Genomic DNA, 54274 nt, shown 5'->3' with positions numbered 1-54274 from the left:
GCCCGAAGTCTCGCCGCCGGCGACGACCAACCGCCGGACACCGCTCGCAACCAAAGCGCGCGCCGTCTCGGCGAAGAAGCTTTCGAGGGCATGAGCGGATTTTTCACGTCCATGCCGTGTCTGGATGGCGCTGACTTCATCCGGCGATGACGATGAATAGGCGAGCGGCTGCCGGCCTTCATTCTCCCGCATGAAGGCGACGATGGTTTCAGGCGCGAGCTTGCCGGCAATGACCGCTTCGGCATCGATCGCGAGAACGGGGTGACGGGCCGCATGATGCTCGACTTGCCGCCGTGTCGCCGTCGAGCAGCTGCCGGCGAGAATGGCTTCGGGCCCGCCAATGCCTCGCCAGGCGCGGCTGCCGGGCTTGAGCTTGCCGGCGGCGGCGAAATTCTGCGGCAGGCCCATGGCTATGCCAGAGCCGCCGCTGATCAGGCGCGCATCGGCACAAGCCTTGCCGATCGCGATGAGATCGTCCTCGGTGAGCGCATCGACGATGACGAGCTTGTCGCCTTTCTCGGCTGCCTCGGTGAGAGCGGCCTTGATGGCGGAATCGCCCTTGCGCACAAGGGCCCAGGGCACGAGCCCGACCGTGGCCTTCGACTGCCGCTTGAGCCAGCGCCTCAGATCCGCATCCGTCATGGGATTGAGCGGATGGTTTTCGAGACCCGATTCATTGAGCAGACGGTCATGGACGAAGAGATGGCCCTGATAGAGCGTGCGCCCTGTCGCTGGAAAGGCGGGACAGGCGACGACGCCTTTGACGCTGAGCGCATCGGAGAGCGCTTCGCCCACCGGACCGATATTGCCCTCAGGCGTCGAATCGAAGGTCGAGCAATATTTGAAGACGATCTGTTCGCAACCCTGCCGCAAGAGCCAGTCCAGCGCCTTCAGCGAAAGATCGACGGCTTCCCTGGCCGGAATGGAGCGTGACTTGAGTGAGATGACCCCGGCTTCGCAATCGGCCTCGGCCGCCTTGGCCGGAATACCGAAATATTGCGTCACCGCCATGCCTTGCGTGCCTTGGGCACCCTTGGCCAGCGTATTGGCGATATCGCTGGCGCCGGTGAAATCATCGGCAATGACACCGAGCAGCATGAGAACTCTCTTCATGACGGGGATATGAAGCGCGAAAGTAACATATCCTGTGCCGAGGAGAAGGGGCAGCCGCGCTTGACTTTTGCACGATGGCCCGCGATGTCTCCGTCCGCCGGCCTTCCCCATCTGGCCCAAGACCGGGCGTCAATCATGAATCAGCGGGAAGGTGGAATGGTCGACACTGTCGAGATCCTTTTGGTCACCGGCCCGGCGGGCGTCGGCAAATCGACGCTATGCTGGGAATTGGGTGCTGAGCTCAGCGCCGCAGGCCGGGCGCATGCCATCATCGAGAGTGATGAACTCGACCGGGTCTATCCGAAGCCGAGCGCGGAAGATCTTGCGAAGCTCGGGCCGGGCATCCGCGATGTGATCAGCATCAACCTTGCCGCTCTGTGGTCGACCTATCGGGTGCTCGGCCATTCGCGTCTGGTGATGTCGGGTGTGATGCTGCATCTCGACTTCGACCGGCAATGGATCTTGAGCGCCACTCCCGATGCGCGCATCACCGTCATCCGTCTCGTTGCCAGTGAAGAGACGCTTCGCGCCCGGCTGGCTGAGCGGGAAAAGGGCACCGGTGCGGAGGATCAATTGCAGCGCACGCTCCGGCAGGCGCGGCGCATGGCGCAAGAGAAGACCGATGGCCTTGTCATCGTGCCGACCGACAACAAGACGCCATCCGAGCTGGCGCGGATCGCCTTGCGCGAATGCGAGTGGCTGGCGATCTAGGCCGTGAACCCATAAGTCTGCCGGGTGGACGGCTCGCCAGGGTCCGCTATACCCCGATACCAGCCAAATTCAGCAGCGAAGCGAAATGACACGATGGGCCAAAAGCGGACATCGCGTGATCACGTTGTGCGCATTGCCGCCGGCACCGTCATTGCCGCACGTGCCGTTGGCTGCAGGTCCTTGGCCCAAGGTCCAACTTGCCTGCCCGGCATTTTCGTACTGATAGTTCAGACTTCGGACACGGGTCGTGCGCCGATCGATTTCGTCTCGAAAGGGACGAAGAGGGCATTGGATTTGCCTTCTGGGCCGCAATCATTGCTGCGCGCCCATTTCAGTCACAGGTTCAAAAACCTTCTCCGCCTTCGTGCTTTCCAGCAAAACACAGGGAGGCTTACAATGAATTCGACTACAACTAAATTCAAATGGCTCGCTTCGACGCTGTTCGCGACAGCCGTGGCAATTTCACCCCTCTCCGCACCGCAAGTGCAGGCGCAAGATGCCAAGAAGCCCAATATCATGTTCATCATGGGCGACGACATCGGCTGGATGCAACCCAGCATCTATCATCAGGGCCTGATGGTAGGGGAAACGCCCAACATCGATCGCATCGGCCAGGAGGGCGCGAAATTCATGACCTACTACGCCGAGCAGAGCTGCACTGCGGGGCGTACCGCCTTCATCACCGGCATGCAGCCGGTGCGCGTCGGCATGGTCCTGCCGGAAATTCCCGGAAGCCCGTCCTACCTGCGGGCCGGCACGCCTCACCTCGCCAAATTCCTATATGATCTCGGCTACTCGACAGGTGAGTTCGGCAAGAACCACCTCGGAGATACCACCGAATCCCTGCCGACTGCACACGGCTTCCAGGAATATTGGGGATACCTCTATCACCTCGACGCCATGCAGGGGGTGAGCTTCCCCGACATCAACAAAAGCCCAGCCGAGCAGGGGATCGCGCCACCCTGCATGAATACACCGATCCCCGGCGTGGCTGAGGTTCCGGGCGCTGTCGATCCCAAGACAACAACCTGCCTGACGCCTCCGCGTCCGGTTCTAGCATGCGCATCCTCCGACGGATCCCCGGCAAATCAATCGTGCAAGGACGAGGGCCCGCTGACGCTGGAGCGGTCAAAGACCATAGACGAGGAAATCTCCGCAAAGGTCGTCGACTTCCTCGACCGAAACGACCCTAAGAAGACCAACAAGCCGTTCTTCGTCTGGTACAACCCGGCGCGCATGCACATCACGACGGTGTTGCCTGACAAGTATCTGAACATGCTCGGCGAGCCGGGCGGCAAGGACTGGGGCATCAACGAAGCCGGCATGAAGCAGATGGACGACAATATCGGTGTCGTCCTCAAGAAGCTGGAGGATATGGGCCAGCTCGACAACACCATCGTCGTCTTCACCACCGACAACGGCGCCGAGACGATCACCTTCCCGGATGGCGGAACCACCCCGTTCAAGGGCGGAAAGCTTAGCACCTGGGAAGGCGGCATGCGTGCCCCGCTGGTCGTGCGCTGGCCGGGACACATCGAACCCGGCACGGTGAAGAACGACATGTTCTCAGCGCTCGACTGGTTACCGACGCTCGTGAACATCGCCGGCGGCCCGAAGGGCGACGGGCTGAAGAAACAGATCGAGGCTGGCACGTATCCCGGGATCGTCAAGACCACGCTCGACGGGATCGATCAGCGCGACTTCCTGGAAGGGAAATCGCCATCCGCGCGCGATTCCTTCTTGTACTATTCCGGCAAGGAGCCGTCGGCCGTCCGCTACAAGAACTGGAAGATGTATTTTGCAATGGTCTCCGACGACCCAGCTGGTTTCATCTCAGGCGTCCAGCCCTACTCCTGGACGCAGGTCGTCAACATCAAGCGCGACCCGTTCGAAACTTCGGTCGGTCAACAGATCAAGACGCTGTTCGGCATGGGAGGCGCCATCGCGTCACCGTCCACTGCCTACGTCTATGACTGGAACATCCTGCCCATCGGCCAGCAGTTGTGGCTGAAGCATCTCGAAAGCTACATCGCCTTCCCGCCACTTCAGAGCCCTGCAAGCTACAATCTGGAGCAGGTAATGGAGCAGGTCCGGCAGATGAAGACAGGTCACGATTAGGCGCCGCGGAACGAAAATTCAGGCCGCGCTGTCTCCTTTCTCTCGAAGGGACAGCGCGGTAATCATCCCGTGCAGTGACCCGTCAAAGAATACAGAGCGACCCTTACAAACATCCGAATCCGCCCGTGGCCAACAAAACACGGTTCTGAGCAGGGCTTGTCCTTGCGTGGAGGCCATCCGAATTGGTTGCGGGCTAATGAGTCCACGCCCTAGATCTTCACCAGCATGGCCGTCCCATACATGATGGCAAGGCCGGCCGCGACGCCGAGGAGGACAGGCGGCGTCATCCAGCTCTTGAGCGGGTCGTCGGATGATCGCGCGAGGAAGGCCCCGACCTCGACAATGACCTGGAAGATCGCGCCGGCGCCAATCGCCAGCGCCAGCGCCGACCAGTGCGGCGCATAGGCGAGACTTCCCGCCCACATGCCGATGACCGCGGGTCCGCCGGCGATGAGCGCCAGCACGGCGAATTGCGTGAGCGACGGCTTGATCTTGAGCAGCGGTGCGGCGATGCCGACCCCTTCGGTGATGTTGTGCAATGTGAAGCCCATGACGAGGAAGGTGCCGAGCCCGGCGGCGCCCGCCGCGAAGGCTGCTCCGATGGCGAGACCTTCGCCGAGATTATGGAGTCCGATGCCGATGGCGATATAGGTGGCGAGCGCGAGGCCTGAGGGCACGCCCTGCCGGCGCGAAATGCCGAGCAACAGGATGAAGCTCGCGGCCGCGGCGAGGATGACCATCATCGGCCCCTGGAAGATGGCGGCGGAGCGGCCGGCGAATTCGAGCGCATCCTCGATCGTGTCGATCAGGAGGAAGAGCAGAAGACCGATCGTCATGGCGAGGAGGAAATTCATCACCTGCGGTCCCGCCCCGCGCAGTGCCGGATAGAACATGAGCCCGATGACCACGGGCAGGATGCCGACGAAGGCGCCGAGCATCGCCTGGGCGGCGAAATTGAGCGACGTCACTTGCGGGGTTTCGACCGCGACCGGGATCTCATGTTCGAAAGTGGCGCCGGTATTGGTGACGAAGGTCACCTTGTGGGCTTCCGCCAGGACCCAGGGGAAGGGGATGGCGATCCAGGCGGCGCTGCCGCGCTCGATCGGACCGGGCGGCGTCTGGCTGAAGCGCCAATAGGCGGCATCGACCTGGACCTGCGCGATCGTCATCGCCTCCGATCCGCCGCCTCGCACCAGGAGGCGAAGCCCGTCCTGATCGAGGATGGTGCGCTCGACGGTGAGCGCCTCGACGGGCGGCGCGCCATTGCTGAAATAGCTGAGCAGATTGCCGGCAAGGAGCCACCATAAGGCGCCGATGAGAAGGACGAGGGGCGCCAGGATCCAGGCGATCTTCTGCCAGGAGGAGCGGGAATCCTGGGCTTGCGCAGCGGCCTCGACGCTCATGACAAGGCCTCCACCACGTCGAACATGCCCATCCAGCCGAGCTCGGTGAATTCCGATTGATGCGCATGGAACATATAGAGGCCCGGCTCATGCTCGGCATGGGCGCCGAAGGTGAATTCGAGAATGCCGCGCTGCGCCTGGCACTGCATGATGACATCGACGGTCTTGAGCGTCGGCGTCAGCGTCGTGCCCTGGTCGTAATAGTCGAAGAAATTGCCGTGCAAGTGGAAGGAATTGATCGGATCGAACTCGGTCACATTGACCAGATAGATGCGCACCGGCCGACTGCGCGCCAGCTTGATCGGCTGCTTGGCATAGCAATGGGCGATGGTGTTGCAGGCATAGAACTCGTTCTCGCCGTCGAAATTCGTGTCGAAGGCGTTCATCACCATGGCCATTTCCTGCCATTGTGCATTCTCCGGCGTGCCGAGGAGGCGCGAGGCGGCGACCGCTGCCGCTTCGGGATGCTGGGCGGGATCGGGATCGATGACGAAGAGACCGTACATGCCCTTGTGGATGTGGCGCGCCAGCGGCAGCGCATGGCAATGATAGAGATGGCAGCCGAAGGGCTTCGCCTCGAACTCGTAGACGAACTCGCCGCCGGGCGGCACCAGTCCGGCGCCCGGAATCCCGTCCATGCGCGCCGGATGGAAACCGTGGAAATGCATCGAATGCGGATGCGAGCCGAAATTCTTGAAGACGATGCGCACCCTGTCGCCTTCGGTGGCGCGCAAGGCAGGCCCGGGCACGCGCCCGTTGAAGGTCCAGGCCGGGAACATGACGCCCGGCGCGATCTCGATCTCCTTGTCTTCGGCGGTCACCTGGAAGGTGCGCAGCCGGCGTCCGTCAGGGAGTGTGGAGACTTCGCCTGTTTCCCATTGGGTGAGCATGGCGGTCGGATCGAAGCCGTTGCGGCCATAGTCCACATCGCCGACGGTGATCATCTCGCCATGGGCGTTCATGTGGCCGCCGCCTTCATAGGACTGGCTGCCGGCCGCCGGCATTTGATGGCCTTGATGCGGTGAGGGTGCCTGCTCGGCCTGGCTGAGCGCGCCGCGCCCGCCGAAGGCCGCCGCACCCGCCGCGAGGAGACCCGCGCCGATGAAGCCGCGACGTTTGAGATCGAAAGGAAGCCAGCTTGCCATGGTCGGTCCCTATAAAGTCAGTCCTCTTAGCCCCTACGAACAATAAGAGCACAAGGGCGATATCTTAGCAATGGCTATATTTTGATATAATCCTCAGAATATCCTATAGCTCTGGCTATGATATTTCCTGACGGATTTTACTTGTAATGAAGGCCACCAAAGCCCGCGCCACCCCCGAAAGCTCGCTGGTCGATGCCGACACCCATGTGGAGAGCTTCCGCCAGACCCGCCATAACCGGCGCACCGAGCTCGTCGAGGACTATGTCGAGCTGATTGCCGATCTTATCGCCGACCGCGGCGAAGCGCGCCAGGTCGACATCGCCCAAAGGCTGGGCGTGGCGCAGCCGACGGTAGCGAAGATGCTGAAGCGGCTTTCGGCCGAAGGGCTCATCCAGCAGCGGCCCTATCGCGGCGTGTTCCTCACCGAGGTGGGCACGAGCCTTGCCGAGAAGAGCCGCGAGCGCCACCAGATCGTCGAGAATTTCCTCTGCGCCCTGGGGATCAGCCCCGTGACGGCGCGCGTCGATGCCGAGGGCATCGAGCATCATGTCAGCCTCGAGACCCTGAACGCCTTCAAGGCTTTCCTGCAGAAGCGGTGAACGCCCCCTGTGGACGATCGATCAAGCGGCGTCTCCGCCCGTCTGCTAGGAAGCGGCATCTGATGAGGAGATGACATGGCGGTCGCCGACAATGCCCTGTGGATCATCGAACGCAATCTGCGCGAGCCCATCTCGCTGACATCGCTCGCCCATGCTTGCGGCGTGTCGCGCTCACATCTCGCCAACGCCTTTGGCACCGCCACCGGTCAGTCGGTAGTGCGCTATCTCCGCGCCCGGCGTTTGAGCGAGGCGGCGCGCGTACTGGCGCAAGGTGCGCCAGACATACTTACCGTCGCCCTCGATGCGGGCTATGGCTCGCATGAGGCTTTCACTCGCGCTTTTCGCGAACAATTCGGCCGAACTCCCGAAACTGTGCGCGGCCAGAATAGCCTCGCCGACCTGGAAATCGTCAAGCCGCTGGAGCTGAAGGCGCGAGCAGCCACCCATCTCGATCCGCCGCGCATTATCGCGGAAGAGCGCATTCGTGCCGTCGGTCTTTCCGAGTCGCACTCCTTCGCGACGACCATAGCAATTCCGGCGCAATGGCAGCGTTTCATGGAGCTCTATGACATTGTTCCGGACAAGCTCGGCCGCATCCCGATCGGCATAAGTCAGGCGCCCGACGACAATGGCGAGTTTCCGTATATCTGCGCCGCCGAGGTTTCACGCTTTGGCGACCCGCCGCCAGGGCTCGTCAAAATGGATTTGCCGCCACGCGTTTATGCGGTGTTCGAGCACAGGGGTCACGTATCGCGGATCTTCGAGACCTATGACGCGATCTGGAACGAGGGGCTGGGCGATCGCAAGGTCGCAGATGCGCCGGTCGTCGAGAGGCACAATCCGACCTTCGATCCCGGCACGGGCGAAGGTGGACTTACCTTGTGGATACCGCTGGCGGAATAAGCGTCATGAAGAGCAAGGTCCCGTTGCCACCGGTTGTGAGCGAGTCCGAGTGGCGGGTCTCGCGCGACAAGCTGCTGGCCCGGGAGAAAGCGGCGACGCGCACGCTTGATACTCTTGCCGCGGAACGGCGCCGCTTGCCCATGGTCAGGCTGGTGCGAGATTACGGCTTTGATGGAGCGCGCGGCCGTGTCACGCTTCGCCAATTGTTCGAGAAACGCCGCCAGCTCATCCTCTATCACTTCATGTTCGCCAGCAGTTGGCAGTCCGCCTGTCTGGGCTGTGCGCGTCGCATCGATGATGTCGGCCATCTGGCTCATCTCCATGCCCGAGACACGACTTTTGCGGTCGTGGCCTCGGCGCCCTATGGGCGACTCGCGGAACTGCGCCGGCGCAAGGGCTGGACTGTTCCATTCTATTCATCGGCGGGCAGCAGCTTCAATGCCGATATGGGCGTCACGATTGATGGCGAGGAGGATTTTGGCCTCAGCGTCTTTCTGAGCGATGATGATCATGTCTATCGCACCTATTTCACGACCGGCCGTGGCGTTGAGCCCGCGGGCTTTCGCCATCTTCTCGATCTGACACCTTATGGCCGGCAGGAGGAATGGGAGGATTCGCCCACCGGTTGGCCGCAATCGCCAACCCATGGCTGGGGTTCGGCCCGCGACGACTAGCCGATGTGCAAGACGGTCTTCTGTCTACCACACGAACGGAACAAGCCGCCAGCGCACCCGCCTGGCGTAATCCTCATATCCCTTGAGCTCGGCGCCGAGCGCCTGCTCCTCATGCACGGCGCGCCAGGCAACGCCGAGGATGAAGACGACCGCAAAGAGGAGACCAAGCGGAGATCCGAGCAGCAAGGGAATGCCGATGAACAGGAACAAGGTGCTGGCATACATCGGGTGGCGGACAATGGCATAAGGCCCGCTGTCGATGACCTGCTGGTCCTTCTGGATCTTCACCACCGGCGCGGCGAAGCTGTTTTCGCGGAACGTCCACCATGTGCCGGCGCCGTTGATGAGGATGGCCAGCGCGCCCGCCACCTGCAGCCAGGCTGGTATCGCCGCGAAGCCGGTGCGCGCGGCATCGAAGCCCATGAAGGCCGTCCAGGCGAGGAAACAGAGCACGAAGAGCGTCAGCCAGACGCGGTCCCATGATTTTTGCTCGCGCTGCCAGGGCGAGGCCATGCGCTCGCGCAACAATCGTGGATCGTGCTTGCTGAGCCAGAGGATCATGGCCAGCCCACCGAAAGCATAGATCGCGAGGAGAGCCCAGGCGCCCGGATAGGCGAACGTGCCGGCCGGCCAGAAGATCAGGACGCCGAGCAGCGCAGTCCACAGAACAAGTTGAAGCAGGATGCGAAACATGAGGTGGACGTTCACTGTTCGAAAGCTTCGATGGGAATGCCGAGGCGGACTGCATCGGGCAACGCGCCCGATCGACTCACACACCAAGGTGCTCTTAAACACTGAAACATCGGGAAAGTTCCAGAATCTGAAGAAAATATTCTGCTGGCCGCCGGCTTGACAATGAGGTGAAAATCAAAGTTTCCGTTCAGACCGGAGTGAAGCTTGATGAACAAGAGTCTTCCCAGATCAGGCAGTCCCGAAGCAGATGAGATCGATCTCCGTATCGCCGAGATTTCCCGGTTGGACCCGGACCAATATCGCGACGTGCTCGACGCTTTGCCTTGCGCGGTCTACATCACCGATCCCGACGGACGGATAGTCTATTTCAACAAAGCCGCCGCCGATTTGTGGGGCGTGGAACCCGAGATTGGCAAATCGGAATTTTGCGGCTCATGGCGGCTCTTTTGGCCCGACGGCCGGCCCTTGCCGCATGATGAATGTCCGATGGCCTTGGCTCTCAAGGAGAAACGGCCGAACCGCGGCATGGAAGCCGTCGCCGAGCGCCCTGACGGCATTCGCATTCCCTTCATCGCCTATCCGACCCCGATCTATGATTTCGCCGGCGAGATGACGGGCGCCGTCAACATGCTGGTCGACATCACCGATCGCAAGCGCGCCGAGCTCAATACCCAGCGCCTCGTCGCCATCGTGGAAAATTCCGATGACGCGATCATCAGCAAGGACCTGAACGGCGTCATCACCAGCTGGAACGCCGGCGCCGAAAGGCTTTTCGGCTATACCGCCGAGGAGGTGATCGGCGAGTCGGTGACCATGCTGATCCCGCCAGACTATCTGGACGAGGAGCCGGAAATTCTCGAGCGCGTCCGCCGCGGCGATCGCATCGACCATTATGAGACGGTCCGCCGGCGCAAGGACGGCACGCTCGTCGACATCTCCCTGACGGTCTCGCCGATCAAGATCCGCGACGGCCGGATCGTCGGCGCCTCGAAGATCGCGCGCGACATCAGCGAGCGCAAGCGCCAGCAGGAACAGCAGGCGCTGCTGCAGCGCGAGATGAAGCATCGCATCAAGAACACGATCGCCACGGTGCAGTCTATCGCCTCCCAGACGTTGGAAAGCATCGCGCCGGAAGAGCGCAAGGCCTTCGCCGCCCGGCTCGAGGCGCTGGCCAATGCGCAGGATCTTGTCACGCTGGAGAATTGGCGGCGGGCGTCGCTCGACCGCGTGGTCGAGCGCGCGCTTCAGCCCTTCAGGGAAACCTACGGAACGCGAATCGCGACCGATTGCCCGGGTGTCTGGATGAGCGCCGAACGGGCGCTGGTTCTTTCTCTCGTACTGCACGAGCTCGCCACCAATGCCGTCAAATACGGTGCCTTGTCCAACGATGCCGGCACGCTTCGGATCGAATGGCTGCCCGATGAGGGAGACGTGAAAAGCGGCAGCTTGCGCTGGATGGAAGCGGGCGGACCTCCGGTTCAAGCGCCTGCCAGGAAGGGATTCGGCTCGCGCCTGGTCGAGCGTGCTTTGGGCGGTGACGGCGAGATCTCTTTCGAGTTCCGCCCCATGGGCCTCTTCTTCTCCGTGCGGCTCCGTCTGGAATAACCGCACGTCGTGCCGTCGCAGAGGAACCAGGACTCCGATTGGAAGTTATTTTTCCGATTTCCGAGAGGAGGCAAGAATGACGCGCCATGCTGCATCACGCGAGCGCTCAGCCGGTATCGCTGCCGACAAGGGCCGCAAGATACAAGCACAAGTCGACGCCCGCGATCGCGAGGCGCCGGCGCCGAAGCCGGCTGAAAAGCCGGTGCAAGCAGGCCAGCGCGACTATCCCGCGCGCTTCCCGCCGCAGCATCTGGCGAAGCCCGGCCTCGAAGCCGATCTGGCGGAGCCGCCGCTCTTCGAGGCGCCGGTCTATAAGGGCTCGGAGAAGCTCAAGGACATGGTCGCCCTCGTCACGGGGGGCGATTCAGGGATCGGCCGGGCGGTGGCCGTCCTCTATGCGCGCGAGGGCGCCGATATTGCCATCGTCTATCTCGACGAGCATCAGGATGCCGAGGCGACAAAGGCTGCCATCGAGGCGGAAGGCCGGCGTTGCCTGCTGATCCCGGGTGACGTGAGCAATGCGGCTTTCTGCGACAGCGCGGTGAAGCGGACGGTCGATGAATTCGGCCGGCTCGACATACTGGTGAACAACGCCGCCTTCCAGGAGCATGAGCGCAAGATCGAGGATCTGAGCGATGCGCATTTCGACCTGACTCTCAAGACCAACCTTTACGGCTATTTCTATATGGCCCGGGCTGCTGTTCCGCATATGAAGGAAGGGTCGTCCATCGTCATGACGGGCTCCGTCACCGGCATCATGGGCAGCCGCAACCTGCTCGATTATTCGATGACCAAGGGTGGGATCCACGCCTTCGCCAAGTCGCTGGCGGCCCATCTCATCGATCGTGGCATCCGGGTGAATGCCGTGGCGCCGGGCCCGGTATGGACGCCGCTCAATCCGGCCGACAAGCCGGCCGATGAGGTCGAGGACTTCGGCAGCGATACACCGATGAAACGGGCCGCCCAGCCCGAGGAGATCGCGCCGGCCTTCGTGTTTCTCGCCGCACCGAGCTGTTCCAGCTACATCACCGGAGAAGTTCTGCCGATCATCGGCGGGTATTGAAGGGGAGAGCTCGCGCCGCAATCGCGAAGAGTGGTAAAAAAACCGCCGGCTTTGCGGCCGGCGGTTGGAACGGCAAAAGAGCCGCTTCACATATCGCGTTTCTTCTCTTCATCCATATCCGACTGGCGGTCCGGTTCCTGCTGCTGTTGCTGTCCCGGATTGCGGGTGCCGCCGCCCTGCTGGTCCTGGCCTGGGCGCATCGGCTGATCGCCTTGCTGTTGCTGTTTCTGTCCACCCTGCTGGGTGGTTTTCTCGTGCTCACGATTCATAGGAGGTCTCCTCGAACGCCTTGATTGGCGTCGCCTAACCAACGCGACCATGCACCGTTGGTTCCTGCTTTCGGCGCCATCGTCTGCCCGGCATATGGAACAATGGGTTCCCGGTTCCGTTGAGCCCTTGGAGGTACGATCATGGATTTGGTTTCGATCCTGGTTTTTCTGCTCATCGGCGCCATTGCCGGCTGGCTTGCCGGTCTGATCGTCAGGGGCGGCGGCTTCGGCCTCATCGGCGACATGGTGGTCGGCATCATCGGTGCCTTCATTGCCGGCCTGCTGTTGCCGCGCATCGGCGTCAGCCTGGGCGGCGGCGTGCTCGGCGCCATTCTCGGCGCTACGATTGGTGCCGTGATCCTGCTGCTGATCGTGCGCGTGGTGAAACGCGCTTAATCACGCTGCGTCTGGGTGACGGCGATGTCCATGAGCCGGCTGTCGGCGTGGTCGAGCACCGCGAGCATCGCTCGTTTCTCGTCCAGGTATTTCGGCGCATAGCCCGGATCATGCAGCGCGATCGTGCTGCTGTTGCTGATGATGTCCGCGACCTTGATCGTCTGGATCCAGGGGGCAGCGGCATGGAGGCGCTGGCGCGAGGCGGCTTCGCGGTCCTTCCGGTTGCCGTTTTCGATGTCCGAGAGGGCTTCGACCCCTTCTGCAACTTTTTCGCCGAAACGCTGCGCGATCACCCTGAGATCGACATGCTGGTCCTCGACCGTGTCATGCAGCCAGGCGGTGGCGAGCGCCTCGGGATTGTCGGTGACGGCAGCGACGATTCCCGCGACCTCGGCCAGGTGGCTGCTATAGGGTTCGTTCGTATATTTGCGCTTCTGGTCCTTGTGGACCTGGCGGGCGAATTGCATCGCCTCATAGACGAGAGGGGTCATGGCGGCCGCTGTCCTTGTTCTGCGAGGCAATGCCTGCAGGCATGAGAGGGTTCCCTTGGCGATTTCATCGCGCGCGGTGCTCCGACGTCACATTGGCCTCGTCACGCCCCAGATCTTCAGCATAACCACTTGTTAACCACATTTTTTGAGAATAGTGACTCTGTGGGGCGGACGATTGAGGGGCATGGCTCAATGATCCGCTCGACTACTGCTCACCATCGAAATGCCTGGCCTGCGCCTTGGGCTGGTCCCACGCGCTCGCTGCGTAAGCTTGTGATCGGCCTGGCCATTCTCTTTTGCCATCAGGGGCTCGATGCCGGTTCTGCCGAGTCGGCCGAAATTGTGACCTTCACGCCCAAGTCCGGGCCGGCGGTGATCCTGGTGAGGGGCGAGCTCGCCGCGACCGATGGTCTTCAGTTCATGCGAAAGACGGACGACATCAAGGAGGCGGTCGTTCGCTTCGAGAGCCCCGGCGGCATGGTGATTGCCGGCTTGGGCATTGGCCGTGCCATTCAACGGAAAGGGTTCGCGACCGTCATCCCATCGGCGACGCGATGTACATCCGCCTGTGCCTTGGCCTGGCTCGGCGGCGCTGAGCGCTTCATGGCGGAGAACGCCCGCATTGGCTTTCACAGGGCCTATGTCTTGAAGTACGGCAGGCCGCGAACAAGCGAGGCGGCGGAGGCGGTGGTGCTTGATTATCTGCAAGAGCTTCGACTGCCGCAGCGCGCGATCACCTATATTACCGGTTCGCCGCCGCAAGGATTGCACATGTTGACCATGGGCCGAGCGCGCGATCTGGGAATCGCGGTGAGCCCTTATGGGGCGGATATCATCACGGCCAGTGCCGATGAGATGCCGGCCGGGACCGCGCCGGTGATCAAGCGCCTGCCACAGGTCGATCTCTATGGCCGCAATTTGCCCGACATGCCGATCAAGACCAAGAGTGCTGATGAATGCGAAGGGCAATGCACGGCCGAAGAGGGCTGCGCCGCCTTCACCTTCAACACCGCCCGTTCCGCATGCTTTCTCAAGGCCAGCGCCGAGATTGCGGTCAGTCACCCGGCTGCGGTCTCGGGTCTTCGCGGGGGCCTCAAGAAACGCATTCGCCGGACCGCCATGGCGATCCAGGAAGCGACCGATTATCCCGGCAACGATATCGACCGGCAAGAGGCGACGACCTTCGAAGCCTGTCTCATTTCCTGCAGCGGGACCAGGGCCTGCAAGGCCTTCACCTATGTCGTCCGCCGCCATGAATGCTGGCTCAAGAACGGCACAGGCTCGGCCGAGCGGCACGACGGGCTGGTGTCCGGCGTGAAATAGGGACGAGCGCGCGAATGCAGCACCGGAAGAGAGTCGGGAGAGATCGCCGGTGAAGCTGCATTATACGCCGGGTTCTCCATTCGCCCGGATCATCCGGGTGCTGGTGCGTGAGCTTGCCCTTGACTGCAAGGAGGTGGCGATCAGGGGATTTCCGCCGGCGAACGACTATTTCGCCATCAATCCCCTGGGGCAAGTGCCGGCGCTCGAAACGGCGGAAGGCGTCAAGTTCCCGACCCGGATCATCATCGATTTCCTCATGGCGCTGCCGCGCCGCGAGCCTCTGCCCGTGGCGCGTGCCGTGCGGCGCTGGGAAGGATACTGGCAGGACGATCAGTTGCTGGCTGTGCTGCTCGCCATGGGTGACGCGCTGGCCGCTATCAAATATCAGAACTGGGCGGGCTTGCGTCCGGGCGGAAAGAATCTTCTCGGCTTCGATCCGGCCGACCGCCATGCCGAACGGTTAGGCCGCACGCTGGACTGGCTCGAAGGGAACGCGGCGCCGGACGGATTTCTGCCCGGCGTCCTGTCTGTCCAGGACATAGCACTGGCAAGCTTCGTCCTGTGGACGGAGGCGCGTGGCGGCTTTCCGTGGCGCGGCCGTCCGCGGCTCGAAGCGATCGTCGCCGGTTGCGCCGAGCGGCCGAGCTTCGCCGCGACTGAGCCTCAGCCCTGGCCGTGATCCATGCCGGTCATTTTCCGTTGGCCACCGAGGCGTGGCGGTGGACCATGCGCCACTCGCCCTCCTGCCGATGAAACACTTCGCTGACGCGCAAGGTCATCGAAGCGGGCTCGGCGCGGTCCTTGATGGCGACGGTGGCGCGTTGCAGGCCGGCCCAGAAGCCGAAATCGCCTGAGGCGCCATAGTCGTGGATCTCGAGATCGGTGACGCTTTGGGGCCCGAACATCTGGGCGCCTTCGCGATAGGCCTTCAGCACCGCTTCGGCGCCCTCGACGATACCGCCGCCTGGATCGAAGAAGGTGGCCGCACCCGATGATGCGGAGAGATCGATGACGGGACGGGCATCGCCTTTGACATAGGCGAGCGCCGCCTCACGGCGCTTTTCCAGGAATTCTTCGAAAGTCAAATCCATTTGGGTCCAGTCCATGTTTACAGACTGGCAACGTCCGTAAGGGAGTTTCGTTGCACATGCCTGTCCGTCCTCAGGACGGGCGCGCACCTTCGCGGGCGAAGGCCTCGATGAGTGGTGCATAGCCCTCGAGATCGGGCTGCGTGGCGAAACTGTGCTTCGCCGGTGTCGTCGCCCAGGGCATTTTTCCGCCGTATAGGTCTCGACATAGGGCACATACCAATCGTGCCTGTCGAGCATGGTGGCGCGCACATTGACGAAGAAGTCGAGGCCGTGGGCGTGGGTGAACATCCAGTTCTTGCAATGCGGGCAATAGAGCTGCCGGTTGGGCCCGTGCCGGCCGCCGACCGCCGTGTCGCCTTGCGTGACGGCAAAACCTTCGCTCGGCACGGCGATGGTCAGGGAATAGGCGCTGGCGCTCAGCTTCTGGCAGCCGGCGCAGTGGCAAGCCATGGTCAGGAGCGGCGGCGCGCTGATGCGGAATCTGATCTGGCCACACAGGCACCCGCCGTCCCAGGGCAGTTTCCAGTCGTTCATCATCTTCGCTCTCCTGCTTCTTTTCAATGCGCGACGGCGAGGCTCCTCTCGATCGCCAGAGCGAGCCTGTCGAATCCCATTTCCGTGCCCTGGCTGCGTCCCTTGGCATCGGCCGCGTCGAGAAAGGCGGCCTGCTCGGTATAGGTCATTTTCGTCTTGCCGCGCTGGCCGACGAATTCGACGGTGGCGAGCGCCGCCGAATTTTGCACGGCGCCGGTGTTCATCGCATAGGCATAGATGATCTGCTTGCCCGGCACGACGTCGAGATAATGGGCGCGGTACCCATGCTCGACGCCCTCCAGCGTGCGCCAGCGGACCTTTTCCAGGCCGCCGATGCGCACATCGAATATGTCCTCGAGCACCGCCCAGTCCGGATGGCAGCTCGTCCATTGCCGCTTGCGCGCGTGCTCCGACCAGAAGCGGAAGGCATGCGCCGGGCTTCCCGGCAGATCGCGCTCGATCACGAAGGTCGTATGGCTGACGAAGACACCCATTTTCACTCGTCCTTTTCCGGGAAATCCTGCATGGCCTGGACCAGGCGGTCGAAGGCCTTGTTCATCGCCGCTTCCCGCTGCTTCACCCACTGGCTGATGGATCTGAGGGCATTGGGCCGCATCCTGTAGGTGCGCACCCGTCCCGTCTTTTCCGACAGCACGATGCCGCCTTCTTCCAGCACCTTGAGGTGCTTGACGGCCGAAGGCAAGGCGATCTCGATCGGTCCGGCGAGTTCCTTCACCGATGCGGGGCCGCGCGCCAGCCGCTCCACCATCTGGCGCCGGTAGGGATCGGCGAGGGCGTGGAACAGGCGGTCGAACTGCTCGGGCTTCATCTCAGGGCCTCCCCTTCGGTCAGCCGGTCAGATAGCGCGCCGGCATCGCGTCGCGATAGGGAAACATCGGAAAGAACGGCCGGGCTTCATCGATCACTTGGCTGACCGAGGGACGGGCGAGCAGCCGATCGAAATACTGCGCGAGATGTGGTTGGCGCTTGCCGAAGGGATGGACGATCGAAGCATAGAAGAGGGCGGGGGCGGCGGCGCAATCGGCGAGCGTGAAGTCATCGCCTGCCGCCCAGTCATGCGACGACACCTGCTCTTCGATCATCGCATAGGCGGTGGTGAGCGTCGCGCGCGCCTCCGCCACGCCATAGGCGTCGGATTTGCCTTCCGGCCGGATGCGGTCGGTGACGATCTTGCCCATTGGCGTGTTGACATGGAGATCGAAGAAGCGGTCCCACAGGCGTGTCTCCAACCGCACGGCCGCGTCTTTGGGCAGGAGAGCGGCGCGCCCCGGATAGTTCTCCTGCAGATATTCGATGATGATGCTGGTTTCGGGGATGACGCGCATCGTCCTGTCGTCGAACAGCACCGGTATCTTGCCGACCGGCCAGCGTTCGAGATGAGCTTTGGCCGAGCCCGGATCGCTGAAATCGACGGTTTCGGCGCGGAAGGGCGTGTCGTTCTCGTAAAATGCGATCAGCACCTTGTGGCAGAAGGAGGCGAGGGGATGGATATAGAGGGTCAGCGACACGGTGGGCACCAGATAGTTTCCAATTCGGGAAACTATTAGGCGGCCATCGCCGGCAGGGCAAGAGATAGTTTCCAAGATTAGAAACTATCTCGCGGCTTTTTTGGAAGTGCGAGGTCGGTTCGAGGTATCCGGCATGCGACTTCACGGTATTGAAATGCACGGCGTTATGCCGTACATAGGATCCGAAGGAGACATCAAATGCCCACGACGTCCAGTCGCCGGAAACCGGACCGCGAGATCAAGCGCGAGAGGATCGAGTTGCGTGTCGGCGCGTCGGCCAAAGAACTGATACAGCGGGCGATGGCCGTGACCGGCTTGACCGCCGGGGATCTCGCCTATGAAGGGGCGCGCCGCGTACTGGACGAGCACGAGCGGATGGTCCTGACCGGCGCTGACCGGCAAGCCTTTCTCGACGCCCTGACGAATCCGCCTGAACCAACCGATAAGCTTGTCACTGCTCTTCGCCGTCACCGCGAATTGATCGGTTGAAGATTGGGCCTCATCTTCGAACCGCTGGGCAAGCAACACGACCGCTCGAAGTTCTCCTGCGGAAAAATCGAGCTCGACGAATGGTTCTGGCGCAGAGCTGGTCAGGACGACCGTCGCAATATCGCGCGAGTATTTGTTGCCGTGGATTCGGACTTGGGGATTGTCGGCTTTTACAGCCTGGGCTCGTTCAAGCTCGATCTTGATGACTTGCCTGAAGAGATTGCGCGCAAACTCCCGCGCTATGATGGCATTCCGGCCGCGTTGATTGGACGATTGGCGCGAGATGTACGTGTTCGTGGCAAAGCTATTGGCGAGCTCCTCGTGGCAGATGCGCTGCGCCGCATTCTATCGGCCACGCAATCGCTTGCTGTTTTTGCCATCGTTGTTGATGCCAAGGATGAACACGCTGCTGTTTTCTATGGGGGGTTTGGTTTTCGACGTTTTCCGCTAAGATCCAACCGTTTGTTCCTTTTGACCTCCGCCGTCGCCAACGCGCTGGAGAAAGTCACGATGCCTTCGCCAAAATCTTGAGCTTTGGCGAGTGCAAAGCGCCATCATCACGCACTAGCGATTATCGCCCAGAGCCAGGCCGATAGATAAAGACCGATGGCGAAGGCCGTGTGGGCGGCAAGGCTGAGCAGGCGGGCACGGTTGGGCTTCGGGGTCTTGGCCGCGGCTATCCCTAGGCCGAAAGCCGGCTGCATGATCAGGAAGGGAAGCAGGATCGTTCCGATACCGACGATGAGCGCCGGCAAGACTGTCGGCTGCCGTGCCCAGCCGAGACCCCAGATGGCGAGAAGCAGCAGGGCGAAGAGCACGCCGATGGCATAATGCGCGATCCATCCGATCGCTCGCTCGCCGGCGACAGGGGCGGCTGCGCCAATGCTCTGATGCGCGAAGCGCCCGCGCGGCAAATGGCCGAGCCAGCGCCCGACCATGGCATAGTCGAGCGACGGGATCCCGAAAACATGCCTCTGGACGATGGCCCACAGATCCATGACGAGCGTGGCGCCGATCCCGAGGGTGAGTGCGCAGGCAACCAATTCTGCCACGGGCTTCTCCTCCCCGTTCGAAGTCAGGCCGCTTTGATCTTGGCGCGAAATTTCTTCAGGCTGGCCTTGCCGGCGTCGATGATGAAGCCGAAATCGGTACCGAAGGTCATGAAGGTGAAGCCGATCTCGCGATAGATCGCGGCATAGTCCGGCGACACGACATCTATGCCCGCGGCGATACCGTTCCGCTCGGCCGCGCGCACCACTTGCGCATAGGCCTTGCGCAATTCGGCCTCCGGCGCAGTGCTCGCCAGCCCGAGCGAGCGCGAAAGGTCGGCGGGGCCGATGAACAGCGCATCGATGCCGGGCACTTGCGCGATCGCCTTGATGTCGCGGATCGCCTCCTTGGTTTCGATCTGCAGCACCATCAGCGTGTCCTGGTTGGCACGCTCGACATAGGCGCCGTCGTCGAGATAATAGTTCGATGCGCGCCAGGCTCCCATGCCGCGCTTGCCCATCGGGGGATATTTGGCGGCGGCGATGGCTTCCGCCGCTTCCGCCGCCGAATTGATCATCGGGACCATGAGTCCGGCGACACCGCTGTCGAGCGCGGCCTTGATCAGCTCGATCCGGTTCCAGGCCACGCGATAGATCACCGGCAGGTCCTGCTGGTCGGCCGCCGGCAGCAGAGCGGGCAGCGCCTGGGGCGTGATCGGCGCATGCTCGCCGTCGATGAGGAGGAAATCTGGTCCGGCCTGCGCCATCATTTCCACGACCATCGGATGCGGGATGCTCATCCACGGTCCGACGAGCGTTTCACGCGCTCTGACACGCTGAGGAAACCGGGAACGCTTGCTCATGTTGGAGGCTCCAATGATGGCGGGAGGCTCCTCGATAAAGCGAGTTGGGCGCGCTCACAATCCCAAATTCAGGGCACCTGCCCTGCGTAGAGCGCCCTCAATGCGGGGGCATGGGAATGAAGATCGGCGGCGCGCCGGGGAAGTTCATGCGCTTCCTGATCGCGGCATCGTCGGATCCTTGCGGCTTGAGATAGACATAGAAGCGGTTGGCGCGCTCGACGAGATCATCGGTTGGCTCACTGCTGCGGCTGATCAGCATCGGGTTCTCGATGCGCACATGCATATAGCCCGGCATGAGCTCGGTCCAGTTGGCGATGTCGGCCTGGAAGACCACCTGGATGTCTTCGCTGCCGTCGAGCTTCACCACCCTGGCGCGCGATCCGGCCTCTGTGCTCACCCCTTGCCAGGTCAGGCCGGCCTGCACGAAGACCCGCGCCGGATCGAGCATGATGTAGAGCGGGGCGGCCGGGTTCGTGTTCTGCAGAGTGAGGCGGGCGCGGTAGGACTTGCCGTCAGGCTCATAGGCGACGTCGGTGAGCTCGACAAAGAGGCCGGCGAAGGCTGCATTCTCGAGCGCCCGCGCTTCCTGCCGGCGCAGCGCCAGCGCATGTGCCTGATAGGCGCCAATGGCGAAATCGGCGGCAAAGCCGATGGCGATCACCGCTAGAAGCCCTAGCCCGTATCGTGCTTTGAAGAGCTTTGCCTTGAGTCCGGTCCGCGCCTGCTCCTTGGCGCGCCGCGCAGGCTCTGCCCGGCTGATCCGGCTGCGTAGCTCTGTTGCGTCCGAAGGCGCGGGCCGTATCGACCCTGCCGTCTCCATCGCATCGATCGCTTGCCAGAGGCTGACGATCAGGGCGTCCTTTTCGGCGCTGCTGAGGCTGTCGAGATCGGGCAGCGGCGGCGGACGCGTCACGTCGCGATCCTCCCATTCTCGATATGCACGACCTCTTGTGCTTCTGCGGCCAGCGCCAGATTATGCGTCACCAGGACCAGTGTGGCACGGGTCTCGCGATTGACCTCGATCAGCAGGGTCATGATCTCGCGCTCGGTCTTCTCGTCGAGATCGGCCGTCGGCTCGTCGGCGAGGAGGATGTTGGGCCGGTTGATCAGTGCCCGCGCGATCGCCGCGCGCCGCTGCTCGCCGGCGGATATCTCGGAAGGATAGGCGTCGGCATGATCGTTAAGCCCGACATGGGCCAGGAGTTCGCCCGCCCGCGCATAGGCCTCAGGTCTCGGCAGGGCGCGGCCGAGCAGGGCCGGCAAAGCGACATTGTCGATCACCCGCAAGGCCGGCAGGAGGCTCGCGAACTGGAACACATAGCCGATCTTGCGATTGCGGTACGAGGCGAGATCCCGCTCGCCCAATCCCCAGATGTCGGCGCCATCGACCATGATGCTGCCGCCATCGGGGCGGCTCAGGCCGCCGATCATGGCCATGAGCGATGATTTCCCGGAGCCCGACCGGCCGATCACGGCGGTGAACCGGCCGGGCGGGACGTCGAGATCGAGGCCGCGCACGGCGGCGAAGGCGCCGCTTGCCGTGGCATAGGTCTTTTTGAGATCGCGGCAGGACAACATGGCTCAGCCCTCGCCGCGGATCAGGTCATAGGCGTCCCGCCGGCTCGCGCGCCAGGCCGGCACCAATGCTCCCGCCGCGCCGATCAGCGCCGCGGCGAGCACGCAGGCGATCCCCAGGAGGAACGCATAGCGCGCTCCCGGCCACAGAAACGGCACGCCCATCTCCATGAGATGATAGACGAGCGAGCGTTCGAAGGCCCGCAGCAGCAGCACGCCGATCGCGACGCCGATGAGGCCGCCGGCGCCGGTCGCGATCATCGCCTCGCCGACGATCAGGCCGGCGATCTGCGAGCGCCTTGCCCCGATCGCCTTCAACAGGCCGAGCTCGCCGCGCCGCTCGGCGACGATTGCCGAGAACAGGACGGCGACCATGATGGCGATGCTGGCGAACATCGCAGCCGTCAGGCCGAGCATGCCGCCGAAAAGCGCCATGAGCCCCTGGCGGATGCCGGTCAGCATGGAGGCGCCGCTGACCACCGCGATCCCGGAGTAATGCGACAGGAGCGCGAATTTGGCTTGCAGGTCGGTAGCGCCGGGCGCGACTTCCACCAGGAAGCCCGAGACGCGTGCCGGATCGAGCATTGGGGGCAGCGTTCCGATCTGTGCGCGGATCGCCGAACCGAGGCCGATGAGCTCTTGCGAGGGCATGAATATCCCGCGCTCATGCGTGCCTACACCGGTGCGGGCGAGCTTGGCATAGACGCGGAAGGGCTGGCCGAAGAGCTGGATTTCGGCGCCGAGCGGCAGATCGCGCGCTGCCCCCAGGATGACATCGCCCGGCTGCATCGCGCGCGGGAGACGCTCGGCGATCCAGGGCCCGACGGTGAAGTCGCGCTCGGGGTCGAAGCCGATCAGGTCGGCGCTGTTGCCGTGACCGCCGAAGCCCGAATGCTCGGTGCGAAACACCCGTTGCGGAGCCGCGCGCTTGACGCCGTCCGGCGTCCCTTGGTCGAAGAGGTCGGCGCTCAAGGTCTTGTCGGTCGGCTCGGCGGTCAGGAAGGCTGCGGTGATGTTGGTGACGGCATCGGCGGGCACCACCATCAGGTCGGCGCCCAGCCGGCTGAAGCCGACCGCGAGGCTCGCATCGATGCTGCGCAGGAGATGGGCGCCCGCGAAGGCGATTGCGCTGCTGATGGCGACAGCCATCACCAGGAGCAGCGTGCGTACCTTGCGCCGCCCGAGATTCTGCAGGGACAGGCCGATCATCGCCGGGCGTTAAGGCTTGCCCGAAACTAGAGCGTGCACGAGCGGGTGTGCTTCATGTGCTCGAGTTCGTTGGGCACGATGACGCAATCATGGTGGCCGCCGGTGCTCGGCAGGATTCCGATCAGCGTGTCGCTCGCCGTCTCCACGACGGCGATGCCGCTCGACAGCCTCTGGAAGCCGCTGAACGGGGTGAGCACATATTTGCCGTCATAAGTGATGGCGGGCGTCTGCAGATCGGGCCCGATCCCCTGGATCTCCTTGATGATCTTCCAGCTCTCTGTGTCGACGACCATGATGCCGCTCGCCGCGGGCGAAGGATAGAGCACCGACAGATAGAGCTTCTTGGAATCGAGCGAGAACACCATGTGGAACGGATTGGGGTATTTGCCGCGCCACAGCGGATCCTCGACATGGGCGATCTTCTTCCACTTCCGCGGATCGGGATCCGCGCTGAGGAACACGCCGCAATTGTTCTCGCGCAGATTGTTCATCATGCACAGATAGCGGCCGTCCGGCGAAAATCCGATCTCATGGCCGGGCGAATGGATCTTGTCGAAAGCAATGGTCCAGTGATCGTCGTCGACTTTGACCACCGGATACTGGCCGGGCGAGCCCTTGTTGAACTGCAGGAAGGTGACGGGCTCGAAGTTCTTCTCGGCGTCGAGCACGGCGACGCCGCCGCACAATCTCACCACCGTTGCGGCCCAGCGGCCGCTCGGATGCCAGATCGTGCCGTCGGCGCCGCAGAGGCTCATCGGGTCTGCGCCCGGCAGCGTTCCCTCTTCGACGAAGAGCTCGCCCATCGGCACCATTTCCCACTCGATCTTCTGACCCTTGGTGCCGGTATAGTCGAACTTGCCGGTCGTCTTGTCGGGATAGATGCGCGAGATCGTCAGCGCGCCGCCATCTTGCCACGCACGCGACAGCGTAGTCGAGTTCGGCTTCCAGTCGAACTTCAGCGCCGCCTTGACCGCCGACGTGGCGCGGTCGAAACAGGCGGCGATGTCCTTCTGGCCGTCGGTGACGAAATAGCTCTGCGCGTCCTTGGGATTGATGTTGACATGCACGCCAAGGCCGAGCCCGGTCGTCTCCGACACATTCTCCACCATTTGCATCTGTGACCCGTCATAGCGGACGCGGTAGATGTTGAAGCCGGGGCCGGGCTCGGTGATCTTGGTCGGGATGCCGAAGATCAGGCAGTTCTTGCCGCCCTGGGTGGAGTTGACGAATTCGAAGCCGCGATAGGGATCGGCGCTGGGGAAAGCGCAGATATGATGCGAGATCGGGTTGAAGTCGCCATAGTTCCAATACCAGAGGGAGGCGAGCACCCGGTTGCTGTCGAGATCGAGGGCATAGACTCCGCCGCCGAGCTTGGTCGGCAGGAGCGCGATCCAGTTGCCCAGCGACTTTCCTCCGACTCCGCCTTGGTAATCGATCAGTTCTCGCGAAATCGGCTCGCGCTGCGGCTCTTCGATGAGCTCCCCATTGGAGCTCGTGCCTTGCGCCGTGGCATAGGCCAACGCGCCCGCCTCCGCGGCAAGCGCGCTTCCGGCCCACAGCAGCCCGCGGCGGCTGATCCCGCTCCCTGTTTTTTCCGCCGGCGGTTGTGGTTCCGCTACGGCAGCGGCGGCCGCCTGCTTTGCGCGTAAATAATCCTGCAATGCCTCGTGGTCGGACTTGCCGACCTCTGCTTTGCGGGCAAGGAAAGTTGCGATCTCGTCCTTCGGTACAGCGTTTTTGTCCGGCTCGCTCATCTTGGGCCCCCTCTATGGACACAGCCGATTGCGCCGATCACGACTCTTCCACCCGCCATGATGGGCGACACGACTATAGACCGAGATTAGAAGAGGTAAACAGAGTCTTTCGTCGTTGTTTCAAGAATGGAACCTTAAAATTAGAACTAAATCCGCATCACGGCTTTCGCGCGCCGAGGCCGGCCCGCCGCAGGGCTTCGGCCATGGCGCCGTCGGCGGAGTTCCCCGTAGCCGCCGGGGGGCCGGCCTGCCGCTGCTTGCCGCTGCTGCGATCGCCGCCGAGGGAGCGCTGGGGCTGGCTTCCCACCTCGTCGTCGAGCCGGAGCGTCAGGCTGATGCGCTTGCGCGGCTTGTCCACCTCCAGCACCTTCACCCGCACGATGTCGCCGGGCTTCACCACTTGCCGCGGATCCTTCACGAAGCTCTTCGCCATGGCGGAGACATGCACCAGCCCATCCTGGTGCACGCCGACATCGACGAAGGCGCCGAAGGCGGCGACATTGGTGACGACGCCCTCGAGCACCATGCCGGGCTCGAGATCATTGAGCGTCTCGATCCCGGCCTTGAATTCCGCCGTCTTGAAGAGAGGCCGAGGATCCCGCCCGGGCTTTTCCAATTCGCGCAAGATGTCGGTGACGGTGGGGAGGCCGAACCTGTCGTCGACGAAGGACTTGGGCGCGAGGCCGCGCAGCACCTGGGCGTTGCCGATCAGGAGCTTGATGTCGCTCCTTGTGGCTTCGATGATCCGGCGCACCACCGGATAGGATTCGGGATGGACGCCAGAGGCATCGAGCGGATCATCGCCGCCCGGGATGCGCAGGAATCCGGCGCATTGCTCGAAGGCCTTGGGACCTAGCCGCGGCACATCCTTCAGCGCTTGGCGGGTTGCGAACCGGCCATGTGCGTCGCGGTGGGTGATGATGTTCTGCGCCAGCGTCTCGCCGATGCCGGAGACGCGCGCCAGGAGCGGCGCCGATGCCGTGTTGAGATCGACGCCCACGCCATTGACGCAGTCCTCGACCACCGCATCGAGAGAGCGCGACAGCTTGAACTCGCTCAAATCATGCTGATACTGGCCGACGCCGATCGATTTCGGATCGATCTTGACCAGCTCCGCCAGCGGATCCTGCAGCCTTCGCGCGATCGACACGGCGCCGCGCAGCGTCACGTCGAGGCCGGGAAGCTCCGCAGAGGCATAGGCCGAGGCCGAATAGACCGAGGCGCCGGCTTCCGATACCACGATCTTGTTGAGTTTGGGCTGGGCGAGTTTCTTCACCAGCTCGCTCGCGAGCTTGTCGGTCTCGCGCGAGGCGGTGCCGTTGCCGATGGCGATCAGTTCGACCTTATGCTCGAGCACCAGCTTCGCCAGGATGGCGAGTGACTCGTCCCAGCGCTGCTGCGGCTCATGCGGATAGACGGTGCTCGTCGCCACCACCTTGCCGGTTGCATCGACCACCGCGACCTTGACGCCGGTCCGGTAGCCGGGATCGAGTCCCAATGTCGGCCGCGCCCCGGCCGGTGCGGCGAGCAGGAGGTCGCGCAGATTGCCGGCGAAGATGCGCACGGCTTCCTCCTCGGCCATGGTCCACAGGCGCAGGCGCAGATCGATCGACAGCGTGATGAAGATCTTGGTGCGCCAGGCCCAGCGCACCGTCTCGGCGAGCCATTTGTCGCCGGGCCGGCCCTGGTCGATGATGCCGTAGCTGCGCATGATGCGCTGCTCATAGGTGCTGACCTTGGGGCTGGTCGCCGGATCGTCCGGCTCGACGGTGAGGCTCAATATCTCCTCGCGCTCGCCGCGGAACAGGGCCAGCACCCGGTGCGACGGCATCTTGGTGAGGGCTTCGGCGAAATCGAAATAGTCGCTGAACTTGGCGCCTGAGTCCTTCTTGCCCTCGCGGACCTCCGATTTGAGACGCGCCTTCGCCCATAATTCCTCGCGCAACGCGCCGATCAGGTCGGCATTCTCGGCGAAGCGCTCGATGAGGATGGCGCGGGCGCCATCGAGTGCTGCCGTCACATCGGCGATGTTCTTCTCGGGCGAGACATAGGGCAGGGCGCTGATCTTGGGATCGTTCTCCGGCCTTTCGAGCAGCAGGTCCGCCAGTGGTGCGAGGCCCGCTTCCTTGGCGATCTCGGCCTTCGTCCGGCGCTTGGGCTTGTAGGGAAGATAGATGTCCTCGAGCCTGGCCTTGCTGTCCGCCGCCATGATCTGGGCTTCGAGCGCCTTGTCGAGCTTGCCTTGCTCGCGGATGGAGTCGAGGATGACTTTGCGCCGGTCTTCGAGCTCGCGCAGATAGGTCAAGCGTTCTTCCAGCGTGCGCAATTGCGCATCGTCCAGGGATCCCGTGGCTTCCTTGCGGTAGCGCGCGATGAAGGGCACGGTGGCGCCGCCATCGAGCAGGCCGACCGCGGCCTCGACCTGCTGCTCCTTGACCTTGAGCTCTTCGGCAATGCGCGCATGGATGGACGTCACGGGGGAAACACCTTTCGACATTGTTGAGGGCGCGGTTATGGACGGAGCGCCTTTGATTCTTCAAGCGTGCCGACCGGCCACTTTAACGCAGGATTCGGTTCGTCATCAGCCATTTCGCCGAGCGCGGCCAGGCGTGGTTCGCCCCCATGCGAAGATTGGTGAAGCCCTGCGCGACAGCTTTCCCGGTTTGCGCGTCGAGGATGCGGATGAACAGCGTATGCTCTGTCCGGCTGACGCGCGTGACGACGCCGAGCAAGGCGAAGGACGCGCCGTGCTCTTTGGCGATCTGGCCTTCGCAGCCCCCGCAATTGCGCAATCCGTGCGGCGCGGCCTCAGGCTCGTCCAGCGCCGGCACTTCGATGACCGCAAAGCGTCCGGACTGTGAGAGCATGTCCTTAGTGACCGTGGCCGCTTCGGCGAGATAGCGCCGGTCGTAGGCGTCGGGAGGAATGATGCCCGCCCCGGCGCTCTTGTCTTCCAATTCGAAAGGAAACACCTCGATGGACATCGACGTCGTCGGCTGGCCTTGGGCAAAGGCGTGAGCGCCGGGAAGCAGCAGCATCATCATCAGGACAGTCAATGAGCGAATGCGCATGGGTCGTCCTCCTTCCGTCAATGTGGCCGCCATTGTACGCGCCTTGAACGCCCAGATTATGATCGCCACCGGTCATCAACAGCTACCGGACCGGGCCCACAAATATTCAACCGTTGAGTTGACTATCTCAAGATGCCGACCTATATTCAACCACATGGTTGAATCACAGACATATCAGCTCGATACCGTCTTTCATGCCCTGGGCGATGCCACGCGGCGGCAGATGCTGCGCGAGCTTGCCAAGGGCGAGCGCACGGTGGGCCAGCTGGCGGAACCTTTCGCCATCTCGCTCGCCGCCGCCTCGAAGCACATCAAGGCCTTGGAGAATGCCGGCCTGATCCGGCGCGAGGTGAAAGGGCGCACCCATCTGTGCAGCCTCGATCCGGGGCCCCTCGCCGGCGCCCACGAATGGCTCGGCTTCTATGAGCGCTTCTGGACCAGCCGCCTGGACGCGCTCGAACGGCTCCTCCGGGCGGAGGACGCCGGCAAATCCCCGAAACGCAAAAAAGGAGATCGCTGATGACGGAGGCCGCCTATGGCGTGCTCACGGAGCCCGCCACCTTCAAGATCCAGCGCCTTCTGCCCGGTCCCATCGAGCGCGTCTGGGCCTATCTCACCGAAAGCAAGCTGCGCCGCAAATGGCTGGCGGCGGGCGAGATGGAAATGAAGGCGGGGGCGCCCTTCGAATTCGTCTGGCGCAATGACGAGCTGACCGATCCGCCGGGCGAGCGTCCGGCGGGCTTTGGCGATGAGTTTCGCATGCAGAGTCGGATCACCGCGGTCGATCCGCCGCGCAAGCTCGTCTTCACCTGGGAAGACAGCGGTGATGTCTCCTTCGAATTGGAATCGAAGGGCGATGAGGTGCTTCTTACCGTCATCCATCGCCGCCTGGCGAACCGCGAGACCATGCTGATGGTCGGCCCTGGCTGGCATATGCATCTCGATATATTGGCCGCCGTGGCGGCGGGCCGGAAGCCCGAACCGTTCTGGGACGGTTGGAGCCGTCTCAGGAAGGACTACGACCGGCGCTTGCCGGCCTGACGGACGACTCCTCGTTCAGTCCGTTGGCCGCGGCCTTCCTGCCGTCGGCGTGCCGGCTTGCGTGCCCTTTGCCAGCTGTGTGAGCTTCGCAAGACGCGCGGCCTTCTTGGTTCGCTTGGCCTGCTGGCGCAGGCGATGGGCTTGAGCCGGGGATACGCCCCCGCGAAAAGCTTTGGGTGCCACGCTAGTCTCCCTCATGTGTCATCAAGGTTCCCGCTGCGCTGAAACGGATCGGCGCGGAGCAATCAACAACGGAAGTCGTGGAAAGTTCCTTAAGGTAGGAGCGGAAGATGAAAATTTGATGAGGCCGACAATCGCCTCTCCCTCGGGAGAGGCGAAAGAGCCGGGCTTCGGCAATTCGGGATCAGCTCACTCGACCACGGCGACGATGCGGCGACCGCCGTCGACGATATAGACGTGATCGTTCAGATATACGTAGCGGTGACTTTTGAGGGCCGGGGTCGCCACGATGACGTCCTCGGGCACATCGTAATATTCGACATCCCCAGGCACGACGACGCCGACCGCGAGGTCGTCGCCATCCCATTTGTGCGATTTGTATTTCTTCACCTTGCCATCGTCATGGAACTTGATGCCGATTTCCGGCGCAATGAAGATGTCATCGGCCAGCGCGGCGGGAACGCCGAAGGCAAGTGCGGAAGCAATGAGAAGTGAAGGCAGGATGCGCATAGTCAGTCCTTTCAATTCCTCGCCGCGAGGCTGGAGCTGCCACCCAGTGCGGCTCGTCGAGGGAAACCAAGCCTTCCCGTCCAACGCCTGTTTTGGAGGAGTTGTTCCCGTTGCTTGATCATCCGCATGCGGATGGAGCGCAAGCGGGCGATGATCGGTCGCCCTTGCTCGATGGCATCGTTCTGCCATGTTCAAGATCACTCGGCGATGGATTTTCGTTGATCGGAAGCCTTTGCATCATGCTGCGCGTCCGCTTCCTCCTCCAACCGCGTGGCGATCAGCAGGAAGTCCCAGCGGATGGCCTGGTCGACCAGGGATGCGGCGAGGAGCCTGGCCTGGGCGGCCATTGTGCGCAAATCATGTTCGGAATGCCCCACGCTCCACCCATTAGGACACGACCTGATGGAGCTAACATTCGACCGGCGGCGTGGTTCCGGCGCAGGCGTTCGCTCGGGGCAAATTTATCACTCGTTCTTGCGCGGCGGCTTCTCGCTGTTATCCGGTGTGGAAATAACGCCGTAGTCTGACGATCTATGACCCGCATTGGCGAGGATAAATCCTTCAGCCGCGAGGCCCCTGCGAATGATCTCGCGCACCGCCGAAGCTCGGCTCGGCATGCGCTTCCGGAAGCGCCAATCTTCGATTGCCGCCACCTCCGCATCATCCAGCATGATCTGCAGACGGATCGCCCGATGCCGTAGAGCCATGGATCACTCCTGCGTACTGTAAGCTTTCTACTAACACAACTCATTTTGCCCGCAATGAGTTCCCCAGGCACTTGCGGCATTTGACTCTCAAGGCGCGCAGGCCGTGCTGTCGGCCAATGGGGAACTGTCGGGATTGATTACGCCCGCCAAGGGGTTAGGTTCGCAGCAAAGGGAAATCGTCATGAACATACATTTGTCCTCGACCCTCAAAGATGCCATTCGCGATGTGCTGGAGCGCACCGAGCGAGACAAGGGCATTCTCGATGTCTATGCGGCGGCGACGAAAATCCAGGAGCAGCTTCCGGAAGAGAATGTCGCCCTGGAAGATATCATTTCGGCGCTGCTGCTGGGCCGCGGCGCGATCCAGGCGATCGAATTCACGCCGCGGGCTGCCGGAATACTGGAAGTGGTCATGCCCGCCGGGAACGGCGAGCTCGATGCGTCGGCGAAAGACGGCGAAGAAGTGATCATAGTGCAGGGATAGGGAATACGGCCATGACGTCTATTCGCAAGCTGGCGCCCAAACAATGGCGGCTGCGGCGCCAGATCGCACGGGCTCGCAAGCTCGCTTCCGTCTCCAGTCCCCCGGTGGCCGAGCTCTACGATATCCACGCCCAGCTGTGTGAAGCCGAGCTGGCACGGCGGACCATCACCAAGGTGGTGAAGCCCGGCATCTCGTGCTTGCGTTAACCCTCACCACTCCTTGCCCGCACCAGCATCGGACTGGACCGGGCCACTGAGTGTGGTTCAAATAGGAACATTGGCGATTCATCAGGCCGCCGCCTCCGTGGCGTGGTCGGTACCGGCGCCAGTCTCCGGGGGAGCGGATGCAGGAGGGGAAGCCATGCGGACGCAGGTCGCCATCATCGGGGCGGGGCCGTCGGGTCTTTTGCTCGGACAACTTCTCGCCAACAGCGGGATCTCCAACATCGTGCTCGAACGCGCCACCCGCGATCATGTGCTGGGCCGTGTCCGCGCCGGCGTGCTGGAGCAGGGAACGATCGATCTCCTTGACGAGGCGGACGCGGCTCAGCGTCTCCGCGGGAAGGGCCTGCGGCATGAAGGTATTTCGCTCGCTTTCGGCAACCGCTTGCATCGCATCGATATTGCCGACCTCACCGGCGGCAAGGGGGTCATGGTCTATGGCCAGACGGAGTTGACGCGCGATCTGGTCGACAAGCGCGAGCTTGCCGGCCTGACGACCGTCTATGAGGCCCTGAATGTCGAGCCGCATGGCTTCGGCGGCGAGGCGCCTTCCGTCGCTTATGAGAAGGACGGGGTCACTCATCACATCCATTGCGATTTCATCGCCGGTTGCGACGGCTTTCACGGCATCAGCCGCAAATCCGTGCCCGAAGCGGCGATCAAGACCTATGAGCGCGCCTATCCCTTTGGCTGGCTGGGCATCCTCGCCGAGGTGCCGCCGGCCCATCATGAACTGATCTATGCCAGCCATCCAAAGGGCTTTGCGCTCTGCTCCATGCGCTCCACCCACCGCAGCCGTTATTATGTCCAGTGCCCCATCGACGATAAGGTCGAGGACTGGAGCGACGACCGCTTCTGGGACGAATTGCGCGGCCGGCTGCCGCCTGAAGCCGCCGCGCATGTCGTCACCGGCCCATCCTTCGAGAAGTCGATCGCGCCCTTGCGCTCCTTCGTCGCCGAGCCGATGCGCTTCGGCCGCTTGTTCCTTGTCGGCGATGCCGCCCATATCGTGCCGCCGACCGGCGCCAAGGGCCTCAACCTGGCCGCCAGCGACGTGCGCTATCTCTATTGGGGCTTGCGCGAGGTCTATCAGGAGAAGTCCGAAGCCGGTATCGATGCCTATTCGGAAAAGGCGCTGTCGCGGGTGTGGAAGGCGGTGCGCTTCTCCTGGTGGATGACGAGCCTGCTGCACCGCTTCCCGGATGCCGGCGATTTCGGCCGTCGCATCCAGGAAGCCGAGCTCGATTATCTCGTCCACTCCCGGGCTGCCTCGGCGTCCCTCGCCGAGAACTATGTCGGACTGCCCTACTGACAGAACATTGCCGTCAAGCTACTCCGTGAAGCCCAGATTCTCCATATGGAGGCTGAGCGTCGGCGTAATGGCGGAACCCGTAACGTTCTTGTTCATGAGATAGTTCAGCGTCTCGAAATGCACGAAGACGAGCGGCGCATCGCTGGTGGTGATGGTGCGGATCTGCCGGTAGATGCCTTTGCGCTCGGCTTCATCGGCGCTCGCCGCCGCCTTGTCGATGAGCGCGTCGACCTCGGGATTGGAATAGCCCACGGTGTTGATCGGACCGCCCGACTTGAGCACCAGCGAGTAGAAATTGTCGGGATCGATCGTGCGCTCCTGATAGGCGCTGGTGATCTGGTACTTGCCGGTGGAATAGGCGTCGAACCAGACCGAGACGTCGACCGGCTTGATCGTCATCTCGATGCCGATCTGCTTGAGCTCGTCGCGCACCACCTGGCCGGTCTTGAGGAGCTCGGGATATTGCGGCAGGCCGAGATATTCGATCGTGAGGCCGTTGCCATGGCCGGCTTCGGCCAGGAGCTGCTTGGCCTTGGCGATGTCGGTGGCAGCCGCGAACACGCCCTGATCGTCATACCAGGACGAACCGGTCGGCACCTCGATGAGGCCGAGCTCGCCGGTGCCGAGATAGGCGACATCGCGGATGTCGGCGCGGCTGATGGCGAGAGCTATCGCCTGGCGGACCTTCGGATTGTCGAAGGGCGGCAGCTTGGTGTTGAGGGCCAAAAAGTCGGGGATGCCGGCGACCGGGCTCGTCACATAGGTGAAGCGAGGATCGTCCTTCAGCGTCGCGACCTGCTGCAAGGGTATCGCATCGAGCCAGTCGAGCTCGCCCGCCGAGAGCGCATCGATGCGGCTCTGGTCGACGGGGAGGAAGCGGAAGGTGACCTTGTCGAGATGCGGCAGGCCGGACTTGAAATAGGCCGCGTTCTTCTCGAGCGTGATGTGATCGCCCTGCACCCATTCGACGAATTTGAACGGGCCCGTGCCCACCGGAGTGCGCGCCGCGTCGCCGCTCTCGATCGCCTTCTTGTTGACGATCTGGCCGTTGGTGGCGAGGTTGGTGAGAAAGGGACCGAAGGAAGACTTGAGATGGAAGACGGCGACCGCGGGGTCGGCGGCGTCGACCGATGAGATCTGCGCATAAAGGCCGGCATAGGCGCTCGCCGTCTTCGGATCGAGGATGCGCTCGAAAGTATATTTCACGTCGGCCGAGGTGAATTTCTCGCCATTGTGGAAGGTGGCGTTGGGAACGAGGTTGAACTTCCACGTCTTGGCGTCGACCTGCTCCCAGGAGGTGGCGAGATCGGGCACGAATTTGCCGGACGCGTCCATGTCGATGAGCTTGCTGAAGATGCCTTCATAGACCTGGGCGCCCGTATAGATGGAGGACGTGGCCGGGTCGAGGACATCGGGCTCGCCGGTGAGGGCGGCGCGCAATTCGCCGCCGTTCTTGATGGCGGCGGCCATGGCGGCGGCGCCGGCAAGGGTGAGTATGAATGCAAATGCGATACTGCGCAGGGTCTGCCGGGCGGGATGCATGGTTTCCTCCTTTAATATGTGTTTGGGCGATATCTATCGCGAGGCGCTACGCACGAAATCGAGGAAGGCTTGATTGAAGGGGTCGGGCGTCTCCCACAGGCACGCATGACCGCCGGGAACGGTCTTCCACTGGGCCTTGGGGATCGCCTGCTGCAGCTCTTTCGACAGCCTGACGGGGATGAGGATGTCCTCTTCGCCCGCCAGCACCAGCGTCGGCGCCTTGATCGCCTTGACGCGGCTTAGCGCATCATGCGCCTGGATGACGGCGAGCTGCGCCAGATAGGCTTCGAGCGACATGTCGAGGGAAGCCATCGCGGCGGCGAATTCGGCCGCATCCTTGGGCCGCTCGTTGAAGAACGGGCCGGTGAACGCCCACAACGCGACGTCGCGCATGACGAAGGGCACGTCGATTGTCTTGGCGAGGTCGGCCCACATGGCGAACATCGTCTGGCAGAAAGCATCGGCCGTGCCATAGGTGCAGGCAAGGGTCAGCGATCTGAGGTCGCCGCCGAAGGCCAGCGCATATTCCTGGGAGATCATGCCCCCCATCGACACGCCCATGAGGTGGAAGCCCTTGATGCCGAGATGGTCGACCAGCGCCTTGGCGTCGTCGGCGAGCAGCTTTGAGCTGTAGGGGCCCCGGGGCTTGTCGCTCTTGCCGATGCCGCGATTGTCGAAGCGCAGCACGCGATAGCCCGCGTCCACCAGGGCCGGCACCTGAAAACCCCAGGAGAGCAGGTCGTCGGCAAGGCCGTTGATGAGAACGATGGTGCCTTTGCCGGTGTCCGGGCCATCGATCTCGTAGTTGATGGTGATTCCGTTGACATGTGCGTGGGGCAAGGTGAGGTCTCCTTGGGGTTAGCGGGAACGGGGAACGGCGGCGAGCAGGCTCTTGGTGTAGGAATGAAGCGGACGGGTCATGACCCTGTCGGTCTCGCCCGTTTCGACGATGGCCCCGCGCAGCATGACGGCGACCGTGTCGCTGACATGCTGGACGACGCCCAGATCGTGGGTGATGAAGATCGAAGCGACGCCCAGATCCTGCTGCAGGTCGAGGAACAGGTTCAGGATCTGCGCCTGCACGCTCATGTCGAGGGCGCTCACCGGCTCATCGGCGATGATGAGTTCGGGCTCGCTGGCGAGCGCGGCGGCGATGCCGATCCTCTGGCGCTGGCCGCCCGACAGATGGCTCGGCAACCGGCCCATGAGCGCCGGATCGAGGCCGACCCGCGCGAAGAGATCGCGCACGCGCCGGTCGCGGTCGAGGCCTGTGCCGATGCCGAAGCAGTCGAGCGCCTCGCGCACGCTCTTGCCCACCGGCCAGCGCGGATCGAGGCTGCCATACGGATCCTGGAACACCGGTTGAACGCGGCGGCGGAAATCCTTGAGGCGCTTCCCGGACAGCCCTTGCACTTCGATGCCGTCGAAACGGATCTGGCCTTCATCTGGCTTGGCGAGGCCCAGGATGCAGCGCCCGAGCGTGCTCTTGCCCGAGCCCGACTCGCCCACCAGCCCGAGCGTCCGCCCGCGCTCGATGCTGAGCGAGACGTCCTTGACGGCGGCGATACGCTGGCGCCGCCAGGGCAGGCCGCCGCTCGTGGCAAAGCTTTTGCTGAGATGAGCGACAGTGAGGAGCTCACCCATAGGCCGCTCCTGCGGGAATCTCGCTGTCGCGCTGGCGCTCTGCCGCGGTGAGACTCTCGACGCTCCATTCCGGAGGAACGACGGGCAGGCGGCTGCCGCGCTTGGCCCCGACCGGATTGGCGGCGAGCAAAGCGCGCGTATAGGGATGGCTCGGCCGGGCGAGGAGGGTGCGGGTGGCGCCCATCTCGAGGAGCTTGCCGCCATGCATGACGCCGACCCGGTCGCACACTTGCGCCACGACGCCGAGGTCATGGGTGATGAGGAGCACCGTCGTGCCATGCCGTTGCCTGAGCGTGTCGATGAGCTGCAGCACTTGCGCCTGCAAGGTGACGTCGAGCGCCGTGGTCGGCTCATCGGCGATGAGGAGCTGGGGATCATTGGCGAGTGCCGCCGCGATGACGATGCGCTGGCGCATGCCGCCCGAGAGCCGGTGCGGCACGTCGCCATAGCGCGAAGCGGGATCGGCGATGCCCATCTCGGTCATGAGCGCCAAGGCCCGCGCCTTGGCAGCGCCCCGGCTGATCTTCTGATGCGCCCGAACGGTTTCGGCGATCTGGTCGCCGACCGGCCAGGTGGGATCGAGGCTCACCGAGGCGTCCTGGAAGATCATCGCGGCTTCTCTGCCCCGCATATGGCGCAGTTCCTCATCGCCGAGGCTCAAGACCTCGCGGCCATTGACCTTGATGCTGCCGGTGACAGTCGCGTTGGCCGGCAGCAGCCCCATGGCGGCATTGGCGAGCGTGCTCTTGCCCGAGCCCGACTCGCCGACAATGCCGAAGATCTCGCCGCGCCTGAGGTCGAGCGTTACGTCGGTGACGGCGGGCGTCGTGCCGAAGCTGACGCCAACATTGCCGAAGGAGAGGACGGCGCTCATTCCGCCACCCCTTTCGGATCGAAGGCCCGGCGCAGTCCCTCGCCCAGGAAGGTGAAGGCCAATACCGCGACGACGATGGCAAGGCCCGGAAAGATCTCGACCCAGGGGGCCTGGATGAGGACCTCGCGGCCGTCGGCCAGCATGCCGCCGAGCGAGGGTGTCGGCGGCTGGGTGCCGAGGCCGAGGAAGCTCAGGCCGGCTTCGAGCTGGAGCGCGAAGGCGCTGAGCACCGAGGCCTGGACGATGACGGGCCCCAGCGCATTGGGGGCGATGTGGTTCAACAGCACTCGCCAATGGCTGGCCCCCCGGGCGCGGGCGCCGGTGACATAATCGTTGCGGCTGACGATGAGCGTGCTGGTGCGCATCACCCGCGCCAGGATCGGCAGATAGATGACGGCGATGGCGATCGCCGCGACCACGCTGCCCGGTCCCAATATGGCGATGAAGGTCACGGCCAGCAGCATCGCCGGGAAGACCAGGATCAGGTCGAGGCCACGTGAAACCGTCGTGTCGACCCAGCGCCCGAAATAGCCCGCGACGAGCCCGAGCGGCACCGCGAAAAGGAGCGAGCCCGCCACCGCCGACAGCGAGACGATGAGGCTCACCCTGAGGCCATGGATCACGCGGCTCAGCACGTCGCGGCCGAGCACGTCGGAGCCGAAGGGGTGCAAGAGGTCGGGCGCGCCCAGCACCCGGCGTACCTCGACGGCTTCGGGGTCATGCGGGGCGATGACAGGCGCCAAGAGGGCGATGACGGCGAGTGTCGCCAGCATCGCGCCGCCGATGACCATGAGCCGGCTCGAGCTGTCGTGCCGCGGTTGAGGCCCGACGCTTGCGATGGCCTGGCTCATGTCGTCTCCCCATCCGCCACGCGCGGATCGAGCCAGGCGACGATGAGATCGGTCACCAGCGACACGACGATGAAGATCGTGGCGATGGCGAGCACGCCGACCTGCACCGTCGGGTAGTTGCGCTGGTTGATCCCGGTCACGACGAGGCGGCCGATGCCCGGCAGCGCGAACATCGTCTCGACGATGATGGCGCCGCCGAGCAGCACGCCGACTTGGAGTCCGATGACGGTGACGATGGCGGGGCCGGCATTGCGCAGCGCATGGCCGAAGACGATGCGGTTGCGGCTGATGCCCTTGGCGCGCAGGAAGGTGACGAAGGGCCGGTCCAGCACCGAAGTGATGGCGCTCCTCGTCGTGCGCAGGATGTAGGCCGCCTCGCCGGCGGCGAGCGTCAGCACCGGCAGGATCATGTAGCGCAGATTGGCGACGGGGTCCTTGGCGAAGGGCACATAGCCCGAGGGCGGCAGGATCGTGAGCGTGCCGGCGAAGACCAGCACCAGCATGATGCCGAGCCAGAAATCGGGAATGCTGATGCCGAAAATGACGAAGCCTTCGGTGAGCCTTTTGGTCCAGCGGCCGCCGGTCGCGGCGCGGATGCCGAGCGGAACGCCGATGACGACCGCGAGAAGCATCGACAGCGCCGTCAGCTCGAGCGTGACGGGGAGGCGCTGCGCCAGGAGATCGGCGAGCGGCGCGTGGCTGACGATATCCTTGCCGAGGTCGCCCTGCAGCAGTGCCAGGATCCAGTTCACATATTGGGTGAGGAGCGGCTGATCGAGGCCGAGCTGGTGGCGCAGTTCGGCGACATTCGCATCGGTGGCGCGGAATCCCAGCATCGTGCGCACCGGATCGCCCGGCACCAGCCTCAGGATGAGGAAGACGACGACGCTCATCACGATGAGCATCGGGATCGTGAGCAGGAGACGCCTTATCGCAAAGATGAGCTGCCGGCTCATTTGCGCGCTCCCCGTGGCTTGCTGTCGTGCTCGGCGCGCGCGACGAGCTCGCGCATCAGGTTCTCCGACAGCACGAAGTGCTTGGCGGCGATTTGGGCGGCATCATCGCCCCGGCCCTCGGACACGGCCGCGACCAGTTCCTGATGCTGCCCGATGGCGATGCGCCGCGCCTCGTCCGTATAGGGCTCGGCGCCGAGATTGAGCGTGATCCGCGCGCGCAGGTCGACCGACATCTTGACCAGGATCGGATTATGCGTTGCCTCGGCGACGGCGAGATGGAGGGCGGAATCGGCGCGCCGCGACGCATCGTGGTCGGGCGCGTCGAGATAGGCCTTGAGCGCTGCCGTCATGGCCTTGATGTCGCGCGCATCGCGCCGGGTCGCGGCGGTGCGGGCGATCAGGGGTTCGACGAGTGTGCGGGCATCGAAGATCTGCTCGAACTCGGCCCAGTTGGCGATGATCTCGCGGCGCACATGCTCGGCCGAGGCCGGCCCCCAATCGGCCCGCACGAAATAGCCGCCGGTGCGGCCGCGCCGGACTTCCAGATAACCCGTGTCGGTGAGCTGCTTGAGGGCGTCGCGCACCGAGGTTCGCGACACGCCGAGCATCTGGGCGAGCTCGCGCTCGGTCGGCATCTGCTGGCCGGTGACATAGAGGCCGAGCGCCACCGCGGTGACGAGGCGGTCGACGACGTCGTCGGCGACATGGCGGGTGACGATGGGGGCGCCGAGAGGGGGCGCGTCGCGGTTCGCTTTCATGACGCCGCCTCCGTCGCCTCGAAGCGCATCAGGATGAAGCGGGCAAGGGTGCGGGCCGCATCGACGATGCTCTGCAACTCGACCGATTCATCGATGCCGTGGATGTCGTGGCTGACCGCGCCGAAGCAGACCGCGGGGATGCCGAAATCGTTGAGATAGATGCGCGCGTCGGTGGTGCTGCCGAGGGTGTATAAAGCGGGCTCTGCACCATGAGCGTCCAGATGCGCGGCCCTGAGATCGCGCACGAGGCGGGACTCCTTGTCGATGAGATAGCCCTTGGCGCGAAAACCGCTGAGTGTGACGATGGGCGGATAGGAAAAGCCCATCTCGGCCGCGGCCTGGGCGATCACCTGGCGCAGCTCGGCTTCCGCCTTCTCGGGTGTCCAGGCTCTCGGATAGCCGACCCTGACGGTGAGGCTGGCGCGCGACGGCCGGGTCGAGCCCCAGTCGCCGGCCTGCATCTTGCCGAGGTTGACATTATAGGGGTTCTCCTCTCCGGGCATGCTCGGCTCAGGCACGGCATGCCGGAGTTTGGCCGACCATTGCCGCAGGCGTTCCACCAGGTCGAGACCGAGCTCGATGGGGCCGGCTCCGGTGCTTGCCGCATAACCATGACCCGACGGGGCGGCGACGTCGATGTCGATCCATAGCACGCCGACGCCGCCCAGCATGAGGCCGAGGCCGCTCGGCTCTAGTACGACGACCTCCGGCGCTCTGATCCCATGCTCGGCGAGAGAGACGAGCGTGCCGTTGCCGGTGCACTCCTCCTCGACGACGGCGATGAAGCCGAGGCGGCGTGTCGCGAAGAGCTGGGGCGCTGTGGCGAAGAGCGCCCGGAGCGCCAGCATGCCGACGGCGAAGCCGCTCTTCATGTCGCCGGCGCCGCGGCCATAGAGGCGGCCGTTGCGCCGCTCGGGCGTGAAAGGCGGCGCCGTCCAGAATTCGGCGGATGAGGCGGGCACGACATCGAGATGGCCGTTGAGCAGCAGAAGCAATTCGCCGTCACCCGGCGTCGTCGCCAGCACTTGATAGCGCTCTGGTGTGAGGAGCCCTGCGGGCGGCGTGATTCCAGCGCGGGGGTCTGTCACCGGTGCGTTGGAGAAGGGCAGTCGCCTGACGGCGAGGCCGAGCGCCGCCGCTTCTTGCGCGAAGACCTCCATCGCCGCCTGCTCGGCGCCGACGACGCTCGGCGCCCGGACCAGCGCTTCGAGGAGGGCGAAGGCGGCTTCGGCTTGCGTCTCGATGGCCCGGTCCAACTCGGTTGGCATGCCCACCCCTTTTATGGTCTATTATTTAGACCTTATTGCAAATGCCGGAACGCGGCAAGGGGTGGAGTGGGGTAGGGGATTGACGAGAACGCCCCTTTTTCGAGAAGTGACTTTTCTCACTGACATCGAATGGACGCTCCCCTATTTCAGTGGCGTATTCGTCACGAGCGTTTCTCGATTGCTACAGGTGTCCTTCGACACACGTCGTAAAACATGAGCAAGAGGAGCCGAATATGAGTGCGCCAAAACCAGCACAGCAGAAGGTCGATGGCTTTATTGCGCTTCCGGAACGTGACAAGCAGCGCATGGCCTGTCTGTACGAGGAAGTCAAAGGCCGCCTTGTCGAGATGTCGCTCATCGTGGCGAGGAACCTGAATATGGAAATCTCGGAGCGGACAACTGTCATGTTGCGCCCGCTCGACGCCGAGTCCGACACGAAATCCGCCTATTCCGATCGCCCGGTGTCGCGCGGCCGTGTCGAGGTCCATTGCACCCAGACCTCCGACGGGCATTGGGAATGCGGCTGTTATGACTACGAAGCCGGTACGTGCGGCCCGTGCTAGACCGGACTTAACAAAGGTTAAGGCATTCCCCCCAGGACCGTGGCCAAATTGGAAGAGCCCGGTTTGTCACCGGACAAACCGTTGGCGAGGCCCGGCTCGCCGAGCAACCCTCGGCGAGCCATTCATTTATGATTGTTGGGGGCGACCATGCCGAAGGCATATGCTGCGTCGGAGAACCTCGACGCTCTCATCGAAGTCCTGCACGAGGCGAAGCGCATCCTCGAAGGTCAGGGCGTCACCGATCGCGCCGAGCTTGATGCGGTTGCATTGGGCATCTTGAGCCTGGCCTATAAGGGTGTGCCGCCGCGGCTGATCCTGGGGGAGATCATGCCGCGATGACCTGGAGGCCGCCGGCTTGCCCGAAGTTCCGGGTGCCGGCCGGATGCGCCGCCGAGGGTGAAGCCCGCAAAGTTCCAGCTCCGGAAACCGGCAGTGTAGCAAAATGGCTACACACCTACATTATTTTACCCTGGGGAGACCCGGAGCCTTAACCTTTCTGCGACTTTGCTCTATGGATCATCAGGGGCAGTTGGTGGGATATAGCGCGGGACGAGCGGGAATTTCGGAAGGGACGGCGGCGGACGGCGGTTCTTTGAGGTTCTCGGCACAAGCGGGTTGGCCGCAGCACTGCGGTTGAGATCAGGCGCGATATTTTGCCGACTGCTCCTCTATTTCCTCCTTCTCTCGGCTCTGTCTGAGCGCGGTGGCGAAAAGTCTTTGCGCATCTTCACGCAGGCCATGCGCTGACCCGAGCTCAGCATGTGCTCGCCGCGCCCGTGGGCTTCATAGCCGAGCGCCGCGTAGAACGGCTCGGATGTCACCGAGGCATCCAGCTCGAGCCAGGTGAGGCCGTGTTCCAGGGCCATCCGCTCGATCTCGCGAATGAGGGCCGAACCCACGCCCTGGCGGGCGGCACCCGGCGCGACATAGCAGGCGCGCAACTCGTTCTTGGCGGGAATAATGGAACCCATTCCCACGATCTCGCCGCCGATTTCCGCGAGGACGCGGATTTCGTTTTCGGGATTGGCGCGGACCGTTGGTAAAGCTCGTGCCGCTCACACGAAAGGAGCGTGCCGAAGCGACTGTTGAATTGCTCGAGCCGCTCCCCGAAACGTCCCAGATATCGCTCCCACCACGTCGCGTCACCTATCGAAACACCGAGGCGCGGATCGTTCCAGGCGGGCCGGCAGAGCCGGAGCGACATCGCGATAGAACGCGATCTCGCGGTCGTTCGTCGTCGCCGGACGACCGGCGCCGTCGCGATGCCCGGTCTTGAGAATGACCGAGCCCGGGCCGTCTTCAGCCCGCCCCTCGTAATCGAGGCGCAGCCGCCATGTATGGGAACGCAATTTCTTCTGCGCGCTCATCACTGCGGCATGGGAAACACGCGCGGCACCCACGGCGCCGGAGCGGCGAAGCGGTTCGGTGAGATGCTCGGCGTCGGCCGCTCTGGGCAAAGGGTCCGTCATGCAAGCCTGCTTTGTTCAGGCATATCTGGGGATCCGTGGAGTCTCTTTCTATAGCTCGATTTCTCGGCCATCATGAGCTGTGGCGCTGGAGCCACGGAGAGAAGTAGCAATGGCCTTCGCGATCAAGGCCGAGATTGGCGACCCGCGGGCGAGGACATTCGTCTTCGCGGCGCAGAAGACAATGTACGGCGGCAAGCATATCACCGAAGGCGATGTGATTTTCATCTTCGCAAGCGAGAACGAGGGCGGGCGAGGCCTCATCGCGCGAGGCGTGGTCACTTCCGCCGAGGCCGTCGCGCGCAAGCGCGGCATCACCCGGCAGACGCCGCGGGTCAGCGTCACCATCAAGCGCACCAGGCTCGCCAAGCGCCCGCTCGGGCGGCGCGAGCTCAAGCCCCTCACCGACTGGGATGACGGCCGGCCGGGGACCGAGCTCAATTTCAAGTTCTATCGCCAGGCGACGAACAAGATCGTCGGCATCTCGGATGAAGCGGCGGCCTTCCTCGACGGCTTCTTCTAGCTCAGCCCTTCATGCCGCGCGGCGTAAGAGATTGAATAGCTGCTCGGTGTCTCGGCGAGCAGCCTTGACACCATGATCAGCGACACGCTTCAGGCACGTCCAAGCCCCTCAGGAAAAGACGTGCGCGCTAAGTGGACAAGGCGTAATTCTGCGCTCATAGCGAATACCACGTCGCGCGCGCCTTGCCGTGCTGGTGAACGCGCCCATCCGCGACCAACTCGCGCAGGCGCACTTTCAGCGTGTTGCGATTTGCGCCGGTGATCGATGTGAGTTGCGCGATCGTCAGGCGCTCCTTTGTCCGCAGGGCTTCGAGGACAAGGAGCGACAGCTCCGGCAATCTCGCCTCGCTGTCCTGAACGGTCCGCTCGCGGTCCAGCCGCGCCGCAAGGCCGTCCTTCTGCTTCTTGAGGCAGCGCAGGAAAAAGCCGACCCACGGGTCCCAATCCGGTGTTTCGCTCTTGAGCGTCGTCTGGGTGCGCCGCAGCGCTTTGTAGTAGAGGTCCTTGTTGTCCTCGATCGCCCGCTCCAGCGAGGCATACGGTACATAGGCGTAGCCTGCGCGCAGGAGGAGCAGCGTGGTGAGCACGCGCGATAGTCGCCCATTCCCATCCTGGAAAGGATGGATCGCGAGAAACGTCACGATGAAGACGGCAATGATGAGAAGAGGGTGAAGCGGACCCTCGTCCAGCGCCTTGCGTGTCCAGGCGACGAGATCCTCCATCTCGCGCGGCGTGTCGAAGGGCGAGGTCGTCTCGAACACGACGCCGATCTCCCGTCCCTCCGCATCGAGGGCCACGACATTGCTCGAGAGCGTCTTGTAAGAACCGCGATGGCGCTCATCCTTGTCGCTGTGCCGCAGCAAGGTCTGGTGCAGTTGACGGACATGGTTCTCGGTGAGGCGCATGTCGGCATAGGCCTCGAACACCAAATCCATTGCCTCGGCATACCCGGCCACTTCCTGCTCGTCGCGCGTCCTGAAGGACCTGACCGAGATCGCCCGCGAGAGCAGGCTCTCGACTTCGGCATCCGACAGCCTCGCCCCCTCGATGCGTGTTGAGGAAGCGATGCTTTCAATGGTCGCCACCTTGCGCAGAGCGCTGAGCCGGTCGGGCGAGAGCATTTTGAGAGCTTCCCATCGTCCTTTGAACTCGTCGATTTCGGCGACGAGCTTCACGAGGTCGGGACTGAAGGCGAGCTTAGGCTCCCTCATGGCGTGGCACTCTCAATCCGATTTCATACCCGATTATACCCGATTATACCCGATTTTCCCAGGGGGCTGGCGCGGCTTACGGGCTCGGCGCGACAAAGAGCAAGAGCCCCAACGAGCATGCGCCGGCATTGATCACACACGGTCCAAGAAAGCGAGCACCCGCCGCGTGAGGAGGGCGGTGGCATCGGCGTCATATGACGGAAGCGAGCTGTCGGCGAAATAATGCTGGTCGCCAGGATAGAGGAACAGTTCCGCATCCTCGGCCTTCGCCACGATCTCGCGCGCGGCATCGATGTCACCTTCGCCGGCGAAGATGGGATCCTTATCCATGCCGTGGATCTGGACCGGGACGCCCTCAGGCCAGGGCCCGAAGGCCCATTCGCCGCTGATCGGGAGGCACGAATGAAAGAGCAGGGCGCCCCTGGCGCCAGGTCGGGTCTGGGCGAGTTTCTGCGCCGGCAGGACGCCGAAGGAGAAGCCGGCATAGACGAGTTCGGCGGGCAGTTGGTCGGCTATCCGGACACCGCGCTCGCGCAACTCGTCGAAGCCCCTCGCATTGATGTAGCTCATACCCTCGTCGATGCTCGTGAATATGCGACCGTCGAACAGGTCCGGCATGTGCACGATGTGGCCGTCCGCCCTGAGTTCGTCGGCGAAGGCGCGTATGCCCGGGGTCAGCCCCTGGGCGTGATGGAAAAGCAGGATCTCGGCCATCGGCGTCTCCCGATCGTGCGTGAAGCCTGGCGAGTGTTGCGAGCGCGGCACGGAACTGCAAGCGATATTGCAACGAACCGAATAATTCCCGCATGAGTATGCCGTTGCCCTCTGCGACGATCAGCGGAAGACAACGGCACTGACTATTCGCCCTTGATCTCGTTCATCTCGGAAAGATCGATGCCATGCGTGTCGAACCACCATTCCGGGCTCCTGTCGGAATGCCGGTCGCGCAGTCGCAAATATTTGGCCTGCAGCCGGCCTTGGCGCTCGACCTCTTCGGCAAAGAAAGGATGGTCAAGCGTGCCGCCCATCGTATGTATGCGGCGGAGCAGCTTTCAGGGGAAAGGGGCTATAGCGGCCCGAACAGGCCCAAGCCTCCTGGTCGAGCTTGGCGTCCCTGAAACTCGCTTGGGCGTCGGTCCCGGCCAACGCTAGGCCGGCGCAGACCACAAACGGCAGCACCACTGTCCTGAAGATCGGCATCCGGGCAAATTTATATCGCATCTTGGCCAAGCGCAGCGGAATGATATCGCAAAGCTGAACGTTTCAAGGTCTTACCCGATGGAGACCTTCCCCTCACAGCCCTCTTGGAGCTAAGTATAGGTCGTGGGGGCGCCTGGCTTGATGAGAATCGATAGAGCACGACGGCCTCGCGGAAACCCGACATCATTCTGAACCCGGCAAAACGGTCATCTCACACCAGGCCTCGATTGGTCATTGGACGACGGAAAGCGAGCGTATCGTGTGTGGCATTGTCGCGCTGTTCTCGAGGACAAGTCCGGTCGAGGCGGAAACGGTGCGACGCGCCGTGGGACGCCTCCATCATCGCGGTCCCGACGGGCAGCGCCAATGGATCAGCGAAGACCGCCGCGTCGCCCTTGGCCATGCCCGCTTGAGCATCATCGACCTCCACACCGGAGACCAGCCGATCGCCAATGAGAATGAAGACATCCGGATTGTCGTCAACGGCGAATTCTACGCCTATGAACCGATCCGGAAGGAGCTGGAAGGCAAAGGTCACCGCCTGCGCACGCGTTCCGACAGCGAGATAGCGCTCCATCTCTATGAGGATCTGGGTGTGCACTGCCTGCACCGGTTGCGCGGCGAATTTGCCTTTGTGCTGTGGGATGGCGTGAATCGCAGGGTCTTCGCCGCCCGCGACCGGTTCGGCATCAAGCCTTTGTTCTATGCCGTCCATGGCGATGCGATCTATTTCGCATCGGAAGTGAAGGGGCTCTTTGCCGCCGGGGTCCCGGCGCGCTGGGACGAGGAATCCCTCTATAACGCCGTCGAGATGGGCGGCCATCAGATGCGCACGCTTTACGCCGGTGTCTTCCAGATCCCGCCGGGGCACTATCTGCTGGCGACCGACACCCATCTGCAGATCAACCGCTACTGGGATTTCGACTATCCGCTCGCCGCGAGCCATGCGTCGCCGCGCTCGGATGCCGATTATGCGGCGGAATTCAGGGAGGCGCTCGACGAGGCGGTCCGCATTCGCCTGCGCGCCGACGTGCCCGTCGGCTGCTATCTGAGCGGCGGGCTCGATTCCTGCTCGGTGCTGGGGCTTGCGGCGCGCCATCATCAGGGCCCGATCCGCGCTTTCACCTTGAGCTTCGATCACGCCCAATATGACGAGCAGGTGCAGGCGCGCGAGATGGCGGCGAAAGCGAATGCCGATTTCGTACCGATTCCCCTCCACCAGGACGACCTCGCCGATCATTTCTTCCCCGCGGTGCTGCAGTCGGAGACTCTGTGCAACAATGCGCATGGGGTTGCGAAATATCTGCTGAGCCGCGCCGTGCGCGATGCCGGCTACAAGGTCGTCATAACCGGCGAGGGATCGGACGAGATTCTGGGCGGATATGCGCATTTTCGCCGTGACATGCTGCTCTATAACCAGGCCGGCCAGGACCCGGCTGTCGCCAAACGCATGCTGGCGGAGCTCGAGAAGCTCAATCCGGCATCGCGCGGCATGCTTCTGCCCGACGGAGAGGCGGGGCCGCTCGACGGCCTCAAGCGGCTTCTCGGCTTCGTGCCCTCATGGTGCGAGACATTTTCCGCCCGCTCGATGAAGATCCGCGCGCTGTTGTCGACGGATACGCTCCAGAAATTTGGCCGCCGCGAGGGCTATAGCGCGCTGTTGAGCGATCTCGACGTCGAACGCCAGCTCGCCGGCCGCGAGCCCGTGCACCAGTCTCTTTATCTCTGGTCCAAGACGGTGCTGCCGAACTATATACTGACCTTGCTCGGCGATCGCATGGAGATGGGGCATTCGATCGAGGGGCGGGTGCCGTTTCTCGATCACCATGTGGTGGAAGTCGTCCGCTCCCAGCCGGTCAACCAGAAGATTCGCGGAATGACCGAGAAATACGTCCTGCGTGAGGCGGCGCGCGATGTCATCACCGACACGATCTATCACCGCCAGAAACATCCTTTTCTCACCCCGCCCGCGACGCTCAATCCGGAACAGAAGCTCGCGACCCTGGTCCAGGACACCCTGCGCGGGCCGGAGCTTGCGGCAATTCCCTTCTTCGACCAGCGCAAGGTCGTCAGCCTGCTCGACGGCATTTCCAGGATGGACGAGGGCTCGCGCGTCGTCTTCGATCAGATCCTGATGCTCCTGACCAGCGTCTGCATCCTGCAGAAGGGGTTCCGCCTGGCGGCGTGAAGGGCAACAAATGAGCGAGGAGGCGGTCATGTCCGGCTATGTCTGGCAACACGATCTCAAGGGCGAGGCGGAGCGCCTGCGGCTGATGTCGCGGCTGCTCGATCCGTCGAGCCGCTTTCATCTCTCACGCACGGGTGTCACGGAAGGCTGGCAGTGTCTCGAGATCGGGGCCGGCAACGGCTCGCTGTCCGAGTGGCTGGCAGAGCAGGTGGGGCGAACCGGACACGTCCTCGCGACCGACCTTCGCCCCGATCTCATGCAGGACGTCGCCGGTCCCAATCTCACGGTGCAAGCCTTCGACGTCGTGCGCGACGAGCCGCCGGGCGCCCCCTTCGATCTGATCGCCGTGCGGGCGCTGCTGCATCATTTGCCGGAGCGCCGGAACGCCGTTACGCGCATGGTGCGCTGGTTGAAGCCGGGCGGCTGGCTGTTCGTGCAGGAGCCCGACTTCTATCCAACCTGGACGGTGGAGCCGCCATCCCAGAACAAGCTTTGGGAGGCCTTCGTCCGCTGGGGCGCCAGTCACCAGATCGACTTTTATGTCGGCCGGAAAGTTCCCGCCTGGCTGCAAGAGGAAGGCCTGACCGGCATTGGCGCGGAAGGCCATGCCATTCTCTACAATGGCGGCTCGGCCTTCGCGCAGTGGTGGGATTATGGGCTGCGCGAGGTTGCCGGCCAGTTGAAGAGCGAAGGCGGCGTTCCGGATGCGGCGCTGGACGAGTTCTACGAGCTGGCGCGCGATCCGGACTACTGGACCACGACCATCGCTTTCACGGCGACGACCGGGCGCAAGCCACCCGCCTAGGAACTTTTCGTCCAAGCCCGCGTTCGCGTCTCGTCTCTCATTCCATTCCAAGGCGGGAGGTCGCCATGGAACAGACCATATTATTGGCGCGACTCGAAGTCGCCAAACGAAGGGCCAAGCTCGGCCAGGACCAGATCGACCACCAAAGACTGGAGGTGGCGTCGCTCTTCGCGGCCGGGGCGGAAATCACCGAGGCGGAAAATCGCCTCCGCATATATCAGAAGCTCCATGACAGATATCTCGCCGATGTTGAGCGGATCCTGATCGCCCTGGATACGGTTCCTTTTGCCTTCGAAAATACCAGAGACGTGTCCGAAGCTACGAGCGGCCATTGGATTTCTGACGGCGGGCCAGCCACGCATGGATCTCGCCGACAATACCGCGGCGGAAGACCAGCACGCAGGCCATGAAGATCAGCCCCAACGGAATAAATGGGTAGGTCCACGAACTGGGCAATTCAGTCTTGGACGATCAGCAGCAGGAAGGCCAGGAAAAGCACCACATGCACGGCGCCCTGAAGGAGATTGGTGCGTCCGCTCGAAAAAGTGATGACGCTGACGGCGAGTGTCAGCAGCAACAGCACGAGGTCGGTGTTCTCGACACCCAGTATGATGGGGTGCCCGGTCAGCCAGCTGATGGCGAGCATGGTCGGCACGGTCAGCCCGATCGTGGACAGCACGGAGCCGAGGAAGATGTTGACCGAGCGCTGCAAGCGGTTTTCCAGCGCGGCTTTGATGGCGCCGATCGCTTCCGGCGTGGCCACCAGCACCGCCAGGATGAGACCGCCGAGAGCAACCGGCGCGGCCAGTGTCTCAATCGTGTAATTGATGGGCACCGCGAGTTCGTGGACCAGGAACACGATCGAGATCAGGTAGGCAATGAGGAGCAGCGCGCTCTGCAGTACAGAGGTCTTTGCCTCTGACGAATGCGGATGCTTGGGCTCCTTTTCCTCGCCCAGAGTAAAATAGCCGCGATGCCGGCCGGTCTGCAGCGCCAGAAAAACCCCGTAGAGCCCGATGGACAGCACCGCGAGCCCGATCTCCTGCAGGTCTGACAGCAGCGGCCCAGGCGTGGTCACGGTGTAATTCGGCATGACCAGGCTGAGCACGGCGAGCGGCACGATCACGCCCAGATAGGCATTGGCCCCTTGCAGATTGTGGGATTGCTCATTGTGGCGCAGCGCGCCGAGGAGCAGCGACAGGCCGACCATTCCGCCGAGAATGATCATGACGACCGCGAACAAGGTGTCGCGCACAAGCGTTGGATTGTTGGCGCCTTCCAGCATGATCGTCGCGATGCTCATCACCTCGATCGAGGTAATGGATATTGTGAGCACGAGGGTGCCGTAAGGCTCGCCCAGCTGCTCCGCCAGCCCATCCGCATGGCGGACCGCGCAAAGCACCGACCCCATGATGACCGCGAAGAGGAAAATGAAAATACCGGCCAGCCAGAACGGCTCATCGAGGCCATGGAAGAGGCGCGCGCCGAACAGGGCGAACAGCACGCCGGTGCCGATGCTCACCGCCAGGAACCATTCATTGACGGCGAACTGCTTCAGTGCCGCGGTGCGCTCGGCAGGTTTCTGTTTCATCCTTCGCTCTTGTGAGCTTTTGATCGCATGGGGACCATGATCGGAAGCGGGGAATTGGCCAGGATGGTCGCGGCTATTCCGTAACGTCTTCTATACGATTCGCGAATGCCATGTGAAATCTTGCTGAACAGTTCGGAACTTCGTAGCGTGTCCGGCGGTCAGAACCGGCGGGATGGGAGGATGGCGCATATGGAAACGATCGGATTCATTGGTCTCGGCAGAATGGGAAGGCCGATGGCATCCAACCTGTGCCGCAAAGGCTTCAGGGTCATTGCTTACGACGTCAACCCAACCGCTGTCGCCGAGCTCGCGGCGCTTCAGGCCAGGCCTGCACAGGACGTGGCCGAGGTCGCGGCGTCGAGCACGGCGATCGTGACCATGCTGCCGGATCCGAAAACCGTCGATTCTGTCGTGCTCGGCCCCGACGGGGTCTTGTCTCACGCCGCTTCCGGCAGCCTGATCATGGATATGAGCACGATCGATCCCAAGACCACCGACAGGCTGGCGGCGCGCGCCGCCGACAAGGGTGTGGCTTTCGTCGACGCGCCTGTGGGCCGGCTCGCAAGTCATGCCGACAAAGGCGAGTCGCTCTTCATGGTAGGTGCTGCACCGCAGGACTTCGTGCGCGTGAAGCCGATGCTGGAGGCCATGGGGAATACGATATTTCACTGTGGGCCGGCCGGCAGCGGCACCCGGACCAAGCTCGTGAACAACTACCTGGCCATTTCCTCCTGCCAGATGAATGCCGAGGCGCTCGCTCTGTCGCAGCGTTTGGGGCTCGATCTCTCCACGACATTGGACGTGCTCTACGGCACCACGGCCTTCAATGGCCAGCTCAAGATCAACTGGCCGGGCAAGGTGCTCAAGGACGACACGTCGCCCGGTTTTACCATCGACCTTGCGCATAAGGATCTGAGCCTGGTGATGGATGCGGCGAACGAGGCCAGGGTGCCCATGCCCATGGCGGCGGCGGCGCGCGAGGCGTTCAGTTTCGCCCGCGCCAGCGGCTCCGGCGGCAAGGACTTCTCCGCCATGGTCGATGTGCTTTGCCAGTCCGCCGGCATAGCCAAGCCGCGCTTGCGCTGAGCGGCGGCGGCTTGAAATCCAGGTGATGGGCTCAATACATCGGATAGTAATAATAGAACTCTGAATTATTGGCGCCGTTCGGGCCCAGGAGCTTTTCCAGCTTCTCCAGCGCCTTGCTGATCACCCCGGGGCGCTTGCCCTCGCCCAGTTCCGCCTTGATCTCGACGATGACTTCATTGGCGGTGTCGAGACGCTGGGCCAGCAGCGCCGACACATAGAGCAAGGCCGCGGCGTTCTCGGCGAGCAGCGAGGAAGCCTTGGCGACATGGAATTCGGAGCGCTCCACGGCGCGCACGTCGGCGGTATGCGGCTTGTCCAATATCACGGAGAGCTCGCCGAACACCGCGCCGGGCTCGGAGACGACGGCGATCTGCAAGCCGTCTCTGACGACTTCGACGACGCCCTGGCGAAGAATGAACAATTGCCCCGTCTTCGATCCCGCAGCCAACACGGTTTCCCCGGGCTCGAAAGTCTTCACCGGGAGGGAAGCGAGGCTCTTCTTGAACGCGGCCGGGTCTGGAATAATCGCCATATCCATTATCCTCTCGATGTCTGCTGGAGACGCTTTCAAATACACAAAGCGTCCAAATGCGGTCAACGGGCCATCGCTCGAGGCCCCACCCGGGGGCCCGATTTCCAGCCCCTTTGGTTAAATTTTGCCTATGCTTTCAGAAGTTTGGAGCAATGGGGAGTAATTCCCGGCACTCTGGCTTACTCGCCTCTGCCGTCGACGCTTTCTGAGGCGGTAACCGTTCATTGAGCCCTTCTTGCCCGGTCGTCTCGACGGAGCACAAGGCGGGCCGATCCGCGGGAACACCTTGCCTCTTGTCGGCTCATTGAGTTGGAGATGATCTCCGATTACCGTAATGAGCGCCTGACGCCGGCGACAACATCATGCAGCCGCACAATCGCAAAAAGCTCCACGATCGCGTGACCAAAGCCGCCGAGGCAGCGCTCGCGGCCCGGAAATATGTGAATTCCATCGATGTGCTGGTCGGGATCGGATGGCTTGATCCCGGGACGGTCAAACGCTGGCGACAGGGGCAGCTCGACTGTCTCGAGGGGGCGGTGCAGACCAATCTGCCGCGCATTTCCGAGGCCCCGAAACTGTTTCGGTCCTGGGCCGGCGCGAAAGGATTGATCCCGCGTGAGACCCACTATGTCGCGCAGACGCCGTCTCGGCCAACGCTGCGCTTCAGTAAGAGCGGAAACCCGACGATCGAGCAGCTGTATCGCACGCATTGGATATCGCACGAGCTTACCGAGAGCAAGCGGGAGCGCTTGGCCGAAAAGGTGAGTCGTGCGCCCGAGCTGATCGTGGTCCGACCGCTGCATGATTCGTGGACGTGTCACCGGTGCGGTGGCACCGGTGGTCTTCTCATCATGGAAAATCCTGGCCCGGCATGCCTCACATGTGCGGGCCTCGGCGATCTTGAATTTTTGCCTGCGGGGGATGCGCTGCTCACGCGCCGAGCGAAGGCGAAAAGCCCAAGACACGCCGTGGTGGTGCGCTTCAGCAAAAGCCGGCGCCGCTATGAACGGCAAGGCCTGCTGGTCGAGCCTCTGGCCTTCGCGGAAGCGCAGCGCGGGCTCGTACACGATGACTGACGTGAATGCCACTCCTCGCCGGAGCACGACCGGTCTGCGCCGATTCCTGGATCTCGAGCAGCAGCGCGATTGGATGCAGGGCAAGACGGTTCCGCGCGACGCTGACGAGCGCCGAAGGCCGAAGGATCGAGCCGGCCAAGATGGCCGATCCATCGCTGGACCTGAGGAGTCTTGTCTGAAGCGTGTGGCTTTGGAACGGATCGTCTCACGCCACGCTCACTCGAGGCGGGCGGGGAAGCCGGGCGCCCTGAGATCGGTGCCGAGAGCGTCCTCGAGCAGCTTGACGATCTGTGTGGATTGTGCGTCGCCGCCATAGGCGGCCTTGCCCTTGACGAAGGTTTGATGAGTGAGGGTCGCGAGATCGAGCGGCACCTCGAATTCGCGGCCGAAATTCATGGCAAAGCCGAGGTCTTTCAGCGCGAGATCCATGGTGAAGGCAATGTCGTAGCTGCCGTTCAGGATGAGCTGGCCCTCGGTTTCGTGGACGAAGCTGGTGCCGGAGCTCGCCTTGATGGCGGCCCAGGCCTGGCCGAGGTCGAGCCCGCCGCGCTTCGCCAGCATGAGCGCCTCGCCGTCGGCGACGAGATGGATGAAAGCCAGCATGTTGGTGATGACCTTGATCACCGCGGCGCTGCCGAGCGGGCCCATATGGAAGATCTTGTCGCCCATCGCTTCAAGCGCCGGCCGGTGCCGATCGAACAGGTCCTTGTCGCCTCCGGCCAGCATGGTGATCTGGCCGCGCGCCGCGAGATGGACGCCGCCGGTCACCGGCAGCTCCATCGTTCTGACACCTTTCTCGGCGGCGCTCGCGGCGAGCCTCAGGATCTCGTCGCGACCGAGCGTCGACATTTCGATCCAGGTCGTGCCCGGCCGCAGGGTCTTGAGCATCTGGCCGAGAACGAGCTCGGAGACCTTGGGCGAGGGCAGGCAGGTCACAACGGCATCGCACGCTTGGGCCAGGGCTTCCGGCGTATCGGCCCAGGCCGCGCCCAGCGCGAGGAGCCGTTTCGCCGCGGCGCGGTCCTTGTCGTGGACCGTGACCTTGAAGCCCGCGCCGAGCAGGCTCGCCGCCAGATGCCCGCCGAGATTGCCGAGGCCGATATAGCCATAGTGCATGAATGTGCTTCCCCTGCCGCCGAGCGCCGACCCTCACGCTCAAGCAAAAATAACGTGATGGCGACTCAACCTGAAGCTTAAGCCAGCCACCAGCGCTCGACGAAGCGCAGGCCGTCCAGGTTCCACAGCTGGGTGACCGCATCGGGCTTCTGCACGCGCTTGTTCATCGCTGAAACGGTCTGGCCGAAAGCCGGGATGATCGTTCCTCCTTGATCTCGCTCACGGCATCAAGGGCTCCTGCGCCATCTGGAGATGCAGATGTGGGCCGTCATAGGGATGGGCCTCGCACACCGCTTCGTCCAGCTCGACGCCCAGCCCCGGCTCCTTCGACGGTATGACCCAGCCGTCTTGCCACTCGATCTTCTTCTTCAAGAGCTTGGCGTGAAAGCCGTCCCACTGCTTGAGCGATTCCAGGATGAGGAAGTTGGGCAGCGTCACCGCGAGCTGGATGTTGGCGGCGCCGACGATCGGCCCGCAATAGCAGTGCGGCGCCACCTGGATATGCCAGGCCTCGGCCATGGCGGCGATCTTCTTGGTCTCGAGGAGTCCGCCCGATCGGCCGAGATTCGGCTGCAGGATGGTGGCGGCGCGAGTCTCGATGACGCGGGCGAATTCGAATCTGGTCGTCAACCGCTCGCCGGTGGCGATGGGGATGCGCGTCCCATGCGCGACTTCGGCCATGACCTCGGGCATGTCCGGCGGCACGGGCTCCTCGAACCAGAGCGGGTCATAGGGCTCGATCGCATGCGCCATGCGCAGCGCGCCGGAAGCGGTGAACTGGCCATGCGTGCCGAACAATATGTCGGCCTTCTTGCCGACCGCTTCGCGGATCGCCTTCAGCATACGGGCCGAGAGGTCGATGTCGATAAGGCGTGGCTGATGGCCATCGAAGGCCGTGTAGGGGCCGGCCGGATCGAGCTTCACGGCGGTGAAGCCCTGCGCGACATAGAGGGCGGCGCA

At 63.3% G+C, this 54274-nt stretch carries 61 protein-coding genes and 3 pseudogenes (2 of these 64 running past the window's edge); 25 read left to right on the top strand and 39 right to left on the bottom strand.

Going from position 1 to position 54274, the window contains the following annotated elements:
- On the bottom strand, positions 1–1098 hold the 5' portion of the coding sequence (otnK, locus tag DS839_RS17265) for a 3-oxo-tetronate kinase (RefSeq protein ID WP_119271676.1). The gene continues 177 nt to the left of window position 1, outside the view; the window shows 1098 of its 1275 coding nt (coding positions 1–1098); it begins with the start codon at positions 1096–1098; the stop codon falls past the left edge of the window.
- A gap of 171 nt (positions 1099–1269) precedes the next feature.
- On the opposite strand from otnK, the gene DS839_RS17260 reads away from it, so the two are divergent.
- Entirely contained in the window at positions 1270–1824 is a 555-nt protein-coding gene (locus DS839_RS17260; protein WP_162918616.1) for an AAA family ATPase, read from the top strand.
- Positions 1825–2220: 396 nt separating this feature from the next.
- Complete coding sequence (locus DS839_RS17255) at positions 2221–3942, top strand: arylsulfatase (protein WP_438816526.1); 1722 nt, start codon at positions 2221–2223, stop codon at positions 3940–3942.
- A 209-nt stretch (positions 3943–4151) separates the two neighbouring features.
- On the opposite strand, the gene DS839_RS17250 is transcribed toward DS839_RS17255, so the two are convergent.
- Positions 4152–5345, bottom strand: a complete 1194-nt coding sequence (locus DS839_RS17250) for a ZIP family metal transporter (protein WP_119271674.1) — start codon at positions 5343–5345, stop codon at positions 4152–4154.
- Positions 5342–6490: a multicopper oxidase domain-containing protein gene (locus DS839_RS17245; RefSeq protein WP_162918615.1), complete on the bottom strand. Its 1149-nt coding sequence runs from the start codon at positions 6488–6490 to the stop codon at positions 5342–5344. The genes DS839_RS17250 and DS839_RS17245 overlap by 4 nt, the downstream gene beginning before the upstream one ends.
- A 146-nt stretch (positions 6491–6636) precedes the next feature.
- Between DS839_RS17245 and mntR the strand changes: the two genes are divergently transcribed.
- From mntR to DS839_RS17230, 3 genes are all read left to right on the top strand, one after another.
- On the top strand, positions 6637–7089 hold the full coding sequence (gene mntR / locus DS839_RS17240; protein ID WP_119271673.1) for a manganese-binding transcriptional regulator MntR: 453 nt from the start codon (positions 6637–6639) through the stop codon (positions 7087–7089).
- A 75-nt stretch (positions 7090–7164) separates the two neighbouring features.
- On the top strand, positions 7165–7992 hold the full coding sequence (locus DS839_RS17235; protein ID WP_119271672.1) for an AraC family transcriptional regulator: 828 nt from the start codon (positions 7165–7167) through the stop codon (positions 7990–7992).
- Between the two features lie 5 nt (positions 7993–7997).
- On the top strand, positions 7998–8666 hold the full coding sequence (locus DS839_RS17230; RefSeq protein WP_119271671.1) for a DUF899 domain-containing protein: 669 nt from the start codon (positions 7998–8000) through the stop codon (positions 8664–8666).
- A gap of 24 nt (positions 8667–8690) precedes the next feature.
- Here the strand turns inward: DS839_RS17230 and DS839_RS17225 are convergent, their stop codons facing one another.
- A complete protein-coding gene (locus tag DS839_RS17225; RefSeq protein ID WP_119271670.1) occupies positions 8691–9359 on the bottom strand; it encodes a methyltransferase family protein in 669 nt (222 codons plus the stop codon).
- Positions 9360–9566: 207 nt separating this feature from the next.
- Between DS839_RS17225 and DS839_RS17220 the strand changes: the two genes are divergently transcribed.
- Together DS839_RS17220 and DS839_RS17215 are read left to right on the top strand one after the other, a co-directional pair.
- Positions 9567–10964: a sensor histidine kinase gene (locus DS839_RS17220; RefSeq protein ID WP_119271669.1), complete on the top strand. Its 1398-nt coding sequence runs from the start codon at positions 9567–9569 to the stop codon at positions 10962–10964.
- Positions 10965–11040: 76 nt separating this feature from the next.
- A complete protein-coding gene (locus DS839_RS17215) occupies positions 11041–12027 on the top strand; it encodes an SDR family oxidoreductase (protein WP_119271668.1) in 987 nt (328 codons plus the stop codon).
- 86 nt (positions 12028–12113) lie between these two features.
- Here DS839_RS17215 and DS839_RS17210 read toward each other — a convergent pair whose 3' ends face one another.
- Positions 12114–12296 (bottom strand): hypothetical protein, encoded by a 183-nt coding sequence (locus DS839_RS17210; RefSeq protein ID WP_119271667.1) that lies wholly within the window; start codon positions 12294–12296, stop codon positions 12114–12116.
- A gap of 141 nt (positions 12297–12437) precedes the next feature.
- On the opposite strand from DS839_RS17210, the gene DS839_RS17205 reads away from it, so the two are divergent.
- Positions 12438–12692, top strand: a complete 255-nt coding sequence (locus DS839_RS17205) for a GlsB/YeaQ/YmgE family stress response membrane protein (protein WP_119271666.1) — start codon at positions 12438–12440, stop codon at positions 12690–12692.
- Here DS839_RS17205 and DS839_RS17200 read toward each other — a convergent pair.
- Positions 12689–13183 carry an HD domain-containing protein gene (locus tag DS839_RS17200; RefSeq protein WP_119271665.1) on the bottom strand — a complete coding sequence of 165 codons (495 nt, stop codon included), beginning with the start codon at positions 13181–13183 and terminating at the stop codon, positions 12689–12691. The genes DS839_RS17205 and DS839_RS17200 overlap by 4 nt on opposite strands.
- 273 nt (positions 13184–13456) lie before the next feature.
- On the opposite strand from DS839_RS17200, the gene DS839_RS17195 reads away from it, so the two are divergent.
- The gene (locus DS839_RS17195) at positions 13457–14506 is read left to right on the top strand and encodes a PAN domain-containing protein (protein WP_162918614.1); all 1050 of its coding nucleotides are present in this window, start codon (positions 13457–13459) and stop codon (positions 14504–14506) included.
- A 49-nt stretch (positions 14507–14555) separates the two neighbouring features.
- Positions 14556–15185, top strand: a complete 630-nt coding sequence (locus DS839_RS17190) for a glutathione S-transferase family protein (RefSeq protein WP_119271663.1) — start codon at positions 14556–14558, stop codon at positions 15183–15185.
- A 10-nt stretch (positions 15186–15195) separates the two neighbouring features.
- On the opposite strand, the pseudogene DS839_RS37210 reads toward DS839_RS17190, so the two are convergent.
- The 5 genes and pseudogenes from DS839_RS37210 to DS839_RS17165 form a co-directional block, all read right to left on the bottom strand.
- Positions 15196–15534 (bottom strand): annotated as a pseudogene (locus DS839_RS37210) (YybH family protein); the annotation flags it as partial.
- 133 nt (positions 15535–15667) lie between these two features.
- Positions 15668–16131, bottom strand: a pseudogene (locus tag DS839_RS17180) (GFA family protein).
- A gap of 23 nt (positions 16132–16154) precedes the next feature.
- Positions 16155–16625 carry an SRPBCC family protein gene (locus DS839_RS17175; RefSeq protein WP_119271661.1) on the bottom strand — a complete coding sequence of 157 codons (471 nt, stop codon included), beginning with the start codon at positions 16623–16625 and terminating at the stop codon, positions 16155–16157.
- Positions 16626–16627: 2 nt separating this feature from the next.
- The gene (locus DS839_RS17170) at positions 16628–16960 is read right to left on the bottom strand and encodes an ArsR/SmtB family transcription factor (protein ID WP_119271660.1); all 333 of its coding nucleotides are present in this window, start codon (positions 16958–16960) and stop codon (positions 16628–16630) included.
- A gap of 19 nt (positions 16961–16979) precedes the next feature.
- Positions 16980–17660, bottom strand: a complete 681-nt coding sequence (locus DS839_RS17165; protein WP_119271710.1) for a glutathione S-transferase family protein — start codon at positions 17658–17660, stop codon at positions 16980–16982.
- 198 nt (positions 17661–17858) lie between these two features.
- Between DS839_RS17165 and DS839_RS17160 the strand changes: the two genes are divergently transcribed.
- Positions 17859–18149, top strand: a complete 291-nt coding sequence (locus DS839_RS17160; RefSeq protein ID WP_119271659.1) for a type II toxin-antitoxin system TacA family antitoxin — start codon at positions 17859–17861, stop codon at positions 18147–18149.
- 3 nt (positions 18150–18152) lie between these two features.
- Positions 18153–18680 (top strand): GNAT family N-acetyltransferase, encoded by a 528-nt coding sequence (locus DS839_RS17155; RefSeq protein ID WP_119271658.1) that lies wholly within the window; start codon positions 18153–18155, stop codon positions 18678–18680.
- Between the two features lie 26 nt (positions 18681–18706).
- Here the strand turns inward: DS839_RS17155 and DS839_RS17150 are convergent, their stop codons facing one another.
- The 8 genes from DS839_RS17150 to DS839_RS17115 form a co-directional block, all read right to left on the bottom strand.
- Entirely contained in the window at positions 18707–19201 is a 495-nt protein-coding gene (locus tag DS839_RS17150; protein WP_368911695.1) for a DUF2938 domain-containing protein, read from the bottom strand.
- A 23-nt stretch (positions 19202–19224) separates the two neighbouring features.
- Positions 19225–20001 (bottom strand): HpcH/HpaI aldolase family protein, encoded by a 777-nt coding sequence (locus tag DS839_RS17145; RefSeq protein WP_119271657.1) that lies wholly within the window; start codon positions 19999–20001, stop codon positions 19225–19227.
- Positions 20002–20098: 97 nt separating this feature from the next.
- A complete protein-coding gene (locus DS839_RS17140; RefSeq protein WP_119271656.1) occupies positions 20099–20914 on the bottom strand; it encodes a hypothetical protein in 816 nt (271 codons plus the stop codon).
- Complete coding sequence (locus DS839_RS17135) at positions 20911–21579, bottom strand: ABC transporter ATP-binding protein (RefSeq protein WP_119271655.1); 669 nt, start codon at positions 21577–21579, stop codon at positions 20911–20913. Before DS839_RS17135 ends, DS839_RS17140 begins: the two co-directional genes overlap by 4 nt.
- Before the next feature lie 3 nt (positions 21580–21582).
- Positions 21583–22785, bottom strand: a complete 1203-nt coding sequence (locus DS839_RS17130) for an ABC transporter permease (protein WP_119271654.1) — start codon at positions 22783–22785, stop codon at positions 21583–21585.
- A 26-nt stretch (positions 22786–22811) separates the two neighbouring features.
- Positions 22812–24539 carry a hypothetical protein gene (locus tag DS839_RS17125; protein WP_119271653.1) on the bottom strand — a complete coding sequence of 576 codons (1728 nt, stop codon included), beginning with the start codon at positions 24537–24539 and terminating at the stop codon, positions 22812–22814.
- A gap of 157 nt (positions 24540–24696) precedes the next feature.
- Complete coding sequence (locus tag DS839_RS17120) at positions 24697–27015, bottom strand: Tex family protein (protein ID WP_368911694.1); 2319 nt, start codon at positions 27013–27015, stop codon at positions 24697–24699.
- Between the two features lie 82 nt (positions 27016–27097).
- A complete protein-coding gene (locus tag DS839_RS17115; protein ID WP_162918612.1) occupies positions 27098–27643 on the bottom strand; it encodes a DUF2380 domain-containing protein in 546 nt (181 codons plus the stop codon).
- Positions 27644–27764: 121 nt separating this feature from the next.
- Between DS839_RS17115 and DS839_RS17110 the strand changes: the two genes are divergently transcribed.
- Both DS839_RS17110 and DS839_RS17105 read left to right on the top strand, forming a co-directional pair.
- On the top strand, positions 27765–28130 hold the full coding sequence (locus DS839_RS17110; RefSeq protein ID WP_119271650.1) for an ArsR/SmtB family transcription factor: 366 nt from the start codon (positions 27765–27767) through the stop codon (positions 28128–28130).
- Positions 28130–28651 (top strand): SRPBCC family protein, encoded by a 522-nt coding sequence (locus DS839_RS17105; protein ID WP_119271649.1) that lies wholly within the window; start codon positions 28130–28132, stop codon positions 28649–28651. The genes DS839_RS17110 and DS839_RS17105 overlap by 1 nt, the downstream gene beginning before the upstream one ends.
- Positions 28652–29020: 369 nt before the next feature.
- On the opposite strand, the gene DS839_RS36545 is transcribed toward DS839_RS17105, so the two are convergent.
- From DS839_RS36545 to DS839_RS17095, 3 genes are all read right to left on the bottom strand, one after another.
- On the bottom strand, positions 29021–29356 hold the full coding sequence (locus DS839_RS36545; RefSeq protein WP_162918611.1) for a DUF1236 domain-containing protein: 336 nt from the start codon (positions 29354–29356) through the stop codon (positions 29021–29023).
- A gap of 182 nt (positions 29357–29538) precedes the next feature.
- Entirely contained in the window at positions 29539–29688 is a 150-nt protein-coding gene (locus DS839_RS36540; RefSeq protein WP_162918610.1) for a hypothetical protein, read from the bottom strand.
- Positions 29689–29805: 117 nt separating this feature from the next.
- Positions 29806–30048, bottom strand: coding sequence for a hypothetical protein (locus DS839_RS17095; RefSeq protein ID WP_119271647.1), 243 nt, complete (start codon positions 30046–30048; stop codon positions 29806–29808).
- A gap of 103 nt (positions 30049–30151) precedes the next feature.
- Between DS839_RS17095 and DS839_RS17090 the strand changes: the two genes are divergently transcribed.
- From DS839_RS17090 to pobA, 3 genes are all read left to right on the top strand, one after another.
- Complete coding sequence (locus tag DS839_RS17090) at positions 30152–30532, top strand: hypothetical protein (protein WP_162918609.1); 381 nt, start codon at positions 30152–30154, stop codon at positions 30530–30532.
- An 11-nt stretch (positions 30533–30543) separates the two neighbouring features.
- Positions 30544–30738, top strand: a complete 195-nt coding sequence (locus DS839_RS17085; protein ID WP_119271645.1) for a hypothetical protein — start codon at positions 30544–30546, stop codon at positions 30736–30738.
- A 154-nt stretch (positions 30739–30892) separates the two neighbouring features.
- On the top strand, positions 30893–32065 hold the full coding sequence (pobA, locus tag DS839_RS17080) for a 4-hydroxybenzoate 3-monooxygenase (protein ID WP_119271644.1): 1173 nt from the start codon (positions 30893–30895) through the stop codon (positions 32063–32065).
- An 18-nt stretch (positions 32066–32083) separates the two neighbouring features.
- On the opposite strand, the gene DS839_RS17075 is transcribed toward pobA, so the two are convergent.
- From DS839_RS17075 to DS839_RS17040, 8 genes are read right to left on the bottom strand one after another with little or no spacing between them, the layout of a single operon-like run.
- On the bottom strand, positions 32084–33607 hold the full coding sequence (locus DS839_RS17075) for an ABC transporter substrate-binding protein (protein ID WP_119271643.1): 1524 nt from the start codon (positions 33605–33607) through the stop codon (positions 32084–32086).
- Positions 33608–33640: 33 nt separating this feature from the next.
- Positions 33641–34447: an alpha/beta fold hydrolase gene (locus tag DS839_RS17070; RefSeq protein ID WP_119271642.1), complete on the bottom strand. Its 807-nt coding sequence runs from the start codon at positions 34445–34447 to the stop codon at positions 33641–33643.
- 18 nt (positions 34448–34465) lie between these two features.
- Positions 34466–35251 (bottom strand): ATP-binding cassette domain-containing protein, encoded by a 786-nt coding sequence (locus DS839_RS17065; RefSeq protein ID WP_162918608.1) that lies wholly within the window; start codon positions 35249–35251, stop codon positions 34466–34468.
- Positions 35244–36125, bottom strand: coding sequence for an ABC transporter ATP-binding protein (locus DS839_RS17060; RefSeq protein WP_119271640.1), 882 nt, complete (start codon positions 36123–36125; stop codon positions 35244–35246). The genes DS839_RS17065 and DS839_RS17060 overlap by 8 nt, the downstream gene beginning before the upstream one ends.
- Complete coding sequence (locus DS839_RS17055; protein ID WP_119271639.1) at positions 36122–36976, bottom strand: ABC transporter permease; 855 nt, start codon at positions 36974–36976, stop codon at positions 36122–36124. The genes DS839_RS17060 and DS839_RS17055 overlap by 4 nt, the downstream gene beginning before the upstream one ends.
- Positions 36973–37932: an ABC transporter permease gene (locus DS839_RS17050; RefSeq protein ID WP_119271638.1), complete on the bottom strand. Its 960-nt coding sequence runs from the start codon at positions 37930–37932 to the stop codon at positions 36973–36975. The genes DS839_RS17055 and DS839_RS17050 overlap by 4 nt, the downstream gene beginning before the upstream one ends.
- Positions 37929–38690, bottom strand: a complete 762-nt coding sequence (locus DS839_RS17045; protein WP_119271637.1) for a FadR/GntR family transcriptional regulator — start codon at positions 38688–38690, stop codon at positions 37929–37931. The genes DS839_RS17050 and DS839_RS17045 overlap by 4 nt, the downstream gene beginning before the upstream one ends.
- Positions 38687–39958, bottom strand: a complete 1272-nt coding sequence (locus DS839_RS17040) for a M20/M25/M40 family metallo-hydrolase (protein ID WP_119271636.1) — start codon at positions 39956–39958, stop codon at positions 38687–38689. Before DS839_RS17040 ends, DS839_RS17045 begins: the two co-directional genes overlap by 4 nt.
- Positions 39959–40191: 233 nt before the next feature.
- Between DS839_RS17040 and DS839_RS17035 the strand changes: the two genes are divergently transcribed.
- The gene (locus tag DS839_RS17035; RefSeq protein WP_119271635.1) at positions 40192–40521 is read left to right on the top strand and encodes a hypothetical protein; all 330 of its coding nucleotides are present in this window, start codon (positions 40192–40194) and stop codon (positions 40519–40521) included.
- Between the two features lie 147 nt (positions 40522–40668).
- Complete coding sequence (locus DS839_RS17030; protein ID WP_119271634.1) at positions 40669–40860, top strand: hypothetical protein; 192 nt, start codon at positions 40669–40671, stop codon at positions 40858–40860.
- Positions 40861–41189: 329 nt separating this feature from the next.
- Here the strand turns inward: DS839_RS17030 and DS839_RS17025 are convergent, their stop codons facing one another.
- Both DS839_RS17025 and DS839_RS17020 read right to left on the bottom strand, forming a co-directional pair.
- Positions 41190–41531: a GNAT family N-acetyltransferase gene (locus DS839_RS17025; RefSeq protein WP_119271633.1), complete on the bottom strand. Its 342-nt coding sequence runs from the start codon at positions 41529–41531 to the stop codon at positions 41190–41192.
- Positions 41532–41663: 132 nt separating this feature from the next.
- Complete coding sequence (locus DS839_RS17020; protein WP_119271632.1) at positions 41664–41990, bottom strand: protein kinase family protein; 327 nt, start codon at positions 41988–41990, stop codon at positions 41664–41666.
- Between the two features lie 109 nt (positions 41991–42099).
- Here DS839_RS17020 and DS839_RS17015 point away from each other — a divergent pair, with 109 nt between their 5' ends.
- The gene (locus tag DS839_RS17015) at positions 42100–42510 is read left to right on the top strand and encodes a hypothetical protein (protein WP_119271631.1); all 411 of its coding nucleotides are present in this window, start codon (positions 42100–42102) and stop codon (positions 42508–42510) included.
- Between the two features lie 154 nt (positions 42511–42664).
- Here the strand turns inward: DS839_RS17015 and DS839_RS17010 are convergent, their stop codons facing one another.
- The 3 genes and pseudogenes from DS839_RS17010 to DS839_RS17000 form a co-directional block, all read right to left on the bottom strand.
- Positions 42665–43720 (bottom strand): Fic family protein, encoded by a 1056-nt coding sequence (locus tag DS839_RS17010; protein WP_119271630.1) that lies wholly within the window; start codon positions 43718–43720, stop codon positions 42665–42667.
- Between the two features lie 132 nt (positions 43721–43852).
- Positions 43853–44434, bottom strand: coding sequence for a dienelactone hydrolase family protein (locus DS839_RS17005; RefSeq protein WP_119271629.1), 582 nt, complete (start codon positions 44432–44434; stop codon positions 43853–43855).
- Between the two features lie 143 nt (positions 44435–44577).
- Positions 44578–44772: pseudogene (locus tag DS839_RS17000) on the bottom strand (hypothetical protein); the annotation flags it as partial.
- A gap of 407 nt (positions 44773–45179) precedes the next feature.
- Here DS839_RS17000 and asnB point away from each other — a divergent pair.
- From asnB to DS839_RS36535, 3 genes are all read left to right on the top strand, one after another.
- A complete protein-coding gene (asnB, locus tag DS839_RS16990; protein ID WP_119271627.1) occupies positions 45180–47108 on the top strand; it encodes an asparagine synthase (glutamine-hydrolyzing) in 1929 nt (642 codons plus the stop codon).
- Between the two features lie 28 nt (positions 47109–47136).
- Entirely contained in the window at positions 47137–47913 is a 777-nt protein-coding gene (locus DS839_RS16985) for a class I SAM-dependent methyltransferase (protein WP_162918606.1), read from the top strand.
- A gap of 65 nt (positions 47914–47978) precedes the next feature.
- Entirely contained in the window at positions 47979–48323 is a 345-nt protein-coding gene (locus DS839_RS36535; RefSeq protein ID WP_162918544.1) for a hypothetical protein, read from the top strand.
- 47 nt (positions 48324–48370) lie between these two features.
- On the opposite strand, the gene DS839_RS16975 is transcribed toward DS839_RS36535, so the two are convergent.
- Positions 48371–49504 (bottom strand): calcium:cation antiporter, encoded by a 1134-nt coding sequence (locus DS839_RS16975; RefSeq protein ID WP_119271624.1) that lies wholly within the window; start codon positions 49502–49504, stop codon positions 48371–48373.
- 105 nt (positions 49505–49609) lie between these two features.
- Between DS839_RS16975 and DS839_RS16970 the strand changes: the two genes are divergently transcribed.
- Positions 49610–50590 carry an NAD(P)-dependent oxidoreductase gene (locus DS839_RS16970; protein WP_119271623.1) on the top strand — a complete coding sequence of 327 codons (981 nt, stop codon included), beginning with the start codon at positions 49610–49612 and terminating at the stop codon, positions 50588–50590.
- A 31-nt stretch (positions 50591–50621) separates the two neighbouring features.
- On the opposite strand, the gene DS839_RS16965 is transcribed toward DS839_RS16970, so the two are convergent.
- Positions 50622–51122 carry a cyclic nucleotide-binding domain-containing protein gene (locus DS839_RS16965; RefSeq protein ID WP_162918605.1) on the bottom strand — a complete coding sequence of 167 codons (501 nt, stop codon included), beginning with the start codon at positions 51120–51122 and terminating at the stop codon, positions 50622–50624.
- A 362-nt stretch (positions 51123–51484) separates the two neighbouring features.
- Between DS839_RS16965 and DS839_RS16960 the strand changes: the two genes are divergently transcribed.
- Positions 51485–52198, top strand: a complete 714-nt coding sequence (locus DS839_RS16960; protein ID WP_119271621.1) for a hypothetical protein — start codon at positions 51485–51487, stop codon at positions 52196–52198.
- Positions 52199–52414: 216 nt separating this feature from the next.
- Here DS839_RS16960 and DS839_RS16950 read toward each other — a convergent pair whose 3' ends face one another.
- Positions 52415–53314: an NAD(P)-dependent oxidoreductase gene (locus DS839_RS16950; RefSeq protein ID WP_119271619.1), complete on the bottom strand. Its 900-nt coding sequence runs from the start codon at positions 53312–53314 to the stop codon at positions 52415–52417.
- A 219-nt stretch (positions 53315–53533) separates the two neighbouring features.
- Positions 53534–54274 carry the 3' portion of a mandelate racemase/muconate lactonizing enzyme family protein gene (locus DS839_RS16945; protein WP_119271618.1) on the bottom strand. Its footprint extends 471 nt past the window's final position, so 741 of the gene's 1212 nt are visible here — the last part of the coding sequence; its start codon lies beyond the right edge, outside the window; its stop codon occupies positions 53534–53536.

The organism is Taklimakanibacter deserti, assembly GCA_003574785.1.
Note: the sequence above shows the minus strand (reverse complement) of the source record. Positions and strands in the feature narration are given on the sequence as shown.

Bases quoted from the DNA above. Each gene is read 5' to 3' on its own strand.
- DS839_RS17260 (WP_162918616.1), top strand. From the start codon at position 1,270: ATGGTCGACACTGTCGAGATCCTTTTGGTCACCGGCCCGGCGGGCGTC.
- DS839_RS17255 (WP_438816526.1), top strand. From the start codon at position 2,221: ATGAATTCGACTACAACTAAATTCAAATGGCTCGCTTCGACGCTGTTC.
- DS839_RS17250 (WP_119271674.1), bottom strand. From the start codon at position 5,345: ATGAGCGTCGAGGCCGCTGCGCAAGCCCAGGATTCCCGCTCCTCCTGG.
- DS839_RS17245 (WP_162918615.1), bottom strand. From the start codon at position 6,490: ATGGCAAGCTGGCTTCCTTTCGATCTCAAACGTCGCGGCTTCATCGGC.
- mntR (WP_119271673.1), top strand. From the start codon at position 6,637: ATGAAGGCCACCAAAGCCCGCGCCACCCCCGAAAGCTCGCTGGTCGAT.
- DS839_RS17235 (WP_119271672.1), top strand. From the start codon at position 7,165: ATGGCGGTCGCCGACAATGCCCTGTGGATCATCGAACGCAATCTGCGC.
- DS839_RS17230 (WP_119271671.1), top strand. From the start codon at position 7,998: ATGAAGAGCAAGGTCCCGTTGCCACCGGTTGTGAGCGAGTCCGAGTGG.
- DS839_RS17225 (WP_119271670.1), bottom strand. From the start codon at position 9,359: ATGTTTCGCATCCTGCTTCAACTTGTTCTGTGGACTGCGCTGCTCGGC.
- DS839_RS17220 (WP_119271669.1), top strand. From the start codon at position 9,567: ATGAACAAGAGTCTTCCCAGATCAGGCAGTCCCGAAGCAGATGAGATC.
- DS839_RS17215 (WP_119271668.1), top strand. From the start codon at position 11,041: ATGACGCGCCATGCTGCATCACGCGAGCGCTCAGCCGGTATCGCTGCC.
- DS839_RS17210 (WP_119271667.1), bottom strand. From the start codon at position 12,296: ATGAATCGTGAGCACGAGAAAACCACCCAGCAGGGTGGACAGAAACAG.
- DS839_RS17205 (WP_119271666.1), top strand. From the start codon at position 12,438: ATGGATTTGGTTTCGATCCTGGTTTTTCTGCTCATCGGCGCCATTGCC.
- DS839_RS17200 (WP_119271665.1), bottom strand. From the start codon at position 13,183: ATGACCCCTCTCGTCTATGAGGCGATGCAATTCGCCCGCCAGGTCCAC.
- DS839_RS17175 (WP_119271661.1), bottom strand. From the start codon at position 16,625: ATGGGTGTCTTCGTCAGCCATACGACCTTCGTGATCGAGCGCGATCTG.
- DS839_RS17170 (WP_119271660.1), bottom strand. From the start codon at position 16,960: ATGAAGCCCGAGCAGTTCGACCGCCTGTTCCACGCCCTCGCCGATCCC.
- DS839_RS17160 (WP_119271659.1), top strand. From the start codon at position 17,859: ATGCCCACGACGTCCAGTCGCCGGAAACCGGACCGCGAGATCAAGCGC.
- DS839_RS17145 (WP_119271657.1), bottom strand. From the start codon at position 20,001: ATGAGCAAGCGTTCCCGGTTTCCTCAGCGTGTCAGAGCGCGTGAAACG.
- DS839_RS17135 (WP_119271655.1), bottom strand. From the start codon at position 21,579: ATGTTGTCCTGCCGCGATCTCAAAAAGACCTATGCCACGGCAAGCGGC.
- DS839_RS17130 (WP_119271654.1), bottom strand. From the start codon at position 22,785: ATGATCGGCCTGTCCCTGCAGAATCTCGGGCGGCGCAAGGTACGCACG.
- DS839_RS17125 (WP_119271653.1), bottom strand. From the start codon at position 24,539: ATGAGCGAGCCGGACAAAAACGCTGTACCGAAGGACGAGATCGCAACT.
- DS839_RS17115 (WP_162918612.1), bottom strand. From the start codon at position 27,643: ATGGCGGCCACATTGACGGAAGGAGGACGACCCATGCGCATTCGCTCA.
- DS839_RS17110 (WP_119271650.1), top strand. From the start codon at position 27,765: ATGGTTGAATCACAGACATATCAGCTCGATACCGTCTTTCATGCCCTG.
- DS839_RS17105 (WP_119271649.1), top strand. From the start codon at position 28,130: ATGACGGAGGCCGCCTATGGCGTGCTCACGGAGCCCGCCACCTTCAAG.
- DS839_RS36540 (WP_162918610.1), bottom strand. From the start codon at position 29,688: ATGGCCGCCCAGGCCAGGCTCCTCGCCGCATCCCTGGTCGACCAGGCC.
- DS839_RS17095 (WP_119271647.1), bottom strand. From the start codon at position 30,048: ATGGCTCTACGGCATCGGGCGATCCGTCTGCAGATCATGCTGGATGAT.
- DS839_RS17085 (WP_119271645.1), top strand. From the start codon at position 30,544: ATGACGTCTATTCGCAAGCTGGCGCCCAAACAATGGCGGCTGCGGCGC.
- pobA (WP_119271644.1), top strand. From the start codon at position 30,893: ATGCGGACGCAGGTCGCCATCATCGGGGCGGGGCCGTCGGGTCTTTTG.
- DS839_RS17075 (WP_119271643.1), bottom strand. From the start codon at position 33,607: ATGCATCCCGCCCGGCAGACCCTGCGCAGTATCGCATTTGCATTCATA.
- DS839_RS17065 (WP_162918608.1), bottom strand. From the start codon at position 35,251: ATGGGTGAGCTCCTCACTGTCGCTCATCTCAGCAAAAGCTTTGCCACG.
- DS839_RS17060 (WP_119271640.1), bottom strand. From the start codon at position 36,125: ATGAGCGCCGTCCTCTCCTTCGGCAATGTTGGCGTCAGCTTCGGCACG.
- DS839_RS17055 (WP_119271639.1), bottom strand. From the start codon at position 36,976: ATGAGCCAGGCCATCGCAAGCGTCGGGCCTCAACCGCGGCACGACAGC.
- DS839_RS17050 (WP_119271638.1), bottom strand. From the start codon at position 37,932: ATGAGCCGGCAGCTCATCTTTGCGATAAGGCGTCTCCTGCTCACGATC.
- DS839_RS17045 (WP_119271637.1), bottom strand. From the start codon at position 38,690: ATGAAAGCGAACCGCGACGCGCCCCCTCTCGGCGCCCCCATCGTCACC.
- DS839_RS17040 (WP_119271636.1), bottom strand. From the start codon at position 39,958: ATGCCAACCGAGTTGGACCGGGCCATCGAGACGCAAGCCGAAGCCGCC.
- DS839_RS17035 (WP_119271635.1), top strand. From the start codon at position 40,192: ATGAGTGCGCCAAAACCAGCACAGCAGAAGGTCGATGGCTTTATTGCG.
- DS839_RS17030 (WP_119271634.1), top strand. From the start codon at position 40,669: ATGCCGAAGGCATATGCTGCGTCGGAGAACCTCGACGCTCTCATCGAA.
- DS839_RS17020 (WP_119271632.1), bottom strand. From the start codon at position 41,990: ATGACGGACCCTTTGCCCAGAGCGGCCGACGCCGAGCATCTCACCGAA.
- DS839_RS17015 (WP_119271631.1), top strand. From the start codon at position 42,100: ATGGCCTTCGCGATCAAGGCCGAGATTGGCGACCCGCGGGCGAGGACA.
- DS839_RS17010 (WP_119271630.1), bottom strand. From the start codon at position 43,720: ATGAGGGAGCCTAAGCTCGCCTTCAGTCCCGACCTCGTGAAGCTCGTC.
- DS839_RS17005 (WP_119271629.1), bottom strand. From the start codon at position 44,434: ATGGCCGAGATCCTGCTTTTCCATCACGCCCAGGGGCTGACCCCGGGC.
- DS839_RS16985 (WP_162918606.1), top strand. From the start codon at position 47,137: ATGTCCGGCTATGTCTGGCAACACGATCTCAAGGGCGAGGCGGAGCGC.
- DS839_RS36535 (WP_162918544.1), top strand. From the start codon at position 47,979: ATGGAACAGACCATATTATTGGCGCGACTCGAAGTCGCCAAACGAAGG.
- DS839_RS16975 (WP_119271624.1), bottom strand. From the start codon at position 49,504: ATGAAACAGAAACCTGCCGAGCGCACCGCGGCACTGAAGCAGTTCGCC.
- DS839_RS16970 (WP_119271623.1), top strand. From the start codon at position 49,610: ATGCCATGTGAAATCTTGCTGAACAGTTCGGAACTTCGTAGCGTGTCC.
- DS839_RS16965 (WP_162918605.1), bottom strand. From the start codon at position 51,122: ATGGCGATTATTCCAGACCCGGCCGCGTTCAAGAAGAGCCTCGCTTCC.
- DS839_RS16960 (WP_119271621.1), top strand. From the start codon at position 51,485: ATGCAGCCGCACAATCGCAAAAAGCTCCACGATCGCGTGACCAAAGCC.
- DS839_RS16950 (WP_119271619.1), bottom strand. From the start codon at position 53,314: ATGCACTATGGCTATATCGGCCTCGGCAATCTCGGCGGGCATCTGGCG.